The sequence below is a fragment of the Flavisphingomonas formosensis genome (genome assembly GCF_009755815.1).
In the GTDB taxonomy this organism is placed as follows: Bacteria; Pseudomonadota; Alphaproteobacteria; order Sphingomonadales; family Sphingomonadaceae; genus Flavisphingomonas; species Flavisphingomonas formosensis.
The window spans coordinates 111,337-169,007 of record NZ_WRPK01000014.1 but is presented as its reverse complement, the minus strand read 5'-3'; the positions used below and the strand labels follow the sequence as shown (position 1 = coordinate 169,007).

General features: G+C 61.4%; 43 protein-coding genes and 1 pseudogene (1 of these 44 running past the window's edge). 18 read left to right on the top strand and 26 right to left on the bottom strand.

Features of this window, described 5'->3' with window-relative positions; translation table 11 throughout:
- Positions 1 to 148: 148 nt before the first annotated feature.
- Entirely contained in the window at positions 149 to 301 is a 153-nt protein-coding gene (locus GQY20_RS28985) for a hypothetical protein (RefSeq protein WP_157220659.1), read from the top strand.
- A gap of 10 nt (positions 302 to 311) precedes the next feature.
- Here GQY20_RS28985 and GQY20_RS28980 read toward each other — a convergent pair whose 3' ends face one another.
- Together GQY20_RS28980 and GQY20_RS28975 are read right to left on the bottom strand one after the other, a co-directional pair.
- Positions 312 to 2,027 carry an N-acyl-D-amino-acid deacylase family protein gene (locus tag GQY20_RS28980; protein ID WP_157220658.1) on the bottom strand — a complete coding sequence of 572 codons (1,716 nt, stop codon included), beginning with the start codon at positions 2,025 to 2,027 and terminating at the stop codon, positions 312 to 314.
- A 150-nt stretch (positions 2,028 to 2,177) separates the two neighbouring features.
- Positions 2,178 to 3,461 carry a TetR/AcrR family transcriptional regulator gene (locus GQY20_RS28975; RefSeq protein ID WP_198351270.1) on the bottom strand — a complete coding sequence of 428 codons (1,284 nt, stop codon included), beginning with the start codon at positions 3,459 to 3,461 and terminating at the stop codon, positions 2,178 to 2,180.
- Positions 3,462 to 3,559: 98 nt separating this feature from the next.
- Here GQY20_RS28975 and GQY20_RS28970 point away from each other — a divergent pair, with 98 nt between their 5' ends.
- From GQY20_RS28970 to GQY20_RS28935, 8 genes are all read left to right on the top strand, one after another.
- On the top strand, positions 3,560 to 5,932 hold the full coding sequence (locus GQY20_RS28970) for an arylsulfatase (protein ID WP_232476310.1): 2,373 nt from the start codon (positions 3,560 to 3,562) through the stop codon (positions 5,930 to 5,932).
- 79 nt (positions 5,933 to 6,011) lie between these two features.
- Entirely contained in the window at positions 6,012 to 8,357 is a 2,346-nt protein-coding gene (locus GQY20_RS28965) for a TonB-dependent receptor (RefSeq protein WP_157220656.1), read from the top strand.
- A gap of 174 nt (positions 8,358 to 8,531) precedes the next feature.
- Positions 8,532 to 9,497, top strand: a complete 966-nt coding sequence (locus GQY20_RS28960) for an SDR family NAD(P)-dependent oxidoreductase (protein ID WP_157220655.1) — start codon at positions 8,532 to 8,534, stop codon at positions 9,495 to 9,497.
- A 145-nt stretch (positions 9,498 to 9,642) separates the two neighbouring features.
- Positions 9,643 to 10,374, top strand: coding sequence for a cell wall hydrolase (locus tag GQY20_RS28955; protein WP_332836117.1), 732 nt, complete (start codon positions 9,643 to 9,645; stop codon positions 10,372 to 10,374).
- 133 nt (positions 10,375 to 10,507) lie between these two features.
- Positions 10,508 to 11,737 (top strand): aminotransferase-like domain-containing protein, encoded by a 1,230-nt coding sequence (locus GQY20_RS28950; protein WP_157220653.1) that lies wholly within the window; start codon positions 10,508 to 10,510, stop codon positions 11,735 to 11,737.
- Positions 11,734 to 12,585, top strand: coding sequence for an SMP-30/gluconolactonase/LRE family protein (locus tag GQY20_RS28945; RefSeq protein WP_157220652.1), 852 nt, complete (start codon positions 11,734 to 11,736; stop codon positions 12,583 to 12,585). Before GQY20_RS28950 ends, GQY20_RS28945 begins: the two co-directional genes overlap by 4 nt.
- Positions 12,582 to 12,983, top strand: coding sequence for a RidA family protein (locus tag GQY20_RS28940; protein ID WP_157220651.1), 402 nt, complete (start codon positions 12,582 to 12,584; stop codon positions 12,981 to 12,983). The genes GQY20_RS28945 and GQY20_RS28940 overlap by 4 nt, the downstream gene beginning before the upstream one ends.
- A 21-nt stretch (positions 12,984 to 13,004) precedes the next feature.
- Positions 13,005 to 14,126, top strand: coding sequence for a Rieske 2Fe-2S domain-containing protein (locus GQY20_RS28935; protein WP_157220650.1), 1,122 nt, complete (start codon positions 13,005 to 13,007; stop codon positions 14,124 to 14,126).
- Between the two features lie 17 nt (positions 14,127 to 14,143).
- Here GQY20_RS28935 and GQY20_RS28930 read toward each other — a convergent pair whose 3' ends face one another.
- Positions 14,144 to 16,192 carry a calcium-binding protein gene (locus GQY20_RS28930; RefSeq protein ID WP_157220649.1) on the bottom strand — a complete coding sequence of 683 codons (2,049 nt, stop codon included), beginning with the start codon at positions 16,190 to 16,192 and terminating at the stop codon, positions 14,144 to 14,146.
- A 317-nt stretch (positions 16,193 to 16,509) separates the two neighbouring features.
- Complete coding sequence (locus GQY20_RS28925) at positions 16,510 to 17,169, bottom strand: TetR/AcrR family transcriptional regulator (protein ID WP_198351269.1); 660 nt, start codon at positions 17,167 to 17,169, stop codon at positions 16,510 to 16,512.
- Between the two features lie 206 nt (positions 17,170 to 17,375).
- On the opposite strand from GQY20_RS28925, the gene GQY20_RS28920 reads away from it, so the two are divergent.
- Positions 17,376 to 20,276 carry a TonB-dependent receptor domain-containing protein gene (locus GQY20_RS28920; protein ID WP_157220647.1) on the top strand — a complete coding sequence of 967 codons (2,901 nt, stop codon included), beginning with the start codon at positions 17,376 to 17,378 and terminating at the stop codon, positions 20,274 to 20,276.
- Entirely contained in the window at positions 20,276 to 22,672 is a 2,397-nt protein-coding gene (locus GQY20_RS28915; RefSeq protein ID WP_157220646.1) for an arylsulfatase, read from the top strand. The genes GQY20_RS28920 and GQY20_RS28915 overlap by 1 nt, the downstream gene beginning before the upstream one ends.
- An 11-nt stretch (positions 22,673 to 22,683) precedes the next feature.
- Here the strand turns inward: GQY20_RS28915 and GQY20_RS28910 are convergent, their stop codons facing one another.
- The 5 genes from GQY20_RS28910 to GQY20_RS28890 form a co-directional block, all read right to left on the bottom strand.
- A complete protein-coding gene (locus GQY20_RS28910) occupies positions 22,684 to 23,331 on the bottom strand; it encodes a TetR/AcrR family transcriptional regulator (protein ID WP_157220645.1) in 648 nt (215 codons plus the stop codon).
- A gap of 205 nt (positions 23,332 to 23,536) precedes the next feature.
- Positions 23,537 to 25,915 carry a TonB-dependent receptor gene (locus GQY20_RS28905; protein WP_157220644.1) on the bottom strand — a complete coding sequence of 793 codons (2,379 nt, stop codon included), beginning with the start codon at positions 25,913 to 25,915 and terminating at the stop codon, positions 23,537 to 23,539.
- A 159-nt stretch (positions 25,916 to 26,074) separates the two neighbouring features.
- Positions 26,075 to 27,247 (bottom strand): TDT family transporter, encoded by a 1,173-nt coding sequence (locus GQY20_RS28900; protein ID WP_157220643.1) that lies wholly within the window; start codon positions 27,245 to 27,247, stop codon positions 26,075 to 26,077.
- Complete coding sequence (locus tag GQY20_RS28895; protein WP_157220642.1) at positions 27,247 to 28,125, bottom strand: LysR substrate-binding domain-containing protein; 879 nt, start codon at positions 28,123 to 28,125, stop codon at positions 27,247 to 27,249. The genes GQY20_RS28900 and GQY20_RS28895 overlap by 1 nt, the downstream gene beginning before the upstream one ends.
- Positions 28,126 to 28,224: 99 nt before the next feature.
- On the bottom strand, positions 28,225 to 29,220 hold the full coding sequence (locus tag GQY20_RS28890) for an aldo/keto reductase (protein WP_157220641.1): 996 nt from the start codon (positions 29,218 to 29,220) through the stop codon (positions 28,225 to 28,227).
- Between the two features lie 99 nt (positions 29,221 to 29,319).
- On the opposite strand from GQY20_RS28890, the gene GQY20_RS28885 reads away from it, so the two are divergent.
- Both GQY20_RS28885 and GQY20_RS28880 read left to right on the top strand, forming a co-directional pair.
- On the top strand, positions 29,320 to 30,255 hold the full coding sequence (locus GQY20_RS28885) for a LysR family transcriptional regulator (RefSeq protein ID WP_157220640.1): 936 nt from the start codon (positions 29,320 to 29,322) through the stop codon (positions 30,253 to 30,255).
- Between the two features lie 85 nt (positions 30,256 to 30,340).
- Positions 30,341 to 31,918, top strand: a complete 1,578-nt coding sequence (locus GQY20_RS28880) for an ABC-F family ATP-binding cassette domain-containing protein (RefSeq protein WP_157220639.1) — start codon at positions 30,341 to 30,343, stop codon at positions 31,916 to 31,918.
- Between the two features lie 12 nt (positions 31,919 to 31,930).
- Here GQY20_RS28880 and GQY20_RS28875 read toward each other — a convergent pair whose 3' ends face one another.
- The 6 genes and pseudogenes from GQY20_RS28875 to GQY20_RS28850 form a co-directional block, all read right to left on the bottom strand.
- Complete coding sequence (locus GQY20_RS28875; protein ID WP_157220638.1) at positions 31,931 to 32,371, bottom strand: DUF805 domain-containing protein; 441 nt, start codon at positions 32,369 to 32,371, stop codon at positions 31,931 to 31,933.
- 131 nt (positions 32,372 to 32,502) lie between these two features.
- Positions 32,503 to 32,739: a hypothetical protein gene (locus tag GQY20_RS28870; RefSeq protein ID WP_157220637.1), complete on the bottom strand. Its 237-nt coding sequence runs from the start codon at positions 32,737 to 32,739 to the stop codon at positions 32,503 to 32,505.
- Positions 32,740 to 32,937: 198 nt separating this feature from the next.
- Positions 32,938 to 35,412, bottom strand: coding sequence for a TonB-dependent receptor (locus GQY20_RS28865; RefSeq protein ID WP_157220636.1), 2,475 nt, complete (start codon positions 35,410 to 35,412; stop codon positions 32,938 to 32,940).
- Between the two features lie 689 nt (positions 35,413 to 36,101).
- Positions 36,102 to 36,983 (bottom strand): annotated as a pseudogene (locus tag GQY20_RS28860) (YifB family Mg chelatase-like AAA ATPase); the annotation flags it as partial.
- A gap of 7 nt (positions 36,984 to 36,990) precedes the next feature.
- The gene (locus tag GQY20_RS28855) at positions 36,991 to 37,572 is read right to left on the bottom strand and encodes a hypothetical protein (protein WP_157220635.1); all 582 of its coding nucleotides are present in this window, start codon (positions 37,570 to 37,572) and stop codon (positions 36,991 to 36,993) included.
- A gap of 2,040 nt (positions 37,573 to 39,612) precedes the next feature.
- Positions 39,613 to 40,161: an HNH endonuclease gene (locus GQY20_RS28850; protein WP_157220634.1), complete on the bottom strand. Its 549-nt coding sequence runs from the start codon at positions 40,159 to 40,161 to the stop codon at positions 39,613 to 39,615.
- Positions 40,162 to 40,496: 335 nt separating this feature from the next.
- On the opposite strand from GQY20_RS28850, the gene GQY20_RS28845 reads away from it, so the two are divergent.
- The 5 genes from GQY20_RS28845 (at position 40,497) to GQY20_RS28825 (ending at position 43,393) form a co-directional block, all read left to right on the top strand.
- A complete protein-coding gene (locus GQY20_RS28845) occupies positions 40,497 to 41,192 on the top strand; it encodes a 2OG-Fe(II) oxygenase family protein (RefSeq protein ID WP_198351268.1) in 696 nt (231 codons plus the stop codon).
- A 208-nt stretch (positions 41,193 to 41,400) separates the two neighbouring features.
- Positions 41,401 to 41,625, top strand: coding sequence for a hypothetical protein (locus GQY20_RS28840; RefSeq protein ID WP_157220633.1), 225 nt, complete (start codon positions 41,401 to 41,403; stop codon positions 41,623 to 41,625).
- Between the two features lie 4 nt (positions 41,626 to 41,629).
- Positions 41,630 to 42,379, top strand: coding sequence for a hypothetical protein (locus GQY20_RS28835; protein WP_157220632.1), 750 nt, complete (start codon positions 41,630 to 41,632; stop codon positions 42,377 to 42,379).
- 253 nt (positions 42,380 to 42,632) lie between these two features.
- A complete protein-coding gene (locus GQY20_RS28830; protein ID WP_157220631.1) occupies positions 42,633 to 42,848 on the top strand; it encodes a hypothetical protein in 216 nt (71 codons plus the stop codon).
- A gap of 5 nt (positions 42,849 to 42,853) precedes the next feature.
- Entirely contained in the window at positions 42,854 to 43,393 is a 540-nt protein-coding gene (locus GQY20_RS28825) for a hypothetical protein (protein ID WP_157220630.1), read from the top strand.
- A 15-nt stretch (positions 43,394 to 43,408) separates the two neighbouring features.
- Here GQY20_RS28825 and GQY20_RS28820 read toward each other — a convergent pair whose 3' ends face one another.
- The 11 genes from GQY20_RS28820 to GQY20_RS28770 all read right to left on the bottom strand — a co-directional run.
- On the bottom strand, positions 43,409 to 43,702 hold the full coding sequence (locus GQY20_RS28820) for a hypothetical protein (RefSeq protein ID WP_198351267.1): 294 nt from the start codon (positions 43,700 to 43,702) through the stop codon (positions 43,409 to 43,411).
- Between the two features lie 95 nt (positions 43,703 to 43,797).
- Complete coding sequence (locus GQY20_RS28815; RefSeq protein ID WP_157220628.1) at positions 43,798 to 47,115, bottom strand: collagen-like protein; 3,318 nt, start codon at positions 47,113 to 47,115, stop codon at positions 43,798 to 43,800.
- Between the two features lie 26 nt (positions 47,116 to 47,141).
- Positions 47,142 to 49,487, bottom strand: a complete 2,346-nt coding sequence (locus GQY20_RS28810) for a hypothetical protein (RefSeq protein WP_157220627.1) — start codon at positions 49,485 to 49,487, stop codon at positions 47,142 to 47,144.
- Positions 49,484 to 51,292 carry a hypothetical protein gene (locus GQY20_RS28805; RefSeq protein ID WP_157220626.1) on the bottom strand — a complete coding sequence of 603 codons (1,809 nt, stop codon included), beginning with the start codon at positions 51,290 to 51,292 and terminating at the stop codon, positions 49,484 to 49,486. The genes GQY20_RS28810 and GQY20_RS28805 overlap by 4 nt, the downstream gene beginning before the upstream one ends.
- 9 nt (positions 51,293 to 51,301) lie before the next feature.
- Positions 51,302 to 51,934: a hypothetical protein gene (locus tag GQY20_RS28800; protein WP_157220625.1), complete on the bottom strand. Its 633-nt coding sequence runs from the start codon at positions 51,932 to 51,934 to the stop codon at positions 51,302 to 51,304.
- Positions 51,935 to 51,974: 40 nt separating this feature from the next.
- Positions 51,975 to 52,589: a hypothetical protein gene (locus tag GQY20_RS28795; RefSeq protein ID WP_157220624.1), complete on the bottom strand. Its 615-nt coding sequence runs from the start codon at positions 52,587 to 52,589 to the stop codon at positions 51,975 to 51,977.
- Positions 52,590 to 53,960, bottom strand: a complete 1,371-nt coding sequence (locus GQY20_RS28790; protein ID WP_157220623.1) for a hypothetical protein — start codon at positions 53,958 to 53,960, stop codon at positions 52,590 to 52,592. It lies immediately after the preceding gene.
- Positions 53,961 to 54,209: 249 nt separating this feature from the next.
- Complete coding sequence (locus tag GQY20_RS28785; RefSeq protein WP_157220622.1) at positions 54,210 to 54,860, bottom strand: hypothetical protein; 651 nt, start codon at positions 54,858 to 54,860, stop codon at positions 54,210 to 54,212.
- A gap of 72 nt (positions 54,861 to 54,932) precedes the next feature.
- Positions 54,933 to 56,048, bottom strand: a complete 1,116-nt coding sequence (locus GQY20_RS28780; RefSeq protein WP_157220621.1) for a phage capsid family protein — start codon at positions 56,046 to 56,048, stop codon at positions 54,933 to 54,935.
- Positions 56,049 to 56,067: 19 nt separating this feature from the next.
- Positions 56,068 to 56,838 (bottom strand): hypothetical protein, encoded by a 771-nt coding sequence (locus tag GQY20_RS28775; RefSeq protein ID WP_157220620.1) that lies wholly within the window; start codon positions 56,836 to 56,838, stop codon positions 56,068 to 56,070.
- A 424-nt stretch (positions 56,839 to 57,262) separates the two neighbouring features.
- Positions 57,263 to 57,671, bottom strand: partial view of a portal protein gene (locus tag GQY20_RS28770; RefSeq protein ID WP_157220619.1) — the 3' portion only. The gene runs 1,433 nt beyond the window's last position; 409 of the gene's 1,842 nt are visible here — the last part of the coding sequence; the start codon falls outside the window, past its right edge; the stop codon is at positions 57,263 to 57,265.

Here is a 57,671-nt window from a genome sequence, read left to right as displayed (position 1 = left end):
CCTGGCGGCATTGCCGGGACCGGGATGCAATTGCCTACTGACACAATTGTTAAATTTGCACTCGAAACTATAGTCGTTCGCGGTCATGCTGCGATGCAACGAAACACGTCGGGCAGGACGATGATGGCGTGAGGGGACGATCGCAGCGATGGACTTTGCCTTGGCCGCCTTCTGCTTCCTCATCGCGATCCTCAGCTATCTTGCCGCTCTCAAATATAATTCACTGATGATAGCGGGCCTTTCGGTGCTCTGCTTCATGGCCGGCCTCGTGCTCACCGTCGTGCGAGGGATGCGGGACTAAGAGCGCCCGTTCAGGCAGCAGCCTGCGCCCCGCGCACCAGCCGGCCAGGCAAGGCGCCCGTCGGTGCGTCATCTTCCCGCACCGCAACACCGCGCAGCAAGGTGGCGCGGTAGCCGGTTGCGCATTGCACGATCCGCTTGCCGCCTGCCGGCAGGTCATAGGCGACGTGCGGCGGGCCGAGGGCAAGGCGATCGAAATCGATCACATTGATGTCGGCGCGATAACCCATCCGCACCAGCCCCCGGTCCCTGAGCCCGACTGCAGCTGCCGGGCGCGCCGAAAGGCCGCGCACCACCTGCTCGACCGGCAATCGATCGCCGCGGCTGCGTTCGCGCCCCCAATGCTGGAGCATGTAGGTCGGCAGGCTGGCGTCGCACAGGAAGCCGAGATGCGCGCCGCCATCGCCAAGGCCATAGATGGTGTTGGGATGGCGCAGCATTTCCTCCACCGCCGCGAAGCTTTCGCCGGCAAAGTTGATGCTCGGCAACATCAGCACGCCGCGGCCATCCTGCTGCAGCATCAGATCATAAGCGTGCTCCGCCGGCGTCACGCCCAGCGCCGCAGCGCGGCTCGCCACGTCCGAATGCGGTGCCGGTTCGTAATTCACCGGATGGCCGAGCGGATACATCAGCGGGAAGGAGCGGATATAATCCGCGCCCATGAAATCGCCGGCATGCGGCGTTTCGCTGGTGATCGCCGCGCGGATCGCTGGATCCGCAAGGGCGCGCAGCCTTTGCTCGACCGGCAGGTGCAGCAGCGATTTCCAGGTCGGCGTATAGCTGAACGGATGGTAGCTGAGCTCGAAGCCGAGCAGCATGCCGATCGGCCGGCCGCTCACCTGCCCGCGTACCTCGAGCCCGGCCGCGTTGCAGTCTTCCAGCCAGGACAGCAGAATGCGCCACCGATCGGGCGACGAATGGTTTTGCCCCATGGTGATCGACAAGGGCCGCCCGGACCGCTCGACCACGCGGCGCAACATGGCGAGTTCGACCTCAGGATCGTTGAAATCCGACACGACCTGCAGCACTCCGCGTCTTTCCGCGCCGAGTGCCATGCCGATCGCCGACAATTCCGCCTCGCCCGCTTCCAACGTGTAGACGAGCGTCCCGTCGCTGGCGCGATGGTTGATGGTGCGCGACGTCGCGAAGCCGATCGCCCCGGCACGGATCGCCTCGCGCGCGAGCTTCGCCATCACGGCACAATCCGCCGCGGTCGCCTGTTCCCGTTCGATCGCGCGCCGCCCCATCGCATGGACGCGCAGCGCCGCATGCGGCAGCTGCGCCGCAATGTCCGTGTCGTAGAAACGCGCATCGAGGAAGGCGAGATAATCGGGGAAGCTCTCCCACGCCCAGGGCAGGCCTGTTGTCAGGACGATTTCGGGCAGATCCTCCACGCCTTCCATCAGCCGGACGAGATCGTCGCGATCCTCCCTGCGACATGGCGCGAAGCCGATCCCGCAATTGCCCATGACGACGCTGGTAACGCCATGGGCCGAAGACGGGCTGAGCCGATTGTCCCAGGTCACCTGCCCGTCATAGTGAGTGTGGACGTCGACGAAGCCGGGCGTGACGAGCGCGCCCTTCGCGTCGATCTCCCGTGCGCCGGCGGGAAGCCGCGCGCCGACATCGACGATGCGGTCGCCGCTGATCGCAACATCCGCCTCTCGCGCCGCATCGCCGCTGCCATCGACCAGCAGCCCACCGCGGATGACCAGATCGGCCTTCATCGCTCTCTCCTCGGTTCGCGATTCTTCGCGTTCGCCTGACGGGATGGTGCCGCGCCCAGCACATCGACACCATAGCGAAATGTTACTGGCGAAGAGCTCCGGCGCTGTTTGTAAATGCACCTTCGGCGCATGGGCGGCACCCGCAGCCACTCACCACACGCCGTCCATCACCAGCGAAACGACTTCGCGCGCATGGTCTTCCTCCGCCATAGCGTCACCGCTCGTGCCGGTGAGCCGCATGTTGCCGCGTATCGCCAGCAAACGGAAATGGCTTGCGGCGAGCAGCGGATCGTCGATCCTGAGTTCGCCAGAAACATGCCGCGCCGCGAGGAAATCCGCGATCTCCCGAAGATCGTCGGAGCGCAGCATATCGAGTATCGCATGGGCCAGCACGGGCCAGCGCTGCGCCTCGGTGACGGCCAGACGCAGCAGACGGACCACATCCTGCCTGGCATGGCGCACATCGAGCGCCATCGCCGCTGCCATGAGCGCGTCCCGGGTTTCGCCCGCCAGCGGCAGCGGCCGCCGTTCGCGCGCGATGCGTCCGGCAAAGCTGGTGATGGCGCGTTCGAACAGCGTCTCCTTGTCGCCAAACTGGCGATAGATGGTCATCTTGGAAATACCGGTTGCGGCGGAGATCGCATCGACCGCCGCGTGCCTGAACCCTTTTTCCAGAAAGGCGCGCGCCGCCGTATCGAGCAGCAGCTCGATGCGCTCGCTGGCGAGCCGGCTGCGTGCACCGGAAGAAGGCGGATCGCTGGCCGGCGGATCATAGCTGCGGAACAAGGCGAGTTCGCCCGCGGCCCGCAAGGCCTCGGCACCGGGCGAGACCATCTCCCCCTCCTTTCGCCAGCCGTAGAGGAACAGCCGCGCGACCGAATCCGATCGCGCGTCCAGCGCGCAGCCGTCGGCCGGCAGGCTGCGGACGAGATCGTCGATACCGGCGATGGCCAGCACGCCGAAGCGGCCCGCCGCCGCGATCGGATCGCCGACATTGCGGGCGCCCTGCACCGAGAGCGTCTCGATATAGGCCTGCATCGGGGAGGCGGCACGGCGGCGCAGGACGTGCGCCTCATCCGCCAGTTCTGGCACGAGATTCGCGGCTGCGATGTTGACGCGGTACAGCCCCTGATTGACCGGATCGAGGCTGCGCTGCTGCGCCCATTTGGCCAGACGCTTCAAGGCATCGAGGGGTGCAAGAGCGACGAGCGACGGAACACCCCGTTCCGAAGCGACCGCAAGTCCGGCTTTGACGGCGGCGACGAGAAGACGCTCCTTGGCCGGAAACCACAAATAAATGGTCTGCTTGCTGGTATTCGCACGCGCCGCGATGCGATCGACATTCGCGTCGGCATAGCCGTGCTCGATCATTTCCGCTTGCGCCGCGGCAATGATCCGACGCTGCGCGTCGTCCTTTCGATCGTGCACCTTCACATACCTATTCTGACAGCGCGGGCTCGTCGCGCAATGTGAACATCTTGTCACCTACGTACGATACCGTACAGTACGGCGACAATCGGGGAGGATTGTACATGATTCGACGCTCTGCGATCGCAGCGCTGATGGGACTATCCTGTTCGGGCCACGCGCTCGCACAGGCCAGCGCAGCAACCCCAGCGACGCCGACGACCTCGGGCCAGCCCGTGCCGGGCGTCGAGCTGCCGCATCCGCCTGTGCCTTTCGCGGGAACGATCGGCACGACCTTCGCCGATTCCCGGCCCGCCTATCAGCCGCCCGTGAGCGCGCCGGCGGGAGCGCCGAACGTGCTTCTGATCATGACCGATGATGTCGGCTTCGCAGCCGCCAGCACCTTCGGAGGCCCGATCCCCACTCCGGCGCTCGACCGCCTGGCCGAGCGCGGCCTGCGCTACAACCGCTTCCATACCACCGCCATGTGCTCGCCGACGCGCGCCGCCCTGCTCACGGGGCGCAACCATCATGCCGTCGGCACCGGTATGGTGACGGACACCGCAAGCGGCTATCCCGGATATTGGTCGGTAATCCCGCGATCGGCCGCAAGCATTGCCGAGATACTGCGTCTCAACGGCTACAACACCGCCTTCTTCGGCAAGCATCACAATATTCCACAGGGCCGCGACGATTCCACGGCCGGCCCTTTCGATCTCTGGCCGACGGGGCTCGGCTTCGAATATTTCTACGGCTTCATCGGCGGCGATACCAATCAATGGCGGCCGAAGCTCTATCGCGGCACCAATCCAGTCGAGACGCCCCCATCGAACAGCGAGACGCTGGACCATTTCCTCGCCAACGACCTCATCCGATGGCTGCACAACCAGCGCGCGGCCGCGCCGGAAAAGCCCTTCTTCGCCTATCTCGCCCCCGGCAGCGCCCATGCGCCGCACCAGGCGCCCAAGGAATGGATCGAGCGCTTCAAGGGTCAGTTCGACATGGGCTGGGACAGGCTGCGCGAACAGAGCCTCGCCCGGCAAAAAGCACTCGGCATCGCCCCGCGCGACACCGCACTCACCCCCCGCCCGGTTGCCATCCCCGCCTGGAATACGCTGAGCGACGATCAGCGCCGCGCCTATGCGCGGATGATGGAAGTCTATGCGGGCATGCTCGCCTATCAGGACCATGAGATCGGCCGCGTGCTCGACGAGCTCGACCGGATGGGCGAACGCGACAACACGCTCGTCATCTTCATCGAAGGCGACAATGGCGCGAGCCCCGAAGGCGATCTCGGCGGCTCGATGAACGAGCTCGGCACGCTCGCCAACGGGATGCGGGAAGATACGGCCTCGCTCCTCGCCGCGATGGACAAGATGGGCGGTCCCGACAGCTATCAGGTCTATCCGGTCGGCTGGGCCTGGGCCACCAACTCGCCCTTCCAGTGGACCAAGCAGGTCGGCTCGCATCTCGGCGGCACGCGCAACGGCATGGTGGTGTCCTGGCCGCAGCGCATTCACCGGCCGGGCGGCATCCGCAGCCAGTTCGCGCATGTGACCGACATCATGCCGACGATCCTGGACGCAGCGGGCATTCCCATTCCCGAGACGGTGGACGGCGCGAAACAGCAAAGGGTCGACGGCGTCAGCCTCACCTACAGCTTCGACGCCGCCAAGGCGCCCGAACGTCACACGACCCAATATTTCGAGCTGGTCGGCAATCGCGCCATTTACGATCATGGGTGGATGGCCAGCACCACGCCGGGCCGCCTGCCCTGGAAAGCGGGCGGATCCACCGGCCTGCCGACCGACTATAAGTGGGAACTCTACAATCTCGATCGCGACTTCAGCCAAGCGCGCGATCTGGCCGCGACCGAGCCGAAACGCCTCGCCGCGCTGCAGGCGTTGTGGATGGAGGAAGCGAAGCGCAACAAGGTCCTGCCGCTGGACGACCGGCAGGGCAGCATCCGCGCCGCCGGCAACCGGCCGCCGCAGCAGCCGCGCCGCTACGTCTATTGGGGTGCGGACATCAGCGTGGCGCAGCCCAAGGCGCCGCCGATCAACTTCCGCTCCTTCACCATCGACGCGGACATCATCGTGCCGCCCGAAGGCGCGCGCGGCGTGCTGATCGCCAGCGGCAGCCGCTTCGGCGGCTGGAGCTTCCACTTCGAGGACGGCCGGCCGGTCGTCGTCGAAGCCGCGTCGCAGGATCCGAAGGATCTGTTCCGCATCGCAGCGGCCGAAACGGTGAAGCCCGGTCCGGCTAAGCTACGCTACGACTATGATCTGTCCGGCGCGCCCGGCGAGGGCGGCACGCTGCGCATCTCGCTCGACGGACGGGAGATCGGACAGGGACGCATTGGACGCACCATCCTCATCGCCGCCGGCCTGGGCGAAACCTTCGACACCGGCCGCGATACGGGTGCGACGGTCGTCGATCTGCCCGGCGGCTCGACCTTCAACGGCGGGATCGAGCGAATCGAGGTGAAGCCGCGCTGACGAACGCGGCGATCCTCCAAGAAAAGAAGAACAAGAACAGACGACTGACAGCCAAACCGACAGGGACTGAAGGAGCATTATGAAGAGGACGACGAAGGGCCGCCTGGCTCTGCTGTGCACGGCTGCGCTGTTTTCGGGCGCGGCCGTCCCCACATGGGCACAGGAGGCGCCCCCCGCCTCCACGCCCGGCACGGGGCTGGAAGAAATCATCGTGACGGCACAGAAGCGCGCCGAAAACCTGCAGGACACGCCGCTGGCGGTCAGCGCGATCACGCGCAACGTGCTGGAGGCTCGCCGCATCATGGACATCGCCGACATCAGCGGATCGGTGCCGAACCTGACCACCACGATCACGCCCTCCTCGACGACCAACGTCGCGATCCACATTCGCGGCATCGGCGAGGCGGATCCGGTGCTGACCATCGACGCGCCCGTCGGCGTCTATGTCGACGGCGTCGTGATCGGGCGCAGCGCGGGCGCAGTGTTCGATCTGGTCGATCTCGAGCGGGTCGAGGTGCTGCGCGGTCCGCAGGGCACGCTCTACGGTCGCAACACCACCGGCGGCGCAGTGAATTTAATCACCGCCCGTCCCGCAGACACGTTCAAGGCCAGCCAGACCTTCAGCTACGGCCGCTTCAACTATTTCCAGTCGCGAACGACGGTGGATACGGGCGAACTCGGCGACAGCGGCCTGCGTTTCAAGCTGTCCTATCTGCACAAGCAGCGCAACGGCTATGCCAACGATCTCAACGCGCCCGCCAAGCGCGATCCTGGCGCCTATAATGTCGACGCTTTCCGCATCGCCGCCAATTATGACAAGGGTGGCCCGATCCGCATCGACTATGCATTCGACTATAACGACAGCAACAGCTCCTCCGTACCCTTCCAGCTGATGGCGGTGCGTGCGGATATCGCCGCCTATCTCGCACTCTCGCCGCAGCTGGGCGGCAGCACCGCGCAGATTTCCCGCAAGCGGCTGAAGACGCTCAGCCTCGATCAGGGGCCGAACCGGGACGAGATCATGGGCCACACGCTCAAGATCGAGCTCGACCTGGCCGACACGCTGACGCTGCGCTCGCTGACCGGCTACCGCAAATGGAACAATCGCGTCGCGCAGACCGATCTCGACGGCAATTCCGGGCTGGTCGGTTTCCAGGTCAGCCCGGCGATCCTCGCGCCGCCCAATGCCTTCATCCCGCTCGGCGTCCGGCCGTTCAACCTGTTCTCGGCACAGAATAAGCGGCATCAGGACCAGGTTTCGCAGGAATTCAACCTGATCGGGAAGATCGGCACGACGGCCGACTTCGTGCTCGGCGCCTTCTACTTCAAGGAGAATGCGCGCGAGAACAATCCGCAGCAGCTCAGCCTCGTATTGCCTTCGCCGGTTCCGATCCCGCTGGGGCCCGGCATCGTCACCAACAGCTTCGGCGTGGCGCTGAGCCCTGCCCTCACTTATTCGCACCATAGCGAATCGAAGGCCCTGTTCGGCCAGGCGACGATCCACGTCACCGATCGCTTCGACATCACGGGCGGCCTGCGCTACACCGAGGACAAGAAGAAGCTCAACCAGACCGCCCCGGTCGCCCAGATCCGGCAGCTCAAGGCCAGCTTCAGCCAGGTCAATTATGCCGTCAGCGCCGACTATAAGCTGACCCGCGACATCATGGCCTATGCGCGCGTCGCCACCGGCTACAAGGCGGGCGGCTTCAATCCGCGATCGGTGGGCGGCAGCTTCGATCCGGAGAAGATCATCTCCTACGAAGGCGGCGTGAAGACCGAGCTGTTCGACCGGCGACTGCGCTTCAACCTCACCGGCTTCCATTCCCGCTACAAGGATCTGCAGGTCAGCCAGTTCCTCGCCGGCAGCGGCGGCGCCTCCAGCCTTACCGTCAATGCCGGCAAGGCCAGCTATACCGGGGTGGAAATGGACGTGCTCGCGCGGCCGGTGCGCGGCCTGACGATCAACGGCGCATTCGGCTATGTGGATCGCAAGTTCAAGAGCTTCATCATCCGCGATCCGGCGACGAATGCCCTCATCGACGTGTCCGACGAGGCGCGCTTCCATTATTCGGCGAGCACGACCGCCAATGCCGGCGTCCAGTACGACTTTCCCGAAATGGCCATCGGCAAGCTGATGGCTCGGCTCGACTATACCTATCGCGGCCGCATCTGGTTCCATCCGCTCGATCGGCTCAATCCGTTCAACAGCGTGATCACCGACGGCCCGGTCGGCCGCTTCGACGCACGCGTGGCGCTGTCGGAGATCGACCTGGGGCGGAGCAAGGCCACGGTCGCGCTGTGGGGCAAGAACATCACCAACCGCGACTATCTCTATTCCGCGATCGACTTCGGCTCGCTGGGCTTTGCGGGCGGCGTCTTCGCGGAACCGAGGACCTACGGCATCGACGTGCGCTTCGATTTCTAGCGGAGCGCAACGCCTCTCCGGCTTGCGAGAGAGACTGGACGAGGGCCGTCTTTCTTCTTTGATGTCTTGAAGAAAAACGACAATGCCCTTCATCCGGCCTTCTCCCGCAAGCGGGAAGGCTTACAGATGGCGACCAGACGAGTCCGCGAGAGAGCGGGGACAAGGGGGGACGCCATGACGGACGATGCGCAGCCTATCGACTTTGCCGGACAGAGCGTGATCGTCACGGGAGGCGGCGCCGGCATCGGCCGGGCCTACGCCCTCGCCTTTGCGGAGCGCGGCGCAAAGGTGGTGGTCAACGATCTCGACGGCCCAGGGCGTGCCCGCGCCGAAGAGGTGGTCGACGCCATCCGCGCCGCCGGCGGCGAAGCGATCACGAGCCTGCACAGCGTCGCGACGCGCGCGGGCGGCGACGCCATCGTCGCGGACGCGCTGGCCGCCTACGGCCGGATCGACGCGTTGATCAACAATGCCGGCGTCCTGCTCGACGATGCATTCGAGGATCTGACCGATACCGATATCGACGCAATGATCGCGATCCACCTGAAGGGCGCCTTCCATCTCGCCCAGCCCGTCTTCCGCGTGATGAAGACGGCGGGCTATGGCCGCATCGTCTTCACCGGATCCTCTTCCGGAATGTTCGGCCACGCTTGGCACGCCGCTTACGGCGCCGCCAAGACCGGGCTGCTCGGCCTGTCCAACGTAGTCGCACTGGAAGGATCACCCTTCGGCATCCTCTCCAACGTCGTGATGCCCAATGCGATGACCGCGCTGGCCGGCAACATCAAGCAGGGCTTTCGCGACAATGCGGATTTCATGGCCTCCGTCGAACGGGTCGACTTCACCACGCTGCTGCCGGCGCTCAGGCCGGAATATACCGCCCCGCTGGTCGTCTATCTGGCCAGCCGTGCCTGCCGCAGCTCTCACAGCGTCTATTCCCAGGCCGGCAATCGCTATGCACGGGTGATCGTCGGAGAGGCGCAAGGATGGCTGTCGAGCCTGGATGCGCCGCCCAGTCCGGAAGAGATTGCGCGACACTGGGCTGAAGTCGAAGACATCAGCACGCTGCATCTGCCGCTAACCAACTATGACGAACTCGGCATCTCGATCGCCGCCAATCGGGAACGCCTAGCGCAATAGCCACCCGACAATCATGCGCATACGTCTGATTAAATCGCCTCATTATAGTGCATTCTGATTTGATCGAATATGTTCGTCGAGTTTCGGTCCAAATAGTCGGGCTTGAGGGCGGCGCCCACTCGGCTATGAAGCCAGCGGTGATGGCGTGGTCTCCATTTTCGGGTTCGGACTGATCGATCGCATGGCGAAGCGGCGGGCGCGGGGCAGATCATCGGCGCGGGGCAAGGCGGTACGGCGAGGGAGCAGGCGCCGACGGTCCAGCCTGCAGGCGCTCTTCACCTTCATCCTCCTCGGCGCCGTCGTGCTGGCGATCGGCATTCCGGTGCTCAATCGTCATTTCGAGAACAAGCGGGAGGAGCGCAAGGAGGCGCTCTCGATGGAACAGGCGCGCGCGATCAATGCCGCCATCCCCTTCGTGAAGGGCCGTGGCGGCGCGGCTCCGCCTTATTTTTTCCGGGGCACGCCGGCCGCGCGGCTGCAGGCGACGGACTGCCTCGCGACCGCGGCGCTGTATGAGGCGGGCGCCGACGTTCGCGGGCAACGCGCCGTCATGCAGGTGATCCTCAACCGCGTCCGCGCACCCGGCTTTCCGAAGACAGTATGCGGCGTCGTCTATCAGGGATCCCAGCGCAAGACCGGCTGCCAGTTCAGCTTCACCTGCGACGGCTCGCGACAGCGCCGGCCGGAACGGACCGGGTGGGTCGATGCCCGCCTGCGCGCGCGCCATGCCCTCGCCGGGACCGTGTTCAAGCCGGTGGGCATGGCGACCCATTACCACACCGACTGGATCGTCCCCTATTGGATCAGCTCGCTGGACAAGATCGCGAAGGTCCACAGCCACATCTTCTATCGGCCTGCCGCAGCCCGGACATCCTGACCCGTGATCGATCGGGATGCGCAGGCATCGCGGCATCCCACAAACGGATACCGCCACCCTTCGCTTGACATGCATCGGGATGCGCCGTCTTCTCCGCCCGATAATACGCACATAATCGCAAGGAGAGACTCGGATGGCTGTCACGTCCGTCCTGGCATTGCGCTCGACGCTGGCGGGCGATGGCCCGCCCCTGTTCTTTCCCGATCCGGACGTGCCGGCGATCTTCAATTTCGACCAGGGCCTCGCCGCGCCCGAGACCTTCCCGCGCGAGGATCTCGTCCGGATCGCCAAACTGGTGCTCGATCGCGACGGCCCCGAGGTGCTCGACTATTTCGATCCCGCCACCGGCTATGAGGAACTGGTCTACGGCTACAAGGGCCTGCGCAGCGAGATCGCGAAGCGGATCCAGCGCACCCAGAAGCGCACCATCGATCCGCTCGGCATCATCCTCACCTCCGGCTCCGTGCAGGGCATCGCGCTCGCCATCGCCGGCTATGTGAACGCCGGCGACGTGGTGATCGTCGAGGCCGCCTCCTTCCCCTATGCGCTGCGCTACATGGCGATGGCGGGCGCGGAGGTGCGCACCGTGCCCGTCGACGACGGCGGCATGGATGTCGACGCGGTCGAGACGCTGCTCTCGGACATCGCCGGGGAAGGCAAGCGGGTGAAGATGGTCTACACCATCCCGACCTTCCAGACGCCGACCGGCACCGTTCTCTCGGCACCGCGGCGGCAGAAGCTCGTCGATCTCGCGGCGAAGCACGGCTTCCTGATCCTCGAGGACAATGTCTATGGCGATCTGCGCTTTGCCGGGGAGCCGCTGCCGACGCTGCTCGAACTCGATCGCGCGGGGCTCGTCCTGCAATGCGGCAGCTTCAGCAAGATCGTGGCGCCCGCGTTGCGGCTCGGCTGGATCGCGGGCACCGACGAGGCGATCGCCGGGCTCGCCGCCGTGCGCCAGGATCTCGGCGTCGGCCAGTGGCTGGCGCGGGTGATGACGCAATATCTCGCCGAAGGGCTGCTGGAGCCGCATCTCGAACGTGCAAACCAGGTCTACAAGTCCAAGGCGGAAACCGCAGTGCGTGCGATGCGGCGATATTGCGGGGACTATGTTTCGTTCCGCGAGCCGCAGGGATCCTTCTATCTCTGGGTGGAGATCGACGAGCGCGTCGATTGGGAGACCGCCGCGCGGATGGCGGAGCGCGAAGGCATATTCTTCCGTCCGGGCGAGCGTTTCATGGGCGATACCGGCGGCCGCCAATATCTTCGCCTCGCCTATAGCCATGTCAGCGAGGATGTGATCGAGCAGGGCATCGCCACGCTGGGCGGGATCATCGCGCGGTGCGTGCGGGCGGCGGCATGAGCGGTCCCGAGACGATCGCCAGCGGCCTCGCCTTTCCCGAGGGGCCGCGCTGGCACTCCGGCCGCCTCTGGGTTTCCGACCAGCATGAAGGCAGCGTCCATGTGATGGACGAGCGCGGCCGCGTCGAGGAGCGCTTCGCCGTGCCGGGCGGCCCCTCCGGCATGGGCTGGCTGCCCGATGGAGACCTGCTCGTCGTCTCGATGGAGGAAAGGCGGCTCTATCGGCGCGGTGCCGACAGGACCCTGACGGTCCATGCCGAGCTGGCGCCGCTGCATCCCGGGCACAGCAACGACATGGTCGTCGATCGCTTCGGCCGCGCCTATGTCGGCAATATCGGCTTCGCGTTCGATCGCGGCGAGGAGCCGTGCACCACGGCGATGGCGCTGGTGATGCCCGACGGCGGCATCGCATGCGCGGCGGACGAACTGCTCTGCCCCAATGGCAGCGTGATCACGCCCGACGGGCGCACGCTGATCGTCGCGGAGTCGCTCGCCGGCCGGCTGACCGCCTTCACCATCGGCGCGGACGGCCGCCTGGCCGACCGGCGCTGCTTCGCCGCGATCGACGGCCATGTGCCCGACGGCATCTGCCTGGATGCCGAAGGCTATGTGTGGGCGGCGAGCCCCTTCGCGCAGGAGGTGATCCGCGTGCGCGAAGGCGGCGAGATCGTCGAGCGCGTGCGCATTACGGAAGGCGCGCCCTATGCCTGCGCGCTCGGCGGCAAGGACGGCCGCAGCCTCTTCATCTGTTGCGCGCCCGATCATGCGCGCGAGGCCACGCTCGCCGCGCGGGGCGGACGGATCGACCGCGTGACCGTAACCGTTCCCGCAGCCCTGGAGATGGCATGAGCCCGGACGCATCCCCGATCGCACGCTTCAACCCGCCCGGCATGGCCTTTGCCGGCATGAGCCAGGCGGTTGGCTGCGGATCCTTCGTCCTGGTTTCCGGCCAGGTCGCGCTACGCGGCGGAGCGATCGTCGGTGTCGGCGATGCGAAGGCACAGGCGGAGGCCTGTTTCGCCAATATCGAGGCAGCATTGGCAGAGGCCGGCGCCACCCTTTCGGACATAGCCAGCCTGCGCTGCTCGCTCACCGACCGAGCCGCCTATGCCGGCTATGCGGAAGTCAAGAATGCGCTGTTCGCCGACGCACCGCCTTGCTCCACGGTGGTGATCGTCGCCGGGCTGCTGATGCCCGAGCTGCTGATGGAGGTGGAGGCGGTGGCCTGGCGCCCGGCCACACGCTGAACGGGATTTGCGGAGGAATCGATGGCGAAGACCGCGGATTACGAGCTCGGCCCCCACATGTTCCCGCGCGGCTGGTTCCTGGTCGCGCGCAGCGACGAACTGACCGACAAGCCGATCGCGCTGCGCTATTTCGGGCAGGACATGGCGCTGTACCGCGGCCAGAGCGGCACGCCTCACCTCGTCGAGGCCTATTGCCCGCATATGGGCGCGCACCTCGCGCCCAACGCCACCTCCTATATCGTGCGCGATCGGGAGCATGTGCAGGGCGAGTCGATCCGCTGCCCCTTTCATGGCTGGCGCTTCGGCCCGGACGGCCGATGCGACGACATACCCTATAGCAGCCAGGCCATTCCCAAGGCCGCCTGCATCCGGAGCTGGACCGTCGCCGAACGAGCCGGCGCGATCTGGATGTGGTATGACGAGGAGGGCGGCGCGCCCGATATTCCCCTGCCCGCCTTCGCCGAATGGGATGCGCAGGATGCCGGCTGGGTGCGCTGGCGCTTCGACGATTTCGGCACGCTACCTGCCCATCCCGTCGAGATCGTCGACAATATGGCCGATCTGCGCCACATGGATCCAATCCACGGGAGCCGCGGCGAAACCTATTTCGACAATGAGTTCGTCGATCACCGCGTCAGCCAGAGCTTCTGGGCAGGCCATCGAACATTGGTCGACGACAGCCCCGATGCGGTATTGAGCAGCGAGGCCTTCTATACCGGCCCCGCCATATTGCAGGCGCGGCTCGGCGGGCAGCATCCCTCGCTGATGCTGATCGCGCATACGCCGGTCGAGGATGGCGTGATCCGCATGCATCATGCGCTGATGGTGAAGATCGCCGACACGCGGCCTAGCGAGGAGCAGAAGGCAAGCGCCCGCGATTATCAGGAAGCCAGCCGCCTCGCCCTCGCCCAGGATGTCGAGATCTGGCTGAACAAGCGCCCCGCGCGCACCATCCTGCAAATTCCCACCGACGGCCCGTTCGGCCGCGTCCGGACCTGGTATCGCCAATTCTACAATCCGCGCAGCGATGCCGCCACCTTCCGCAAACGCGTCAACGGCCGCGATGTCCGCGTGGGCACGGCGCGCCCGGCTGGCGCTTTGATCGATATTCGCAGGGAGGAGGAATTGACCGGAGGCTTTTGACGCCCCCGGTCAGTCCGTCAGAGCACCCAGCTTCCCGTCAACGCCGTCACGTCGCCGGTGAACAGGATCGCCATGTCCGCATTGGCATCGCCGTTCGTATCGAACAGCGCGGTGGTGGTGTTGGTGCCGGCATCGTAGCTCAGCATATATTCGCCCGCCGTGCTGGTGAACGCCGGGGCGAGATGGAAAGCCTGGTCGCCCGCCACCGTGGTGTCGGCATCGATCGCCGAGAGATCGAGACTGTCGCCCTTGGCGAAATCGGTGATCCGATCGGCCGCATCGACGGTGCTCTCCCCGGCGGAGGCGTAGACGAAGCGATCGCCCTGCGTACCGCCGGTCAGCGTATCGGCCCCGCCGCCGCCGATGAGCGTATCCGATCCGACGCCGCCGACGAGAATGTCGTCGCCCGCCGCTCCTTTCAGAATATCATTGCCATAGCCGCCGTCGACGGTGTCGCTCGACGAGCCCGCATCGATGATGTCGTTGCCCTTGCCGCCGAGCATCACATTCACCTGGGCCGATCCGGTGAGCACGTCATCATAGTCTGATCCGGTGACATTCTCGACGAAGAGCAGCGTATCGACCCCTGCTCCATGCGTATCCTGAGCGGCGGTCAGCGACAGATCGATGGTGACGCCGGACGACGTACCGGCATAGCTCGCCGTATCGACGCCCGCGCCGCCGTTCAGCACATCGTCGCCGAGACCGCCCTTCAGGCTGTCGTTGCCGGCGTTACCGGTGAGCATATTGTTGCCCTCGTCGCCGGTGAGCTGATCGTCATAGGCGCCGCCGATCAGATTCTCGATGCCGGCGAGCGTGTCGGTGCCGGCCGAGATGGTCGACTGGGCGGTCGTGATCGCAAGGCTGACACGCACCGCGCCGCCGGCAGCGGCGTAGCTCGCCACATCCATGCCGTCGCCGCCATAGAGGAAGTCATTGCCGAGGCCGCCCTCTAAGCGGTCGTCTCCGGCGCCGCCGGTGAAGATGTTGCTGAACTGATTGCCGGTCAGCACGTCGTCGAACGCCGATCCCACGACATTCTCGATGCTGTTGACGAGATCGATGCCCGATCCGCCGGTATTCTGATAGGTGGTGCTGATCAGGTTCAGGGTGATGCCGCCGGCCGCGTCGGCATAGGAGACGGTGTCCACGCCGAAGCTTCCGTAAAGCTTGTCGTTCCCCGCCCCGCCATTCACAATGTCGTTGCCGCTCCCGCCGTTGAGCATGTCGACACCGCCGCCCCCGAACAGCGTGTCGTTGCCGGCGCCGCTGGTGATGCTCAGATTCTCGACCCCGTGAAACTCGGTGGAGCCGAGCGCACCGCCATGCACGACACCGTCCAGGCCGCCATCATCATAGATGAGCTGGCCGGTCACGCTGCTGCGCGCCGGCGTGTTGCCGCTGCTGCCGTCGTAGAAGAGATTGAACGGGAAATAGGGGCCATTGAGATCGAAACTGGCCAGCAGCTGCTCCTTGACCGCGAAGGTGGATCCGTTGATCTGCGCGACAGCCTGCGGGCCGCCGGAAATCCCTGCCGATGCGCTGGTCACCCAACCGTCGGCACCCTGCTCGATAGTGATCACCAGCTGGGTATAGACGGTACGCGGCCCACCGTCCGAGGCGACCGTCGTCTGGCCCGTCCAGACCGCGACATTGCCGCTGATCGATGCCAACGTCATGGTCTCGCTCGGGCTGTCGATCTGCCCGTCCAGCGCGGCGCCGGCGCTCGGCCCCCACCAGAGCTTCTGATACTGGCCGAGATCGAAGCCGCTATAGGTTTCGACGCTGCCCTGGCTCGCAACGGCAGCGCCGACGCTGGAAAGGCTCGCTCCGCCGGGCGATCCGGTCACGAAAATCGGCCCTGACGGTGTGGGGGCGGTCATCACAATGTCGGTGGCGGCCGCGCCATAGTTGACGATCAACCTGTCCATGCCCGGACCGCCGATGACCAGATCGTTGCCGGTGAGCCCGGACAGAGTGTCGCCGCCTTCGAGGCCGTTGACGACGTCGTCGGCGACCGTGCCGGTCAGCGTATCGCTGCCGGGCGTACCCGTTATATTGGTCATGTGAATCCCCCTACTCGCAAGACACAATCGATGATCGGCAAAATCACTTCGCCCAGACGCAAAATCATCGAATACTCATAGACGAAGTGGACGAACCTACTTCACAATATCAGGTCATTTAATTGGAGATTAATCATTGTTTAGAGAAATGCCAAATCTAACAGGGATACACTCTTTTTCGACGATTTGGCCGTGAAGAGACACTTTCGGATCCTGGAGAGGCGATTCCTGCTCCGGCCTCTACCGAGGGCCATCCCAATGGCGATTCCGGTGATCTCGAAATTGCCCGGATGCCGAGGAGCCGCTTCCGTGCGGCTTTACTGAAGCCCGACCCAGCCGGCAGCCGTCTGGACGCGCCGGAGCAGTGCATCTGCGCTCCGATGGGCATCGCCCCGCGTCGCCGAGACCACCAATCCCAGCCATGCCTGGCTCATCCGGCGTACGATCTCGTCATCGGCCATGCGACCGTGCAGCCATCCGCCGAGCGAGGCGAGTTCCACCCGCACAAGATCGTCGGCCAGATCCGCGATAGCAATGCCGGCGCGCAACCTTTGGAGCTGGCGAAGCCAAGCCTGATTACAGCTTCGCGCCTGCTGGTCGATGCGCTGGCGAAGCTCCGCCGGCGTCGTCGATCCGAAATAGATGTCGACCAGCGCCCGCGCGCAGTTACGGTGGCCGGCGAACAAATCCACGGTCGCGGATATACGCGCGAGATTGGCGTGCAGCGTCGTCGGCGACGGGAAAAGATGCTCGGCTTCGTCACGCAGATCCTCGATAGCGCTCACCAACAGCTGCTCGCGCGATCCAAAGATCTTGTACATGGTCCGTGTCGCGACGTCCGCGCGGATGCCGATCTCGCGCATCCCGCAGCCATGCCAGCCGAGATCCTCGATCGCGCAGCGCGCCGCAGCGAGGATCCTCTTCCGCCGCGCCCTCATCGCCACACTCGCATAAGAAGAGGGACGGCCCTTCGCCATTCTCCTCTCGTGCGCTCCGCCTGTCGCCATCGCCCCAGCCATTTCAGCCCTTTTCTTCCCGGGAAGATGGGCGGACGGGCGTTTTCAGTCAAGCGACATAAAAATCGTTGACACGCATACCGATCGCTGCGATTCAATATTGCACCACAGGACAGAAATGATTGCTGCCTCGCAGCGACCACAGGGAATTAGGGGAAGGATTGCCCATGAGACGGCGCTCGTTCGTATTGCTTCTTGCCGGCGTCAGCGGATCGGTCATCGCCGCACCGGCCATGGCGCAAGGCGCCGGACAGGATGCGGCAGCCGAAGCGCCCGCCAAATCCGAGGATATCGTCGTCACCGGCTCGCGCATCGTCCGGGATGGCTACAAGGCACCAACCCCGGTCACCGTGGCGACGACCGAAGATCTCGTGAAGTCGACGCCGAGCATCTTGTCGGATGCACTCAACAAGCTTCCCCAGTTCCAGAATTCGTCGAGCCCGTCGCGTAGCTCGCACAATTTCTCCAACACCGCATCGAACGGCAACGTGCTCAACCTTCGGAGCCTCGGTGGGCTGCGGACATTGGTGCTGTTCGACGGACAGCGCATGCCGCCGACGACCTTCCTGGGAACGGTGGACACCAGCGTCATTCCCAACCTGCTGATCCAGCGCGTCGACATCGTGACCGGCGGCGCATCGGCCGCCTACGGATCGGATGCGGTATCGGGCGTCGTGAACTTCGTGCTCAATCGCAAGTTCACCGGCCTTACCGGCGTCGCCCAGGCGGGGGTTTCGCAGCGCGGCGACAATGCCAACCAGCGGCTCGGCCTTGCAGGCGGCTGGAATTTCGCCGGCGGGAAGGGCCATATCCTGCTCAGCGGCGAATATTACAATAATGACGGCATGCTGCGCAGCGATCGCGATTACGGCCGCCAATCCTATACCTATGCCGGCACCAATTCGTCCTGCGTCAATACGACCACCGACAAGACGGCCTGCAGGCCGGGCGGCTCGCTCAATCCCTATGGCATATATTCGAACGTGAAGCTCACTGCGGCGAGCGAATATGGCAAGATCACGAGCGGCCCATTCGCCAATTATCGTTTCACCAGCACCGGCGAACTGGTGCCCTTCGACAGCGGGATAGCGACCGGCACGGCCAGCTACGCAGTGGGCGGTGACGGCTATTCGATCTCACCCGATACCCAGGCGATCGCGCCGCAGAAGATCTATCAGGGCTTTGCCCGCGCGAGCTATGACTTCTCTTCCGACATTTCCGGCTACATTCAGGGCACCTTCTCACGCAGCGAGCTTTCCTACGTCTCGCTCGCCAACAGCCTGGTGCCGCCGACCGGGGCGACGCTCTATAGCGGCAATCCCTATCTGCCTACCGAGATCCAGAACGCCTTCACCCCGACCAGCCAGTCGATCACCCTCGCCCGCTATGGCGCGGGCTCGCCGAAGCCGGTGACGAACGAGCGCACCGATTTCTGGCAGGTCGGCGGCGGCCTCGAGGGCAAGCTCGGCAGCTGGAAGTGGAACGCGGCCTACAACCACGCCAATTCCGTGTTCCGCGTCGCGCAGCATGGCGTGTGGGACTGGCAGCATTTTTACGCAGCGGTCGATGCGGTGCGGGATCCTTCGACGGGCAACACCGTCTGCCGGGCCTCGCTCAGCAGCGATCCGACGATCCGGGCGCGCTATGCCGATTGCCAGCCGCTCAACCTGCTGCTCAGCGGCAACGCCTATGCGGACCAGCCGGGCTATGCCTACGCCACCGGCACGTCGCGCTACCGCGCGCGCAACACCCAGGATGCCTTCTCGATCAACCTCGACGGGACGCTGTTCGATCTGCCCGCCGGCCCCGTAAGCCTCGCAGTCGGCGGCGAATATCGGCGGCAGAGCCTGTCGCTGACCAGCAATGCCGATCCCTCGACGCTGGATACCACCGAGGAACGCGCGGCCTATTTCGCCGGGCTTCGTGGGGTCGCCCCCTCCGCTTATTATTACTGGCTGACCAATGTCGGCTCGGCGCACGGCAGGCAGAATGTGAAGGAAGCCTATGCCGAACTCGCCGTGCCGCTGCTCCGGGGCAAGCGCTTCTTCGAAGATCTGAGCCTCAACGGCGCGGTACGTGTCACCGATTATTCCACCTCGGGCACCGTCGAGACCTGGAAGCTGGGCGGCACCTGGAGCCCGGTGCGCGACCTCCTGTTTCGTGTCACCCGTTCCCGCGACATCCGCGCACCCAATCTTTACGAGCTTTACGCCGGCGATCAGGCGGCGATCAGCCAGCTTGTCGATCCGGTGAGCGGACTGACGCAGAACGTTCCGCAGGTGACGGGCGGAAACCGCGATCTGAAGCCGGAAATCGCCAATACGCTGACGGTCGGCGCCGTGATCGCGCCGCGCTTCCTGCCGGGTTTCAACCTGTCGGTCGATTACTACCGGATACGGATCAACAAAGCGATCGGCACGCTCAGCCTCTCGCAGATCGTCGATAATTGCTTCGCGGATGCCTCCGCTCCCGAATGCGGGCAGATCGTCCGCGATACGCCCACTGCCTTCCCCACGCTGGTGCGTATCCAGCCGGCGAACATCGCCGCGGTTGAGACGAAGGGCCTCGACTTCGACGCCAGCTACCGCACCAATATCGGCGAGGGCGCGCTGGCGCTGCGCCTCTATGCCTCGCGGCTGATCAAATATGCGAGCCAGCAGTCCGCCAACGCCCCCGTGCTGCAATATGCCGGGATCAACGTGGTCGGCAGCAATCCGCAGGGCTTCCCGCGCTGGCGCGGTACTTTCACCGCGGACTATGCGGTCGGCAATTTCGGCGTCACGGTGTCCGAGCAATATATCCATCACATGACGCTCGGCATTCCGGGATCGCCGTCCAATTTCGTCGACCCTCACGTTCCCGCCGTCTGGTACACGGACCTGTCGCTGCGCTTCGACATCCCGTCCCATGGCGGCAATTTCGAGTTCTTCACGACGATCAACAACCTGTTCGACAAGGACCCGCCGCTGATCCCCGGCACCACGCCGGGCGTGAACCTGCCGACCAACTTCACCGTCTACGACACGGTCGGCCGCGCCTTCACCGCCGGCGTACGGTTCAAATTCTGATGCATGCGGGAAAGCCGGCCGGCGGATCGCGCCCATTCGATGCGGTGGCGGGCATCGGCCGGCATTTCCCCCGCACGCGCCTTGCCCTGCGAGGACGCCTGCTCGCCGCGGCCGCGGCAGGCGTCCTCGCCACCGCACCGGCGCTCGCCGAGGAGGCCGGCGCCACCCAGAAAGTCTATGGCCGCACGCCGGCCGAATCCTCGCCGCCGCAGTGGCCGCAGGAGACGAAAGCCGCACCGGGCGCGCCCAACATCCTCGTCATCATGACCGACGATGTCGGGTTCGGCGCCGCCTCCTCCTTTGGCGGCCCGATCCCCACCCCTACCTTCGACGCGCTCGGCGCGCAGGGCGCGCGCTACAACCGCTTCCACACCACCGCGATCTGCTCGCCGACCCGCGCCTCGCTGCTCACCGGACGCAATCCGCAGGCGGTCGGCATGGGCTACACCACCAATTGGCCGACCGGCTACGACGGCTACAACAGCGTCATTCCCAAGAGCGCGGGTACGATCGCGCAGATATTGAAGGAACATGGCTACAGCACCGCCATGTTTGGCAAGGGCCATATCACCCCGGAATGGGAGATGAGCGCGGCCGGCCCCTTCGATCGCTGGCCGACCGGCCTCGGCTTCGACTATTTCTACGGGTTTCTCGGCGCGGATACGAGCGAGTTCGAGCCGAGCCTGGTCGAGAACACGCGCAACGTCGAGCCGCCGCACGATCCCGACTATCATCTCGACAAAGATCTTGCCGACCACGCAATCCGTTGGATTGCGGAGCAGAAGGGCGCCGCCCCCGACAAGCCCTTCCTCATCTATCTGGCGCCCGGTACCGCCCATGCCCCCAACCAGGCGCCCGCCGAATGGCTGGCCAAATTCCGCGGCAAGTTCGACCAGGGCTGGGACGCGCTGCGCCAAGCCACGGTGGAACGCCAGAAGGCGCTCGGCATCATCCCGGCCGGCACGGAGGATTCGCCGCGGCCCGAGACGCTGCCGCGATGGGACAGCCTCTCGGCGCAGCAGAAGCGCATCTATGCGCGCTACATGGAGGCATATGCCGCATCGCTGGCCTTTGCCGATCACGAGATCGGGCGGGTGGTCCAGTCGCTCAAGGACAGTGGCCAGTTCGACAACACGCTGATCGTCTATATCCAGGGCGACAACGGCGCGAGCGCGGAGGGCAGCTTCGACGGCAAGCTCTACGAACAGTCGGCATTGAGCGGCGCGCAGGAGACGATCGACTATGTGGATGCGCATGTCGAAGATATCGGCACGCGCAAGGCCTATAATCTCAATCCTGGCGGCTGGGGCTGGGCACTGAACGCACCCTTCCCCTGGGCCAAGCGCTATGGCTCACATCTCGGCGGGCTCAGGACCGGCATGGTGGTCTCCTGGCCGGGCCATATCCAGGCCCCGGGCACGCTGCGATCCCAATATCTTCACGTCAGCGACGTGACGCCAACCTTGCTGGAGGTAGCAGGCGTCCAGGCTCCCACCATCCTCGACGGGATTCCGCAGCAGCCGATCACCGGCATCAGCTTCGCCTACACGCTGGCCGCACCCCAGGCGCCATCGCACCGCACCAGCCAAGTCTACGGCATGGCGCAGAATCTGAGCATCTACAAGGATGGCTGGGTGGCCGCGACGGTGCCGATGGCGACGCCATGGGAACGGACCCAGCCAAAGCCGGTCCCGATCGACCAGCGGCGCTGGCAGCTCTACGATCTTGATCAGGATTTCAGCGAGGCGCACGATCTCGCTGCGCAATATCCCGACCGGCTCGCCGCGCTGAAGGATCTGTTCTGGGCGGAGGCGTCCGAAGCCGGCATCCTGCCGATTCACGCCGCCGAGGGCCATCAGCGCGGCCGCCCCGATCTCAATGCCGGGCGCCAGCATCTCGTCTACTGGACGCCGGTGGACCACATACCGGAAACGGCCGCACCGCCGACCGTGGGCTCCTCCTTCGCAATCACGGCGGAGATCGACGTGCCGGAGACCGGCGCGACAGGCGTGATCGCGGCGCAAGGCGGCCGCTTCGGTGGATACAGCCTCTTCGTGAACAAGGACGGCAAGCCAGCCTTCACCTATAATCTCACGCCTGCGCATCTGACCCGCATCGCCGCCACCAGCCCCTTGCGGCCCGGCCGGCACCGCCTCGTCCTGCGCCTCGCGCTCGATCAGGAAGCGGCGCGGAGCGGCGGCACCGCGACGCTCAGCCTCGACGGCGCCGCCATCGCGACGGGCCGCGTCCCGCAGACCTTCGCCCAGGTGATCTCGCACACCGAGGGCTTCGACATCGGCATGGACAGCGGCACCGCCGTGGACGACAGCTATGTCACCGGCGACAGCCGGTTCAGCGGCACGCTGCGCAGCGTGACCTTCGACATCGGCAAATAGGCAGCGGAGGATCAGGCCTTCCCGAAGGCCTCGAACCAGCCGGTGAAGGTGCCGGCGCGCAATTCCTCCTGCGCGCTGCCGGCGAGCAGCGCCGCCTTCGCGGCGAACAAGGCATCGTGCAGCAGCGCCGCCGGCGCTATGCCCTGCGGCGCACCGCGATTGTCGAGACGCAGCACCGCGTTCAGGAACAGGAAGTTGCAGAGCTGCACGCGGGTCCGCGCGATCGGTGCAGGCAGCGGTGACAGCGCTTCGACGAGGGCGGCGATGACGCGGTGAAGGAACGGCGCCGTCTCGCCCTGGCGCGTCCAATATTCGCCATCGTCCGCACGCCAGTAACGCAGCGCATATTGTACGATGAAGGCGGCGTAAGGATGGGCGCCCCGCTCATCGACGAGATCGAGATGCGGCAGGCAGATGATCTCGAGCAAGGTCGCCGCATCGCCCATGCGGCCCTGCTCCTCCGCAAAAGCAACCATCTGCGCCCGGCGTCCCTCCATCTGCCCGGCTCGCGCATCGAAGAGGGCACGGAACAGCCGTTCCTTCGAGCCGAAGTGATATTGGACGACATTGTTGTTCTTCGATCCCATCGCCACGGCGATTTCCCGCAGCGACACGGCGTCCAGCCCTTTGGTGGCGAAAAGCTGCTCGGCCCAATGCAATATTTTTTCGATGGAGGCTCTGGTGCGGGGATCCTTTGGAGCTGCGATCTTGTCCAAAATCATTACCATGCGATTGCCGTCGGAGGGCCGCCGACAAGGCGTCCTTCCTTCCCATAACGGCAATGGACACGATGCCAAAGGCCGGCGCAGGCCCCGCACGTGAAATTCGTGTCACGCGCCGACGCCGATGCCGGCGCCGGGGCGCCTACATCGAGACTTTCAGCGTCATGCCATACGTCCGCGGATCGCCCAGGATCGCGGTGGACTGGCCGGTGTTGAACGCGGACGGGTTGATGATGCTGACATAGTGGGTGTTGAAGAGATTGCGGGCGAAGACCGAAACATCCCAGCCGCCGCCGCTGCGCCGCAGCCCGAGACGCATGTTGGTGATGCCATAGCCCTTGGCAAGCGAATCCGCGGCGAGATTATAGGTCGTGTAGAAGGAGGAGCGGTACGAATAGTCGCCGTTTACGTAGAGTTGCTCGTCCGAGCCGATGTCCGCCGCATATTCGCCGCCTGCCGAGGCCGAATATCGGGAAACGCCGGGCAGTCGCCGCCCGCTGAGATCGCAGACCGTCTGCAAACCCAGATATTCCACCGGACAGGGCGCATTCCTGAAGCTGCGATAGCTCGCGTCGGTATAGGCTGCGGAGGCGAACAGGTTGAGCCCGCGCATCGGGCGTACATTGGCATCGACCTCGAAGCCGCGCGAGCGGACGGTGCCGACATTGGCGATATAGGCGGTCTGAGCGGCTGCCACATCGAACTGCTGGCTCTGATAGTTGCGCACCCGCTCGGTGAAGGCGGCGAGGTTCAGCGTAAGGCGACGATCGAAGAACTGGGTCTTGAGGCCTGCCTCGATCATCTGCACCTTCTCGGGCGCGATCACGAGCGGCACCTTTGCTACGGTGCCGACCCGCGGCGCGGCGACGGCGTTGAGATTAAGGCCACCCGATTTGAAGCCGCGGGCATAGGTGGCATAGGCCATTACTGTGGACGTTATATGCCAGGCGACAGTGCCGCGCCCGGAAAGGTTGTTTTCGCTCGTCCGGGCATAGAAGGTCGGAATGTTCGCCGCGAAGCTGTTGCGGATAAATTGCGCTGTCGCATCCCCGGGTGCCAGCGCCGGGCCGCGCTGGACCTGCTCGAAGAAGCCATCCTTCTTTTCATGCGTGTACCGCAGACCGCCTGTGAGATCGATCGTATCGGTGAGGTGCCAGGTCAGTTCGCCGAAGCCGGCATAGCTGCGCGTCCGCGCGCTCGCGGCGCCGTCTGCGAAAAGGCCGTTGAGCGCAGCCTGGCCCGATGCCGAGGGCGTGCTTCCGCCGACCGTGGCAGGCCCCAGAATCCACAGCGCCGCGTCGGGGCCGTAAATGGTGAAGATGCGATCGTCGATGCGCTGCCAGAAATAATAGGCGCCAACGACGTAATCGAGACGGTTGGTGCCGTTCGACGCGAGCCGGATCTCCTGGCTGAACTGCTTCTGCTTCTCGTGAATGCCGGCATTTTCGAAGATGTCGAGGCCGGTCACGTCCCCGTCCGTCGCTGGGGAATAATCGAGCTTGCGCCAACCCGTGACGGAGGTGACCGTCGCCGCGCCGAGATCCCAGTCGGCGATGCCGGTGACGCCATAGGTCTTCAGATGGACGAAGAAGGGCCGGTTAGTCTCGATCCGGCGCGACCAGGGGTCGATCGGCAGCGGTGTGTAGCCGAAACGCGCGACACGCTGCAGGAAATTGTTCGGCAGCGCCGATCCGTCGACGCGTGTCGTCCGGATCGTGGTGGTGACGCCGGTGCAGCAATCCTGGTTGAGATCGCTGTAATCGCCGATGAGGCGCAGCTTGAAGCGTTCGTTCGGCTTGAACAGGATCTGCCCGCGCGCGCCGAAGCTGTGGAGATCGTGCACGCGATCGCCGGTGATCACGTTGCGCTGAAAGCCGTCGTTGCGCGTCGTGTCGGTGATCGTCAGCCGCACCGCCACCGTGTCGGTGATCGGCGCCGTCCCCGTCGCGCGCGCCTGGATCGACTGATAGTTGCCGACCGAGAATTCGGCCCTCATCGACGGAGTGAAGGACGGCTCCGCACTGGTGATGTTGATCGCGCCCGCCGTCGTGTTCTTGCCGAACAGCGTGCCCTGCGGCCCGCGCAGCACCTCGACCCGCTCCAGATCATAGAGATCGAACGCCGATTGCGCGGGGCGGCTGTAATAGACCTGATCGACATAGACGCCGACGCCATATTCGAGACCGAGGCTCGCAAAGGCCGGCGTCGCGCCGAGGCCGCGGATGTTGATGTTGGTCTGGCGCGGATTGGTGGCGGTGAGCTGCAGGCTGGGCGCAAGCTGCGCCACTTGGGTCAGGCCGATCGCGCCCGGCGCGGACACTTGCGGCCCGGTGAGCGCGGTCAGCGCGATCGGCACGTTCTGCGCGCTCTCTGCGCGTCGCCGGGCGGTGACCACGATGTCGCCATCCGGACTGGCCGCTGTCTGGTCGGTCGGCTGCTGGGCGAAAGCCGTGCCGCCAGCCGTGGCGGCAAGCGCGGCGCCGCCGAGCAGATGCAGGGCGATTGGCGCGAGTCTTCCCATTTTCTCTCTCCCTTCGAGCGCCGTTGCACTCGTGCCGGCGCGGCGTCCCGCGCCACTGCCGTGAGGAAAAGGGGTACCAACCGCCGGTCCGCACTGTCAAAGCGACGGACTTAGCCTGTCAGGACATGCATTTGCGATAGCGACATGAAGTGTCCCGTCTCAGGCACCGCCAACGATGCACGGCGAGACGAACAGCGTCCCCTGCCAGGCCCCACGCACCGTCCGGCCGGCGACGACGAGCCAGAGGATCGCGACCAGGAAAGCGAGCACCGCACCGATGGCGCCGAAGAAACCGAGCTGCAGCATCGCGCCGAGACGCAGCGTCGCCAGCGCATAGACGCCGAGCGGGAAGATATAGCCCCACCAGCCGAGATTGAACGGGATACCGATACGCACGTAGCGTAGCGTGATCAGGCTGGCGAGCAGCAGCCACCACAGGCCGAACCCCCACAAGGCCGTGCCGCCGATCAGCCCGATGCCGCGTGCCACCTCCCCCGCTTCGGCCATGCCTCGCGCCGCGAAGAGCGTGGGCGCGTCGGCGCCGAGCAGCAGCAGGCCGAGCGCCCCGGTGCCGATCGGGCCGAGTGCGAGCCAGCTCGAGGCAGCCATGCTCTCGTGCGGCAATTTGTGCAGCGCCATGCGCAGCATGAGGATGGCGAGGATCGCGAACGCCACCGGCACGGAATAGGCCCAGAGCACATAGGAGAGGATCAGCATCGCGTAGCGCGCGCCTTCCCCGGCGAGATGCGGCGCGAGCAGCCCCCCGCTCGCCGCGGCAACCTCCGCCGCGACCACCGGCAGCAGCCAGACGGCGGTCATCTGGTCGATGCGATGCTCCTGCCGGGTGAACATCATATAGGGAATGGCGACACCGCACAGCAGGGCGAGACCCGCGTCCAGCCACCAGAGCCACTGCGCGACCACGATGGCGCCCGCACCATAGCGCGGCAGGCCGAAGACGACGAAGCCGTTGACGATAGTGGCGAGGCCCATCGGAATCGTGCCGATGAACATCGAGACGACATTATGGCCGAAGATCCGCCGTGCCTCATGCCCGAACAGCAGCCAGCGCGCACCGTACAGGCCCGAGAAAAGCAGGAAGAGGAGTATATTCGCCTTCCACAACCCCTCTCCCAACCCGTACAGCCGGCCGCCGACGCCAGGCAGCTGCGGCAGGAGCAGGGCGAGCACGCCGGTGCCCATTGTGGCGGCGAACCAGTTCGGCGTGAACTGCCGGATCACCTCGCGGGGATGATCCAGCGTGGCGAGCGGGCGAAGGCCTGCCAGAGCGGCGGCGAGACGCGGCTCGCCGCCCGGGATGCGGTCGATCATCACGAAACCTCCTCGATCAGCGCCAGCAGCGCGTCGGCCGCGCGGCTGCGATAGCGTTGCTTGTGGCGCAGCCCGAAAAAGGGCCGCGGCGGCAAAGCGAAAGAGAGTTCGGCGAGCGTGCCGGCCCGCAGGGCGCGCAGCACGACGAGCGCCGACAGCATGGCGACACCGGCCCCCGCCTCGACGGCGGCGCGCACCGCTTCGTTCGACGGTAAGGTGAGCGCGATATCGAGCGTGGCCGGATCGATGCCGCGCGCGCCGAGCGCCTCCTCCAGCGTCGACCGGGTGCCCGATCCCGGCTCGCGCATGATCCAGCGGGCGGAGCGGAGCCAATCGTCGTCGATCAGAAACGCCGTCTCCGTGCCCGGCGCAGCGACCAGCATCATGCGATCCTCGGCGACGGCCCAATGGGCAAGCGCCGGATCGACGATGCTGCCCTCCACGAAACCCAGCTCCGCCGCGCCTTCGAGCACCCGCTGCGCCGCGACACCGGTATTGGCGATGGCCAGTTCGATGGCGATGGCAGGATAGCGCGCGCGGAAGGCGGCGAGATGACGGGGAAGCCAGTAACCCGCAATGGTCTGGCTGGCGATCAGCTTCAGCGTTCCTCGCTGAAGCCCATTAAATTCTGCCAGCGCCTGCTCCGCGCTCGCCGCGCGACCAAGGATCGCACGGGCCTCGTCGAGCAGCACGCGCCCGGCCTCGGTCAGCTCGATACGGCGTCCGACGCGGTGGAAGAGCGAGACGGCATGGCGCGCCTCGAGCGCGGCGATCGCGGCGCTGGCGGCCGATTGGGTGACGTTCAGCGCCGCGGCGGCGCGAGTCATATGCTCGCGCTCTGCGACGCCGACGAATATGCGCAACTGTTCGAGGGTCATGATCGATTGCTCCTGCTCTGTTGCTAAGCCGGAGCAATCGATCGATCCAATTGATTGTCATTGTCGAACCGATCGTAATTTTTGATCGGTATAGCGTGATCAGGCTTCGCTATCGAGCATCGCCATCTGCGCCGCCGGATAACGGTCTCCCGCCGCCGCACCCTTGGGAACGGCCTGCTCGATCGCGGCGAGATCGTCCCCATCCAGCGCGACATCCAGCGCGCCGATCGCTTCGGCAAGGCGATCGCGACGCTTTGCCCCGATCAAAGGAATGATATCCCGCCCCTGCGCCGCCGCCCATGCGATCGCAACTTGCGCGACGCTGACGCCCTTGGCATCGGCAATGGCGCGTAATGCCGCGACGAGCGCCAGATTGGCCTCGATATTGCCCGCCTGGAAGCGCGGGCTGTGCGACCGGAAGTCGCCCGGTACCGTCTCCTGTCCTGCCGCATAGTCATTGCTGATCAGCCCGCGCGACAGCACGCCATAGGCCGTGATGGCGATGCCGAGATCACGCGTCGCCGGCAGGATTGCGTCCTCCGGCCCGCGCGAAAGCAGCGAATATTCAATCTGCAGATCGCAGATCGGATGGACGGCAGCGGCGCGGCGGATCGTTTCCGGACCCACTTCGGAAAGACCGATCCGGCGCACATATCCGGCTTTCACCATATCCGCGATCGCGCCAATCGTCTCTTCGATCGGCACAGCGGGATCAAGCCGCGCGGGACGATAAATGTCGATATGGTCAACCCCCAGGCGCTGCAGCGAATAAGCGAGCGCGGTCTTCACCGCGGCCGGGCGCCCGTCGAAGCCGAGCCAGCCGCCCGCCGGATCGCGCTGGGCGCCGAATTTGACGCTGAGCAGGTAGGAGTCGCGCGGACGGCCCTTCAGCGCCTCGGCGATAAGCAGTTCATTATGACCCATGCCGTAAAAGTCGCCGGTATCGAGCAAAGTGATGCCCGCATCGAGCGCCATATGGATGGTGGCGATGCCTTCCTGCCGGTCGGCCGGTCCATAGGCACCGGACATGCCCATACAGCCGAGGCCGATTGCAGCCGTGGCAGGTCCGTTACGACCGAGAGAGCGCTGTTCCATGATGAGTCCTTCCTGGCTTTCGGATGGCCTCTTTATGGTGATCGGCACTTCGTGCGATAAGCGGATCAAATCAGAACGACCCGTACGGAATTCCGGACAATGGCGACACCCAGCCTCGACGATATCGCGCTCTTCTCGGCCATTGCCGACGCAGGCGGCTTCCGCGTCGCCGCCCAGAAGCGGGGCCTGTCCGCCTCGTCGCTCAGCGATGCGATGCGGCGGCTGGAAGCCGATCTGGGCGTGCGCCTGCTCAACCGCACGACAAGGAGCGTGACGCCGACCGAGGCGGGCAAGCGGCTGCTCGAACGGTTGCGACCCGCCCTCAGCGAGATCGGCGACGCCATCGACGGCGCCGGCGCGGATGCAGATCGGCCGACGGGAACGCTGCGGCTCAATGTGCCGACTATCGTCGCGCGCCACATATTGCCGCCGATCGCCGCACGATTCCTCCTCGCCCATCCCGGCGTCCGCCTGGAGGTGTCCGCGCAGGACATGTTCGTGGACATATTGGCCGCCGGTTTCGATGCCGGCATCCGTTATGAGGAAAGCATCGCCCGCGACATGATCGCCGTGCCGATCGGCCCCGCGCGACAGCGTTTCGCGGTCGGCGGCGCCCCCGCCTATCTCGCCCGGCACGGCACCCCGCGCCACCCGCGAGACCTGGCCGACCACGCCCGTATCGGCCATCGCTTCGCGAGCGGCAGCCTGGCCATCTGGGATCTCGAACGAAGCGGAAGGCGGTTCCGCATCGCGCCGGACGGCCCCCTGATCGCCTCATCGATCGAGATGGCTCTCGCCGCGGCTGAGGCCGGGCTTGGTCTCATCGCCACCTTCGAGGATACGCTGGCGGACAGCTTCGCCAGGGGCACGCTGATCCGCGTGCTGGAGGATTGGACGGAAGATTTTCCCGGTCCGTCCCTCTATTATCCAAGCCGCCGGCTGATGCCCGCGCCGCTGCGCGCATTCGTCGATTTCGTAAAGGCCGACCGCCCCGATCCACCGTCCAGGGTTGCGAAGTCGTCGGCGAGCGCCTAGCTGAGAGGCTCAATCGAGCCGATGGAGGACAAGTTGGACAAGGAAGCGAACCGTTTCGATCGTTTCCTCGCTGTCCAGGTGTCCCATGTCGCTTCTCACGCTCGATTCCGTTTCCGCCGCCACCGCTGACGGACGCTCTCTTTTTTCCGGACTGACGCTCGCGCTCGGACGCGAAACGGTCGGGCTCGTCGGGCGTAACGGCGCGGGCAAATCCACCTTGCTCGCGATGATCGCAGGCACGGCGGAGCCGGCGGCCGGCAGCATCGTGTGCCAGGCGCGCGTCGGAATGTTGCGCCAGATCCAGCCGGCGGCCGGGGTTTCGGGGGCGGATGCGCTCGGGATCGACGAGGCGCTGGCGCGGCTGGACCGGCTCGATCGCGGCCTCGGCACCGCCGAGGACATGGCCGAGGCGGATTGGATGCTGCCGACCCGGCTTGCCGAAGCGCTGGCGGAGGTCGGCCTCGACGGGCTCGATCTCGCGCGGCCCTGCGCTTCGCTCAGCGGCGGGGAACGCACGCGGCTCGGCATCGCGCGGCTGCTCGTCGAGGCACCGGAACTGCTGCTGCTCGACGAGCCGACCAACAATCTGGACAAAGACGGCAGGGCCGCGATCGCCGCATTGCTGGAGGGCTGGCGCGGCGGCGCGGTCGTCGCAAGCCACGATCGCATGCTGCTGGAGCATGTCGATCGCATCGTGCATCTCTCGCCGGTCGGCGTCACGCTCTTCGGCGGCGGCTGGTCCGCCTTCGCCGCCGCGCGCGAAGCGGAACGAATGCAGGCCGAGGCCGATCTCACGCGCGCGGATCAGGCCCTCAAGGCCCAGAAGCTTGCCATCCAGCGCCAGGCCGAACGCAAGGCGCGGCGCGACAAGAGCGGCAGCGCCTGGGCGGCCAAAGGCGGCGAGAGCCGGCTGTTCCTCGGCGGCCAGCGCGAACGCGCGGAGAATAGCGGCGGGCGGGACAACCATCTCGCGGCGCGCTTGGTGGGCGAGGCCGAGACAGCGCGGGCGGAGGCCGACGCGCGGGTCGAGCGGCTGACCCCGCTGCACATCGACCTGCCCCGAACGGGCCTTCCTGCCGAGCGCATGCTGCTGGCGTTCGACAAGGTCGTGCTGGAGCGCGACGGCCGCCGCATCTTCGGCCCGCTTTCCTTCACGCTGCGCGGGCCACGGCGTATCGCCCTTGCCGGTCGCAACGGGGCGGGCAAGACCAGCCTGCTGCATCTCGCCACCGGCGCGATCGACCCCAGTTCGGGCAGCGTGCAGCGCAGGCCGGGCGCGATCACGATGCTGGACCAGCACGCCGCGCTGCTGGATCCCATGGCGGATCTCGTCACCAATCTGCGCCGCCGTCATCCGGCGCTGAATCCGAACGAAGCCCATGCGGTGCTCGCGCGTTTCGCCTTCCGCAATCGCGATGCGCTACGCGCTGCAGGGACGCTGAGCGGCGGCGAACGGCTGCGCGCCGGGCTCGCCATCGCGACCGCCGGATCGCCGCCCCCGCAACTGCTGATCCTCGACGAGCCGACCAACCATCTCGACATCGAGGCGATCGAAACGCTGGAGGCATCGCTACGCGACTATGACGGCGCCCTGCTGATCGTCAGCCATGACGCCGCGTTCCTCGATGCGATCGGCATCGAGGAACGGATTGAACTCGGCTGAGCGCCATGCGGATCAGCGGAAGGTTTCGGCGATGTCCGCCGGCGTTTCCTTGGGATCGGGACCGAAGCGGTTGGTGCCGCGGGATCCATCGGTAAGGTAGAAGACGAGAAGGATGATCCAGCCGATGATCGGGAGGAACATCAGCAATAGCCACCAGCCCGATCGATCCGTATCATGCAGCCGGCGTACCGAGACGGCCAGGGACGGTATCAGCGCCGCCAACGAAAAAATGCCGCTGAGCAGGCCGCCGGACGAGCCATAATAGGCGCTCATGCCCATGGATGTTCGATTGAACTCGCGTGTCGTCGACCCGCCGAGGCCTAGGGCGGAATCCAACGCCGAAAGAATGAGGCTCACGACGAAGACAAAGAGGGTGAAGTACCAGAATTCCTTGCGGCGTGACCGGCCGGAGAATTGCGCATAACGGCGAAACGGCAGCAGCATCCATTCCATTCCCGCTCTCCTTTACTTGCGGCGCCGGCCATTGACGACCGACCTGCCGGAGCGATACGACTATCTCCTGCTTTTCGTTTGCAGGCAACAATGCGCACAGGCCGCCGGAAAGCCGGAACCGGCAACCCGAATTACATCATCGATCGATTGATCATCCGGTCGGTCGAGGTTTCGACGACGAGCTGCACCGCAGGCTCGCCTTCGTCCGGTTCGCAGATATGCACCACGGTCATCACGTTCAGCGTCAGCCGCCCCTGCCCGCTCTTCACCGAAATGAAGCTGCCGCTGGCCGGCACATGCTCGAAATCATAATCGCCGATATGGCGCTGCTTGCCTTCCATGAGGCGGAATACGCGTATGATCGCCATGGCGCGGCGGCCTCTCCCTGTCATCGGCACTGATCCGCGCGCCTTTTGGACGGATCCGCCGCGGCGATCAATGCGGCCTTGCCGGCAAGCGAAAAGGGCCCCCGTTCGGTACGGGAGCCCTCGCTCGAAACCACGATGCGCACGCGGCGTCCGTCACGAGGCGGCCGACCGGCCAGCCACGCTTCGGGTGCTATGCCATCAAAACTTCACGGTACCGGTGACACCGTAGGTGCGTGGCGGCGTGATGTTGTAGTCGGCAAAGCCGCTGACCGGCAGATAGTTCAGGATCTCGATCTGATTGGTCAGGTTCTTGCCCCAGAAGTTGAGGCTGTATTTGCCGCGATCGAAGCTGAACTCGAGGCTCGAGTCCCACGTATATTGACGCGGACGATAGGAGTAAGGGACGTTGAGCAGCTGGACATACATCGAGCTGCGATAGTTAAGGCTGGTGTTGAACGTCGCCTTGGTATCGTCGTTGATCGGGACTACCTTGGTGACGCCACCGGTCACATCCCAGCGCGGTGCGCGAAGCGGCCTCAGGTTCGAATAATCCTGCGGATACAGATAGGTCGTGCTGGTGATCTGCGTGGCATTGCCGCATACGGCACGGCCCGCGGTCGGCGAAGCGGACGCGCCGTCGAGATCCGCGCAATAGGAGGTGTACTTCGCCTTGTTCCAGCCGGCGTTCAGAAAGAGCGTCCAGGTCGACGTCACGCGGGCCGCGATCTCGGCCTCGATACCGTAGCTCTCCATGTTCGCCAGGTTCTGCGTGACCGTGGTGATGCCGCTCGGCGCGGCCGGCGTCGGCGTGACGAGACTGCGCTGCAGGCCCTTGAACTTCGTGTAGAAGGCGTTGAGGTTCACGCGCAGGCGATGATCCAGGAAGTCGCTCTTGATGCCGACTTCGAAGTTGTCGTCCCGCTCCTGACCGAACGGGGTATCGAATGCGATCGAGCTGGCCGAGTTGGCATTGAAGCCACCCGACTTGAATGCGCGCTGCCAGAAGGCGAACAACAGGATGTCGCGATCCAGCTTGTAGTTCACACCGATACGCGGCGAGAAACTCTTCCAGTTCTTCGCAATCGGCCCGAAGATCGCCGAGGTGTTGGTCCCCCAGAGATGATCCTCGAGATCGATCGTCCGCGTGAGACCCGTGCTGTTGAACGAGATGTTCAAGCCGCGATAGTCATATTTACGTTCCCAGCTGTACCGGCCGCCGAGGACGAAGCTGAACTTCGGCGTGATCTTATATTCGGCCTGCGCATAGGCTGCCCAGGTCTTCCGCTTGCCTTCGTTGTTGATGTAGCCCGGATTCCAGGCCGTGTTCGAGAGGCTCGGCGCGACGGCCCACAGCGACGGATTGTTGACCGCGCTGAAGGTCAACTGCGAAGTCTGGTAATGATCCCAGAGATAATAAAGGCCGGCCACGAGATCGAGCTTATCGGAGAAGCTGGACGTGAACTGCAGCTCGCTCGAATAGGCGCTGTAGGTTTCGGCCCGCTCGGTCGAGAAGATGTTATAGTTCGACCCGTCCGTATCGGCCCATCCGAGCGACGTCGCGTGGTTATAGTTGCTCAGCAGGCGGATCGTGCCGATATCGTCGATCTTGTAGGCGGCATCGAGTGTGATGTTGTACTGGTCATTGTTGACCGGATAAGCGGAGCCGCGAAGACCACCCGAGACGCGCGGATCACTGCCGTCACTCGGCAGGCCAAGGCTGGAATCGCCGAAAGGATTGGTCGCCGTCACCTGATTGGTGCCGGTCGCCGTCGGCAGAACGATCATGCCCGCCGAATAGGCGTCGCTCCGCTCACGGAAATATTCGCCGAACAGGGTGATGTCCCACTGATCGTTCGGCTGATAGCGAATGGTCGGCCGAATGTAGATCGACTTTTCCTTGCTCATCCGTTTTCCGGCGAGGCTGGAATCATAAATGGGGCCGCCGGTGGGATCGCTGGCATCGGGAACAAGACCCGAATTCTTCAGATAGCCACCGAACTTGTGGTAGCGAACGGCGACTCGTGCCGCCAGCTTGTCATTGACCAGCGGAACGTTGAGGACGCCATCGACGTCGAGCTTGTCCATATTGCCGTAGTTGACCGATAGACTACCGCCGAGCGCGTTGAGGTCCGGCTTGTTGGTGCGCAGCGAGATGGCGCCGGAGAAGGCATTGCGGCCGAACAGCGTGCCCTGCGGACCGCGCAGAACCTCGATCGAGGACACGTCGAGCGTGGAACTCAGCGCGTTCACATTGCGGGCCTGGTAGATGCCGTTGATATACACGGCGACTTCCGGATCGGCGAAGCTTTCGATGCCGCTGACGCCGACGCCGCGGATCGAGAGCGAGGCGACGCCCGGGAAGAGACCGACCGGCTCGATCACTGCGTTGGGGATCATGTTGTTGAGCGCTCTAATGTCGGCGACGCCCGTACGCTTGAGCGCATCCGGCGTGATCGCCACGATCGACAGCGGCACATCCTGCAGATTCTGCACACGGCGCTGCGCCGTCACGACGATATCCTGCAGGCCCGCCCCTTCGGCGGCAGTAGCCGGTACAGCGGGAGCGGGGCTCGCGGCGCTGCTGTCCTGCGCGGCGGCAGGCGCTGCCACGAGGAACGCCCCCGCACCGCACAAGGCGGTCGCCAGGACATAAGGGGTAAAACGGGCTTTCATGTTCGCAATCCTTCCCAACCTTCGGGTCGATGACCCGATCGAAGTGCAAATGACGTCAAGAAAAGAACCGCCGCCGCCGCGCCATGCGGGCGCGGCGCGAACGGAGAAAAGATGATCCAGACAGGACAGCCCTCGACATCCTCACCTTCCCAAACGGCCGACCACGGCAAGCCCCGCCCCGGAGCGCGAGCCCTTCCGGATCTTTATTGATTTTGTACCGCGATGTAGAGTTCACCGCTTTAAAAATAGTCTTGAGTGCACGTTTAGAGGAGGAACCTCCCGCTTGGCAAGCGCTGAATCCTGCACTGCGTTCGCGAAAAAGACACCCGGAAACGGGCATTTTCTCGCAAAATGACGAGAAACGGCTGGACGGCTTAATCCGCCTAGACGCCGAAACCAGCCATTCTCGCACGAGCTGTGACATTCGGGGCACAGCCCCGTGGCGATCGCCCTAAAATTGCAAGATAATGCAAGTTTCAAGATCCAGCGGCACCATGGCACGCGCATTTTTCGGAAATGAGCATGAGGAAGGACTGCCTGGTTTCGCGACGGGCGATGCGCCGGCGGTTCGGTCAACGTGACTGCGCTATGGACCGGAGGGCGGACGAGCCGGCGTCAACAGGTCGGACAGACCCATCCGATGCAGCATCTCCATACCGATGGGCCCGGCAGCCTGAGCCGCCCACGCGTCAGTTCACCGGCGCGCGCCTCCGATAGCTCAGAGCCTCGGCAATGTGGACCCGCGTCACGTCCTGCGAGCCGGAAAGATCGGCAATGGTGCGCGCGACGCGCAGCACGCGATGATAGCCGCGGGCGGACAGACGCATCGCCTCGGCCGCCTGGCCGAGCAGTTTGGTGCCGGACTCGTCGGGCTTTGCGACCTTGTCGAGCAACGCGCCGTCCGCTTCCGCATTGGTGCGCGCCGCCTCGCCGACATAACGTGCGGTCTGTATATCCCGTGCCGCCTTAACCCGCGCCGCTACCTCGGCCGATCCCTCCGCCGGCGGCGGCAGGACGAGGTCCGCAGCCGACACCGGCTGCACCTCGACATGGAGGTCGATTCGGTCGAGCAGCGGGCCGGAGACCTTCGCCTGATAGTCCGACGCGCAGCGCGGCGCCCGTGAACAGGCGAGCGCGGCATCGCCGAGATGGCCGCAGCGACACGGATTCATCGCCGCGACGAGCTGAACCCGGGCGGGAAAGGTGACGTGCGCATTGGCGCGCGCGACAGAGACGCGTCCTGTTTCGAGCGGTTGACGCAGCGAATCCAGCACGGTTCGCTGAAATTCCGGCAGTTCGTCCAGAAAGAGCACGCCGAGATGCGCCAGGCTCACCTCGCCCGGACGCACCTTGAGACCGCCGCCAACCAGCGCCGCCATCGAAGCCGAATGATGCGGGCTGCGGAATGGGCGCGAGCGAATCAGCCGCCCCTCCTGCAATTCGCCAGCCACCGAGGCGACCATCGACACCTCCAGCGCCTCCTCCGCCACCAGATCGGGCAGGATGCCGGGCAGGCAGGCCGCGAGCAGCGACTTGCCAGCGCCGGGCGGGCCGATCATCAGCAGATTGTGAAAGGTGTTATCGCGCCAACCCTGCGATAGTTGGTTGCCACGGTGACAGCCTTGCCTCAGCAATTCGCTGGAGCGTCTGAGTGCTTTCAGCGAGGGGGATCGTTGTAAGAGAGGCGTAGTTCGCTCCATCGCGAGTGCGACCCACCGCTTGGGCAATCTCTTTGTTGATTCTATCCAACGCGGCGCCGACCGCCAGCGCATGCGCCTGATCAAATCGCTTTGCTGCTTCGATCGCGTTGGCTTGCTGCTGATCGAATCGCAAAGCCGCCCCAACTGCCTTGGCTCGGTGCTCCTCAAAGCGCGCCGCTGCTTCGATGGCTTTGGCATGCCGCTGCTCGAACGGTTGTGCCATCACAACGGCGGCAAGGTAGTCATTTGAGGCGCCGATGCGAGGCTGAGCCACATCTCTGAATGGACGCTCAGCAGCGCGGACAGCAGAACCTATTGCCTTCTCTCTCGCCGTGGAGAGCAGCACACTTTGCTTGCTCCTCCATTTTCGCCCAAGCCGTCGGATCGTCGAATCACCAAAGGTGCTGTCGATTCGCTTGAAAGCCGTAGCCGGCTTCAACGAGCTATCTTTGAGGATCATGTCCGCCACTCGAATTAGGACGGCACTATCATCAATGCCGCTACCTTTCGGTCGTCCTCGCGGTCGCTTCGTGCTACTCATTACACAACCTCCGTGGTCAGGATCGAGCGCAACGATGCCATCCGATTCGCGGAACAAGCAAGGAAGTTAAATTCAGCGGAATTTAGGAGCGTTCTGCATCGCAGCGGACATTAAATGCTGCGATGTCACCGGTGATTTCCGACATAGGCGGACGAAAAGTCCACCGCGCCTCAGACGGGACGGTATCCGCCCTGCCCCTCCGTATGTCCGAATTACGCGGCTAATCGCTTTGATCGGCAGATGCCTCAATACCCCGCCCTCACCGCCTATTACCGGAGGCTCAGAGCACCTTCATGACACAATACACTTGCGCCGCTTTCGCTCACCTAGCCGTTGCGACTGCACATGCGATCAATTTAGCGGCTAATTTAGCGCTTGCGCCAACACACTTTCGTTGACGCTAGTTAGAACGCATCATTACCGCGTTGAAGCCAATGCTATTCAAACAACATATAATTGAATTAGAACATGATCGTCATCGACGCACAAATGATTCTATATCAATGCGCGCAATGCAAATCATAGACACTATAATACAACACTATTGGTGGAACATTGCTTTAAAGATTAGCTTGCACATCAGCAGGCAAGCCAGCCCATCGCGAAAAATCGCGCACGGGACCTTGCGGTTACTTCGGCTTTGAGGCATAGGCTGGCGTGAAGGCAAGCAACGAGCCATCCTCCAGACCGCGAATCAAGCGGATGGCTCATCTACTACCCCGCCTAGAAAGGACAGGTGCGCATGCCAGCGCAGACATTAAAGATAGCCGGTTGAACCGGCAGCCCCCAACAGTCCGTGCTGTTGGGGGCATATATCGGCTGCACCACAACCGGTCAATTTGATAGCCTATGGCGATCAATCAGGCTCTTTAGAGTGCCGTCAAGCGGTCCGAATTTGCGACGAACGGAGTAGCAAAAGTTAAGCTATCGCTCTAGCGCGCGGAGTCTGATGCGCCATAGTATGAAGGAGTTCGCATGACAGATGCCTTCATCCCGCTGTGCGAACCCATACTGCCCATCGGTCCAACGATGGTCAGATGATCGAAAAGGGAGACGCATCCCGGCTAGGATCGCTGCTCCTTCCAGAAGAGCCGCGCGCGTCGTCTCCCTTTTCGATCACATTATCTCCGATAAAATCGGAAATGTGCCAAACACTTTTTGAATCGGCTTAGCGCGAATTCCGGTCGCTACGGTCAGACGAGCCATCTCAGCGCCCCTGCCGCGATCAGGCTGAGCAGAGCAAACGCCCGCCCTCTGCATAGGATCACCGCCAGCGCTAACCAAGGCTTATCAGCCCTGAGACAGGCTTGTAGCTGTCTGGTTCGAGCTTCGTAACGATCCATTTTGGACGGACTCCCGCTTGAAACATCAAGATGTGCGGGAAGCTCGCCCCTCGGGTCGGTGCAACCTCGCCTTCGGGGATGTGCACATCATTTGAATCAGCGTCAGCGGGAAAATTCGGCTAAATTTCCCCCAAAATGCGACGGGTAGAGACAAGTGGCGGCGCATAATCGAAACGGGCAGGCACGAGGCTACAGCCCGATCAGCCACCGAACCGCCCCGACCGCTCCGCCAGTCGTCAGCAACCCGATCGCGGCTATCATGGGGCGCTTCGCTAGGACGACGAATGCGAGGAACGGTCGATTAGCCCTCAAGCAAGCCTGTAGCTGCTTTGTCTGAGCTTCGTGACGGTTCACTGGACGGACTCCCACCCTCAAAAATCAATCGATCCTGAGGCGGGAAAGGATTCTGTGATCCCTTCGGGTATAGGGTCACGACTCGGGGGCAGGGTCAATGGGGCGTTGTCAGTTTGTCCCCAACTTTCGTTTCATTTTTTTGAAAGATCGTTTTAAATCAATAAGATATGCTGCCGACTTTATCCACAGCCCCTGTGGATGCCCAAGTCGGTAATCCACACCCCTAGCGTGCCCCTCAATCCGATGTGTCAGCCGATTCGAATCACTCAACATCCTTCCAAGCCTGCCGGCGATGAATCGAACGGACGGTATCCCGGCTCACTTCGAATCGCTTAGCAACATCGATTGTCCGCATGCCCTCAGCTTTGAGCCTCCGAATCTCCTTCACCGATTCGGCGTTTAGCTTTCTCGCTCGCCTACCGTTCAACACACCATCGCGGCGCGCGTCTTCAATGTTCTGCGCGGGAGTCTGCCACCTCAGATTATTGACATTATTGTTAGTTTTCGTCGGATCGGGCGTATGGCAGGCAACCATGCCCGCCGGACGCGGACCCGAGAATGCCTTGAGCACCATCTGATGGACGAACTGTTCATGCCGCTCACCGTTTCGGCAAAGTGAGACGGTTTCATAGCCCGATCCCAGCGACGGCTTGAGCCGTTTGCGCTTACCGAATTTCAACGACCAAACCGAACCATCCGACCCAATCTCATAGTCTTTGAATTCATCGATCCGAGAATACGCCACACCAAAGAACTGATTAAACTTTACGAAATCATCTAGATCGAAATCTACACAAATCCACCTTCTCATTATTATTATCTCCTGTGAGGAGACAATTCATCTTTCTCCTCACAGGTATTTATCAAAATTCAGATACTGGCACCGAATAAGGCTCATTTTCGCGCAATTTCGTATCTCCTTTTGATAAATATCAAGAAGGAGAACCAACGAGATATGTATTACGCAAAAATAATGCGCGAGAATGGCGATGAAGAAATGCACAGCGCCGATAGAACGATTTGGGATTCACGATCACGAACGCTACGGATCGCCCTCTTCGACAAAGAGAAATACGATGTCCACCTAGGCAATCACGACCGCGCCTATTTGATGACTGAATCTGGTCAGACGATCACTCAATACAGATGAGCGGTTGGTTACATCCAGAATGGACGCGTGAACGCGCGTATGATTTCGCACCGTTGGTAGAGGCTGCTGCGAACGGTCGTGAAGCGCTCCAGACCGCCTACGAAGCAATCCCCCTAGCCTCCCGAGAATGGGCAATTCGGATACTTGCTGACGGTCGTGTCCCGCTCCTCACTACCGCCGCTTTCACAGTGCCGGTCATGTCGCCAGAGGCGTGCGCTGACCTTGTAACGAGATCACAATGCTATGACTGGAAGGAAAATGACATTGAGGAAGCGCCTTACCGTATCCCTGAGTCGATCCTAGCGAAGGTTGATCCGGACGCTAACGAGATCGTCAACAAGCTCCTTAGGGTCGCTCTAGCGCCATGGTTCCTGTTGATTTGGGGCAAGCTGCCATCCCGAATCACCTCGATCCAGATGGCGAAATACAATCCTGCCGATCGGGCTGGCGGAAACTGGCACAGCGACCGTGATAGTAATTTCACCGCCGTCATATCGCTGAGCCCCGAGTCGTTCAGCGGAGGAGGAACTGAACTGAGGGACGGTTTGCTCTCAACCGTCACCGTCCCTCCCCTGCCCGCCGGTCATGCCCTTGTCTTTGACGGTCGGCGAATCAGCCACCAAGGCTTGCCCGTCACGGAGGGTGATCGTCATTTGCTGGTCATCTGGTCGAACGATGACCCCGAATGCTGACAGTGCCACCATCTGGCGGACCTACGATCACGAGGCGATAAACCGACTCGCCAATTCGCCCGATTGCTTGAAATGGCTTAGCCCCGATGGAGAGCCATTGGATTTTCAGCCTCTTCTCAATACGCCTGATTACAATGTGCTTCTGACCGATGGAGCGAGCTTCATGCTCCTACAGGCTCACGCACCGCACATATGGGAGGGTCACATAATGCACCCGCTGACCGTTCGCGGACGAGAGGCAATCACGATCACCACGGCAATGCTCGATTGGGTTGACCGGAATCTGAAACCGGATCGCTTCTTTTCGAAGATCGATCCAGCCAATCGGCGGGTAGCATGGTTCGTCCGTCAGATTGGTTTCAATTATGCTGGACGGATGACCGCCGTTGATGGTCGGGTGTTGGATTATTTTGACCGACATCTGATATGCTAGGCGGATGACAGAGAAATTCCCAAGATTCTCCGACGCTGATCGAGTTTTGAAGGAACTCGAAGGCACGCCGGTAGCCACGACGGTCAAAAAAGCCCTTAGGAAGGCGATGACTTCTCAATCATGCCTAGCCGATCTTGGGCAAGCCGCTTTGTTGAGAGATGCGCTTCGCGATCTTCTGAATAACTCGACGCCAACCGTTTCAGATGCCAATTCGTCGATTGAGATGGCGTTGTTGATGCAGGCAATCCTATTGTATTCCCGAGCAACGGCGACAATCGGGCAATATGGCGAGCGCGGGGCTGTAAAGATCACAGACCACTTATCTTCAGAAGAATTAGAAGACCATAACGCATTAATCGAGATTAGAAACAAAGCACTCGCTCATGTATATCACAATGAGCCAGTTTCGAACGAAGTGTGGCACAGCGGCAAGCTATTTTTCGTCGAGATCAAAAAGGGTGGCTGGCTGCCTGCCGGCTACAATTCCAGCATCAATTTCCACCCACAGACATTCGCTCGACTTTCGCGGATGCTGCCGGTTGCACGAGAAATATTGATGACCAACTTTCACCAGCACACGACCAAATTGACCGACGCACTCAACAAGGAACCGCTTACCCAAGCAATTTTTGAACGCTGCACTTTCGATCCTATTTCGTTGTTCGGATCAGACGAAGCGGTCACAAGAGCCCTTAATGGTATCCCTGAGAAAACAGCTTTCGGTTATCGCGCAACCCAACCGAAGATCGATTAAGACAAACCTCTCAACACCCCTGCATTAGCCTATTTCAATAAATATTCCTGACGAACAAGGAGAAAGACAATGAATGACCACCCTGCCGCGACCATCCGTGATGCCATTGCGACCGCGATAATGACCACCATCATGCTCATCGTCGCACTCGCGGTCTGCCACGGCATCAGATTGATATAGTTCGATAAAATCCGATCGCAGTTCCCAGCCTGTTGCGGAAATGCTATAGACCGCCGGACAGGGGAGACGATCGATGACCGATGGCGATCAATATGACGAGAAACCGACCTTCTTCAGCGAGGTTAAAACGCTGTTTTTTGGTCTGTTTTTTATCGCGCTCATCTATGGTCTCCCGATCTACTTCATTGCCCCATATATGACCGTCAAACGGCTCTTCATTGGCGGGGTGATCATGTTCACCATATATGTGGTGAACGAAGCGCGCGAGCGTCGGAAGCAGGCTGACTGAATTCGATGATCAGTCTTGCATTTGCGCTCCTTGCAAGCGGCAGCGCCACGCCCCCCGAGAAAATTGGCAGCGTAAAAATCCCAGTCTTTGACGGCGTTTTCACCGTTCACCTCGATCATGTGACAAAAAACGAGTTCACTGACGGCGGCTGGTTTAAATCGGTCAGCATCACCGGCGATACTGTCAATCTCAACGGTGAAAAGCTAATATGCAGCTTTTCACTTAAATCAAATACAACTGGTTGGAATTATACAGAGATCTACAACGACGCTCGCCAGTTTGTGAGTGGAGAATCGATATTCAAGATCGTTGAAGAAACGAACGACACAGACGGAAAAACATTCAACCGATCATTCACTAGCATCGTCAAAACGGTTGAGCCATTCACCATCACGATGAAATCGACAATCGTAGGCGGCAAACGCAACGGCATATTTTATGTCGGATCAAAGCTATGCAAACTCGACACAAAATTTACAACAAAAGCGTCACTCGGTTATTTCAACAGGACCTATGCCAAAGCAGCTTTCGAATTCAACCCATAGCAGCCGGCTATAGCTTCATTTCCCTTTCGTCGCTTCGTTGATCGCCGCTGCGATCGATTTAATGACGCTCAGCGCTCCGGCTTTGCCAAGCTCGATCACGCCCACTCCCAAGCCTCCTAAGCCGATCCCAAGGAAAACGCTGTGGCTGAGGTTGAGCCCATGGTCTGCAATGATGGCTCCCGTTAAGAGCATCGTCATAGCCGCCACCGCCACATTGTAGAGCCATAACCGTTTCTGATTGTCCGTCACGATGATGGCGCGGACGATCACCGCAGCACCCGTGCCAGCGAGGAGGGGCAGGATCGGCACCGACCCCGCCAGCCCCCAATTAATCGTGACCGGCGCCGACGCTACCGCACCTGCACTCATCACGGTAGCGGCTGATGCGAATGTCTTTTGAGCGATCATAGCGTGAAAGCGACATTTGAGCCGCCGACCGGAAAGCCATTCGCCACCAAACCGCCATGTCTGAATAGATCGTCTGAGAGTGCCGTCCCATAGTCACCGGGTCCACCTGAGTGATACGCAATCTGCGTCTGACCCACCGTTCCAGCCGTAGCGAGAGTGACCCTCACCAAGCGCGGGTTGATGACCGTGGCACCCGCAACGTTGCTGATCGAGAAGTTCCCCCCGCTGTTTAGCTTCGCCTCAAATCCATAGATCGGAGATGCCGCGACCTTCGGACCAAGCTTGTTCCCAGCCGGATTAACGGGAGCGATCGGGGTTGTTCCGGGGATCGGCTGAGGATCACTTAGCGTAAGGTCGATCTGCGTATTACCGCTGCCGCTGACCCATGACGCCGACGTGAAGAGCGACACGCCCTTATAGCTTCCGATGCCTAATCCCAGACATGCCGCCTCGGCAAACGCCCGAGCCATTTCAACATCGCCTTCCGGATCGGCAGGCAGAGGATGCGTGTAGGGCGAACTCATCAGCATTTTCGCCAGCGTCGTTTCCGGACCCAAAATCGCACCAAGGTATTTCGCTGCGTTCCGGTAATTGTCTCGCTGATCCGCTTCCGTGCTTCGATCACTCGTCTGCGCGGAGACAGCCGAAAGCTGCCTGTTGTTCGGTAGAACAACGAGCTTCGCCGAGTTGCTGAATTCTCCATTGTAAAGGTAGTGGTTGATGGAACTTTGTGGGATTGTGGCTGATCCGATCCCCTGAATGAGCGGCAGGAGATTTTGGTTTACGATGTCGATTTGACCGTCCGAATATTCCCACCCTCCAATGACATGAACGGCAGCCGGATACGCTCCGTTGGCATCCTTGTTTACGACAATCGACGCCATCGCGAGTGCATCAGACCAATTACGCGTCGTGTCAGCGTCGTTGACCAACGCCCCCATCTTCGTTCCGCCGACAGCTTGAACGACGATCATCACAGGCTCAGGCGTGCGCTGACGGATGTAATTCGCAATCGTAACTCCGGCATCGGTCAAAAGACCGGGACGCCATTGACCCGTGATCGTCCCTGCGCCAGCCCCGCGCTCGATCGTGTTGAAGATCACTGAACTGATATCGCAGGATGGTTTCGTAGCGAGCGTGGTGAGGGTCCCGAGCTTGCTTGCCGTCGAGCTTATCCCGACCGTCGAATAGACAGTTTCGCTCTGCCCCCAGATGTGAACCACCGGACCAACATAGATATACTGATGCGTTACCCCGATGACGGTGGGATCGCTCGACATCCTGACCTGAATTTGAAAGCGCATATTCGTGCGCGGTAATTCGGCAAGTGCGGACCAAGTACCTGACCCGAGAGAGACGGTAGCACGATGCCAAGGCTTAATGACCTTGTTCGATGAATCGATGAACTGGAACTCAAGCTGTCCCGATAGTCCCGCAAATTTACCGGTTATGATCCATGGCGCGGATTCAGCATTGACCTCACGACCGACGAAACCCGGATAAGGAACGCGATCGATTGTGAGATATTTCGTATCTGACTGCGGCTTGAGGTGCGGTCCAGCATAGAGATTACCAAGCTGCGTCAGCGTGGCGCTCGACAAAGCAGCCTGATTGCTAGTTACGGCTAAACTCAGAGTGCCATTGCTCACCAATGGACAATAAAGGCGCGTCAGCGCTGATGTAGCGGTAGTGACCGGATCGCTACCGTTGATGATCGATATGATTTGCGTGTCGGTGAGATCATCGTCCACCATCAGAAGATCGCGGAAGGACCCGCGAGCGTTCGGGATTACATTCTGCGTGTTGAGTGGCGCACCCGTGGTATCATCCGCTGGAAAAACATCAGGACGAGAACCGCCGATACCAAGGTTATAGGTGAGCGCTTGAACCCCCACGAAACCGCTTGGCATTGCAACAGGCGTTGAGGCGGCAGTCTTGGTGAGTGTCTGGCAATCCCAAAAATCTATCGAAATGTTGTTGGAAATCCGACGCACCACCACGCACGCACGACCTGAGAAACCTGCGGGAATAGGATCAGAGACGGCTTGCCAATTGGCGCTTGCGCCGGTCTCACCGCGAATGTTGAATACAAATCGATTGGCGTAAGTTGGACCTCCGCCCCATGCCGGCGAGCAATAAGTAAGCGTGAACGACCGATTCAATCCTGCGGTCGATTGAATATATGTGCCGAACAAAACTGGAGCGCGATTGATGGCACGATACGCCTCAAGCGGCATATCCCAAAAAATCATTGCGGTGAAATCGCCATTTGCGAATGCTGCGGCGGTTGTCAGATTTCCACTGTTCGGCAGATAAATTAGACCATTGTCCGTGCTATTCTTGTCCTCACCGTTTTCTGACGGGAAGCGAACGGAACCCCAGACCGTGGGGTTGAGCGTAGCGGCAACAGCGGAGACCGACGCAGCACTAGCCGCCGCCGCTGAAGCACTGGCTGACGCAGCCGTTGCGGATGTCTGAGCAAGCGCCGCGTCAGTCGCGAAAAGATATTTCCAGCCCGTTCCGCTGGTTCCGGTTGTCCAAGTGAAAACGCCCGTGTTGTTGACGGTTGTGCCGGTCGTTGGATCTGTGTGAGTGCCGCTATCGGCGGTCGAAACAGCCGCCGCCTGACCCACGAGCGGGTTACGAAAGACCGACCAATAAGCGTTGGAAGTCGTGGGCAAAGTGGGCGGCGCATTACCCGCTGACGCACTCGCACCGATGTATATCCACGCAATGCCTTGGTTTACAGCGGTTTGGTTGAGCGAATATGTGGTTGCGCCGTTATAAGTCGCGAATGCTGAATTCAGGCTCGACCAAGACGAGTAATATAGCGTTCCACCGGTAGATGATGTGCTTTGAAGATTTGAGATCGCCGTTTTGTAATTGATCAGCGATGCAGGCGTGACAGCGAGATTATTAGCCGTCGCTGCATCGGTATCGCTGACCGACGCATAGGAAATTGCAGCTTGAGGACCAACCGGACCCGTGACGCCTTGAACGCCTTGCGGTCCCTGATCGCCCTTTTCACCTTGCTCGCCAGTGTCGCCCTTTGGTCCGCGACCAGCGCTCATTTTCCAGCGTCCGGAGGACGAATCGTTGGGCTTGACGACTATTAACCCGTCATCCGGATCAGTCGCGGCTTCAAGCCATGTATAAAATCCGCCATCACCATCGGCGGGCTCGATATTACCAGTGACTATGACGACATCGCCGTCACTGAGCTTGAAGGTGGGATAGTTGCGGAGCGCTTCGACATTCGTAACCGAGTCGATATATCCGCCAAATCTTACATTGAACGATGAGGAAAAGGTCATGCATATATTTATGCAATCCCAACCTCCTAACGGTCGTCAGCGCTCCTTATGCGCTGCTTACTAGCAATCGATCTGACCGGCGGTGCACCATCCATTACAGCTTGAACCGATGCCGGCAACGGCTCAGGCTGAGGCGTCGGATCAGCGTCATTGAGACCGCTCAAATCCGCAAGATATCCGCTCACCGCTGGGGCTGATCGTCTTCCCGTGATCGCGCCAGCCTGAAGCGTGCGGTTGATCACCGGTCCCGCAATCTCGCGCCCCCTGACGATAGCACGAGCGACATTCGGCGAACTGACCGCCGCTGCTGTCAGACCTTCGGGCAAAAGCGATGAGCCCACGGTTGCGAGCCCGCCCGCCGGAGAACTGACCTTACCGATAAGCCCAAGGATATAGCTGGCGCCTGCCGTGTTCGAAAAGTTCCTGACTGCATCGGCACGACGAGCCGCACTCGACAACCTCGCAATAGCGTCGAGATCAGCGCGGACACGAGCGTCAGGGATAAGGACCGCTTTTGCGGCATCGCTGAGATTTTCCCGCTGCCATTGGGTCAAGAATGTCTGAAACGAGAAGGCATCACCGGTATGCGTTTGCGCCGATGGTTTCGATCGCCCGAGATTGGAAATCATGCTCGACCTGACGCGAGCAGCCTGATCCGGATTCAGCGTATCGAGGACGCGACCCACTAAACCAGCATCGCCACCCTGCCCTTTCACCAATGCCGTCAATCGACCCGCCACTTGCTCCGGCGAACGTTCCATTCCACGCCTGCCTATGATGGCTTCAACATCTCTGAGCGTGCTTGCACGAGCCGCATAATGTGCATCGGCGGCACGATAGGCATCGGCGGCATCGGTGAGATTCTGAGCCCTCAATCCCGCGTCGATATCATCGCTGAGTGGACGGTATATCGAACCCGCAATCTCGCGAGCGTCGGGCGATACCGCCTCAAGCTGGCGTCCGAAATTGGTCCGGAGCCTGCGCAGCGCCGCAACGCTGTTCTGATTGGTGAGGAGATCGTCCCGAACCGCCTCTAACGTGCGCACGGCAGGATGCCCGCCGGGAATCGCGCTCAACTCACTGATTTTCTGATTGAGCACCCGAACCGTGCGAGGAGTCTGGATCGCCGCGTTATTGGCGAGATTTTCAGCTTGATCATAAAGCCGGTTCGATTCCGCCTTCGATCGAGCCCGATAGCCGCCTAACCCTGCATCACTAGCGATTTCATCCGCAACCTCATGAAGCGGCTGAGCCGTCTCGCCGGCTGGAGCTAGTTCATTCGCGGCACGATCCCGCGCCGCCGCTACTGCATCACGGTAATTCGTCGCTCTGCTGTCGACGATCCCACGACCGACAAAGCCTTGGCTCACGCCTGCGGTGAGATTGCGTGAGGCGGCACCACCGACATCCGCCGGCAATGGACGGACATTGAGACCGTCACGGCTAAGCTGGTCGGCAGCGTCGAGAACTTCTCGTCCTTCGCGCGTGACCGACGAACCGCCCCTGATGCGCGCGCCTACCGCATCAGAGGCACGCCCTAAGACGCTCCCTAAAACCGCACCTGTGGCGGCATCCCGAGCCACTCCGCCGGGTGTATCGGCATCGGTTGTCAACGCTCCGCCTAACGCTCCGTCAGCCGCGAAACCAAGCGTTCGAGCGATGCCCACCGGAACGCCGATCGCGACAGCACCGCCCTCGACCGGAGCGGCTACAAGCGCCGTGGGGAGCGTCGTTACGACCTCGCCAACGAGTTTGCCATACTGTGAGCCACGGTCGTCACGACCGTCAGAATACGCTTGATAGCGGTCGTGGAGATGCTTCCTCCAATCATTCTCGACCCCGAGCTTATTTGCCGCCCATCCCGCACCACCAACAACATTTTCGCCGATATGCTCAGCACCATCTACGGTGCCGGTCCAGAAGCTCACCGGACGATTATCGACGATGCCACCGCGATCGGGAGTGAACGGTATGGCGTGAGATTCTACATTGCCGCCGCCCTCTCCCGGATGTTCTTTGATCCATGCATCTCGACGATCAAGCGTTGCCTGATCGTCTTCCGTAAGCTGGCTGCCGATCGACGTGAGCCATTTCCGGATATCGTTGCCGCTGACTTTCTGATCGTGAAGCATCTCGCCTAAATGAGCGTCGATATCGTCCGCCGTCCAAACTTTCTGATCCGGCAACGCGGAAACGGTGCCTTGATCGGTTATCCCGCTCTGCGGAGCCGCTGGAGCCGCCTTAGGGGCGAAATCCTCCCATGGTCCGCTCTCAGCGTTCTGAGGCGCTGGCGAAGGCTGCTGAGGCGCTGAGGGAGCCGCCTGAGGCATGGGGGCGAAGTCCTCCCACGGACCATGTTCCTCGCCGATCACTGAACGGGACTCCATGACGATCGGGCAGACGGATCACCACCATTGTATCGATAGCCGCGTCTGATTTCGCCTACGCGGGGCGTGCCAGACGGTGCGGGCTGAGCAACCGGAGAAGCCGTTTGAACCGTTGCCCCCATTGCCCGCATTCGAGCCCGAGCGCGGGCAAGCGTATCTTTGACGATCGCGAGATTTGCCCGAAACTGCGCCTCACTCTGACGGGTCGATAGGTTGCCGATCGCGGCTGAAAGTTTCTGTCCTTCAGCATCTGAGAGCGCCCCGAGCCCACGCATCTGCTGGACGCTCTGCAAGAATGCCTGAGACTTGAATGTGTCCAACTGTGTTTCGAAATCAGCCGCGTTGCTGCCAGCCCAAGATTTTCCGCTCAATGGGTTGTAGCTCAGCCAAGAATGAGGATCGAGCGCCGATCCCACCGCCGCCGAAAGACCCGGATGTTTGCTCAGCGTATCGACGGTATTGAGCGCGGAATCGATCGCATCGACGGCTTGAGCACGGGTATTCGCATCCTGCGCTTTTTGACCCGGCAACGGCTTGAACTCACCGGTTCTCGTGTTGACCTGCCCCTGAATTCCGTTCCTCGTAGCCGGCTGCCAGACTTGACCGGATGACCCGCCAAGGTTGACGATCGTTGCGCCATTCGGCGCGCCTGATGAGACATATTGTGCCGGAGCACCGCCAGAATTAGGCGGAGTTCCGTTGCCCTCGACGCGCGTAATCGTCTGCGCCATGGCGCGTTGCACATTCGGATCAGTAAAATCGACTCTATCGTTGGGTCCGACGCCAAGCGCTCGGGCTACGGTCGCGATATATGCGGCTGTGTCGTTGTGATCCTTTGGAGGCGCATATTTTGTGATAAAATCCGCAACCGTATTGAGACCGTGAAGCCTCTGTTGATTACTGATGTTGATTCCTAAGGCGCGCTGACCATTCTCGATGGTATCAAATTTCACAAAGCCATTCTCATCAACACCCGTCATACCTTGCCATTTTGACTTTCCGTCCCAGCGCAGATTTCCCGGATTGTTGTTTCGCGATGCGCGATCAGTGCCCGACATCTGTTCAGGCGTTTGAGTGGAGACATAGCTTTCATCAATCCGCCCGAAAGTAGGCAGGTGTCCACCCGAGACAGCGCCGGGCTGAGCCGGCACGGCGACAACACGAACATCACCCGTCACCGGATCGGTCACGACCTGAGTAACCGCCTTTGAGCCGGGCGTATAAACGGCGCGATAGCCGCCATTGGGATCACGCACCAAAACCGCACCATCGGCGGCTGTGATCGGCTTATTATCAATGGCATCCTGACGCCGCTCAGCCAAACGGTCCTTGATCGACATCGCCGCATTTTCGTGAAGATCGAGCGAACGGTCTGAAAAATCGGTAGCGTTGATTTCAGCATCGGTCATGCCACGCTGCTTGAGGATCGCCCGAGCAGCTTCACGACGAGCCGCACCACCATCCGCCGTGGCATCGATCTGCTTGAGCGTCGGTGCCAACCGAGCCGTAAATTCCGCATCATCGGCAGCCTGAGCGCGCTGACGATCGTCCATAGCGTCGAGTTGCTTCAATCCGTCATAATCACCCGCCGAGAGCAATGTATCGCGGGCGGAATCTTGCGGATGAGCCTGCACATATGCCCGGTTAGCCGTCTCCCGAGCATCGTAGACCTGATCTGTCCGCTGATCGTTGATGCGCTGACGCCTCGCCGCATAGGCTTGATCGTAAGCGTCCAGCGCGATTTTCGTATAGTCGGCGGGTAATTTCGCCAAACCCCAATCGATTGCCATTTTTCTCCCTTATCCGAACAACGCCGACAAAATTCCGCCACCACCGCCGAAACTCGACCCGATGGATGACGAAATACCACCGATGACATTGTTGATGATTGCGCCTTGATTGAGCGCATTATTAGCCGCCGCAGTGCCTTGCGCATTGTTTGCGTTAACGACGGTATTAGTGAGATTCTGACCCTGACTGATCACAGAGCCTTTTGCAGATGTTCCACGGTTAGCTACATCGGTTAGCTGAGTGATATAATTGTTTTTAGTCTGATCGGCTAAGTTCATCGCGCGCTCTTGAAGCGCCTTAGCGGTGGCGCCTGATTGGAAAGCGCCTGCTGCCGCTGAGTTAGCCAAAACGCCTTTCTGAGCCTCATCCTGAAGGAACTGATAGCCGGATGTGTCACGATAATTCTGAAAGGCTTTATCAGCAGCAGCGGAATCGGTTTTGTCTAGACCTAGCAAAGCGTCGATATAGCCGCCGGCTGCATTGCCGGAATCCACCTCGGGTTGAATCAATGCGACGCCTTTGTCGTAAATCTTTTCAGCAAATGCGCGATTGGCTGCCTGCGTCTCAGCCTCAATCTTTGCAGCTTTCTTGCTTGCCTTTCCACTCGCGACACCACCAACGATCGAACCAACTATACCCATTCACTCACCACTCATTTTTCTTGTATTTATTCGAGTTGCGTCAAACCACGGGGACCCCAGCCGGCGGAGCCGCTACGCCATCCTGATGCGTGACGCCGCTGGGGAAACTCGTTGAGCAATACCCCACGCAATGCCGTCCGCCGATCTGAGCCGCCGTCAATGGGTTGGTGGTTGTCGAATAGGTGACGCTCCCGCCGGTCTGGCTGAGATCGTTGTAATAGACATAGAAGCCCGATCCGAGCGCGAGACCGGCGATCGTATCCCCGTTGACACTCACGGTGCGCCCATCGGTGTAGCGGCGGGTATGCGCCGTGATGGTGATCGTCGCCGATGTTGGCGCCGATGATGGCACAGCATCCACGGAGAGCGCCGGCAAAGGATCGGTGAAACTCTGGGTCAACGATGCCTGAAGCAAAACCGCCGCTTGCCCATCCACAGCGTCCAGCGCATCCGTGGCGGTCGTGACCGCAATGCCGGCGGTTTCGAGCGCGGTTGCGATATCTGTCTGATTCTGGACGGATGCGTTGAAACTCGCGGTGATGTTGACGATGAGATCATTCGCCCACCTGAGGAACGAATTTGACGGAGCGCCTTGGATATCGACGATCGGTTGACCGCCGATCAGCTTGGCGAGGGTGAGCAGCTTGAGCGCCATTTACTGGAAAGCCTCATTGGCGGTTGCGCTGCTGATCCGCGCAATCACCGGATCAACGATACTCACCTCAAATGTCCGGAAGCTATCCCGGATGTGACCCAATCGGTAGGCGGTCAACTGATCGACCCCAGCCCGAGCGGGGAGCATCCTGTAATTGTCGGGATAGCTGGATTGACCGTCATGCCAGCGCAGGCGGTAGGAGCATGGCGCCGAGCTTCCCACGCGTAGCGCAAAGCTATCGTTCCGGATGCTCCTGCGCGAGGGGATTGAAACGGTGCCGGTGACTTTCCTCAGCATCACCTCACCGTCATCGTCACCACGCGTGTCATCGAACGTCCAGATTTTTCCTGAATGAGCATCGCCGAGCAGGATTCCAGAGGCGAGATTTAGGGCATGGGAGGGACGGAATTCGGTGAAGCCCGTGGAGGCAAATTCGCTCCACGATTTCGATTCTACATCGTAGGCGAAAGACCCCTCGCCGGGGATTTTGAGGACATAGAACTCATGACCGCCGTAGGTGATCGTCAGCGCACTCGGATCGCCTGAGCGCTTCGCAATACGCTCCTCGATGCCATGGTTTGAAACCCGCATCGGCACGGATGACGATCGGTAGACGACGCCATTATCACCGAGCCAAAACAGCGTATTATCGAGGCTCTTGACCGTATCGCGGTGCATGCAGCCCTTGGAAAAATTGCGCCCCGCCGCTCTTTGAAACGGTAGGTCAGCATTACCTGTAGACTGCCACACCTCCACGCTCGACGATCCGAAAAGGTAGAGTTCGCCGATGAGGCTGGCACACGCCACGAGCCCGTCAGCGCTCGACTCAGCCGTGGCGAAATCGAGAGGATCGATCGTCGATTCTCCGGGATTTATCCAGAAAAACCGCCCATCCGGACATATCATCACGATGTAGTTATTGAGATCGCAGATATCCCGTGCGAACCGATTTTCTGGATCGGTATCGCTGTCCGGAATCGCAACCTCAGTCAGGGTAGATCCGCTCAGGAAATAGAGCTTGCCGCCGCTGGCGACCGCGAGCTTATCGAAGGCAGCGGCGAATTTTGCCGATTTACCGTCATCGGCGACCGTTCCGAGATCGCTCACGCTGCCGTCAGCGGCGACCGTCTGGAGGCTGTCTGAGGCAACCGCGAAAGACTGACCGCCTTGAACGCCGTCTTGCTGATACAGTGCGCGGACGGGACCGGCTGCGGTCGTGAAAGGGGCGAGACCTGGTCGTTGAAGGCGGTTGACCTGAGACGGTTCGGATTGCGATTGATCCGCCTCAATGTAGAAATTTACAAGCTCGACCGGCGGGGCAAAACTTGTCTGGCGTTCGTAAGATTGGAGACCGAGCGGGATATCTTGCATCCCGTATTTAGGTCAAATCTGGATTATTGTATTTTTCCCAACACAGCGAGCGATATCAGGAACACGCTCATCATTATGTAAATCGCAATTACAAGATAAAACTTCCTAGGCGAAGCATTCCTATCGATTTCTCCGAAATTTCGAACGCTCGTTCTTCCCTTCTTTAAATCACCTCGAACCATGGCGAGAATCGCAATTGCCAGAAGAACGCATAAAATCGCACGCCAATTCATCGCCCATCCGTTCACATTATCCACGATCCCAATCGCTATATGCGTGGGAAAGCGCAAGCCGAAAATCCCTCGCCTGAATGGATGTCATCTGCGGGATGTTCGCGCCATAATCATCAGCAAGCATCATCGACAAATATGCCTTGAGCCCATTCGCATCACGGTGCGAAAGCGGACATTCCATATCCAGCGCATTATTGAGCGCATCGGCGGAATGCGCGATTTCGGGATCATACTCGACCATCATGTCATGGATCGCGAACCAGCCTTTTCGCTGACCGTCATAGATATAATCCTCAATACCTCCAGTGAATTCATCCACGATCGTGACAACCGCATTATCTCGCGGCGGTCGCTCACCCGTGTAGGAAAAAGTTCTTTCCCCATAATCGCAAGAACCGATCAAGCGGCACGCCACCATGTCGGGAAGCTCGATCAACTGCGTTACTGAGTAGCGTCGATAAACCCGCTCATTCTCGCCCGCGACGTAATCGCCCTCTGGCACTACATCACGCATTCGCCCGAACGCTCCTGAGGTGATGAGTCCTCGGATCAAGGATTGCAGAATGTCGAGAGTGTCAGAATATTCCTGCAATGAAGGCTGCTGACCCGAGCCGGTGATTCCGATCTTCCTGAGCGCTCCGGTGATGATGTTTCGAATGGTTGCCATCGTGTATTTATGAAAGAGGGGAAGGCAGCGATGCCTTCCCCTCTTCTGGTATCGCCTATCTTGGGAGAAGTTTTAGGCGTCTGCAACGGACGCAGAATAGACGCTCACAACGCCATACTGAGTGCCATTGAAGCTGGTCTTCTTGACTCCTCTTATCTCTTTGATTCCACAGCCTTTTTTATAGCCATAGTCGGTAACATCTGACACAGGTGTTGGGTCTTGACCATACGCAACAGAAATCGCCGATTGACCGCAGAGATAACCAACCGCAACATCACAGCTATTACCCGCGCCAGTGAGCACAGAAATCTGGGGCACCTCTTTCACAATTATTCCTTCAAAAATTATGTCACCGGAAGTAAAGAGTCTATTGTTTTTGCCCTTCTCAGCCGCATGACGATACGCCTCAAGGATCGCAGTGTCAGTGAGGAGATCGCGGAACTGCTCAGACGGGGCGAAATACACAAACCAATTTTCCCCGCTGTCGTCATCCGACTGATATGGAGTGATCGAGGTGCCGGAGGTAGCGCCTGTCTTGAGCGCCGCTCTCTTTGCTCTGCTGAGCATCGCAGCGGTAATTTTGTCAGTCGGTGAGGCAAGCGTGGCAAGGGCGGTTGCCATCACGCCGCTTGTCTTATTGGTCCCCGAATTGACGCCCATGATGATGCGGTCAGTATTATTGACGAGGAAGTTGTTGCGCTGAGTGGCGGTCGCTGAGGCATAATCGACGGCAGAGTCGAGAGTAAAACCATCGCTGTCCGCAGTGCCCTTGATGATAACGGAACCGAGAGCGCTGACGATATCATTACGAAGCTTGTTAGCCGACCAATCCTTGAGGCGCTTTCGAGCCGCATTGAAAAGATCGAGTTCAGTCTTGAAGGTCTGAGCGTCGGTAAATGCAACAGCGTTACGGAACAAAGAAACGCGAACCTGATCGGTATAGAGACCCATCGCCTCTTCGTTGCCGACGAGAGTTGAGTCACCGGTAACGCCAGCGCCGCGAAGCTGACCCGCGAGCGGGATGTTGACGACTTCGCCGCCATTCTTAAGTTCATTGATAACACGGATGATAGACGATTCATCCGTCCCCATGTATTTCTTGAAGCCCGATCCGCTTACATAATCGAATACGAACTTGTTTATCCACTTCTGCATTGACAGATTAGGATGTAATTTGGTGTTAGCCATTATGTTATAGTTTTAATACCTATGAAAATAGCGACGCTATTGCCGAGTTCTTTCCTGTTAGAGTGTCGGAAATTCCGCCCTGCGAAGGGAAGGAAGCTATTGAACGAGAAGGCGCTTTCGCCGCCGGTTGAGTATTCTCCGCTGTTTCAGGAGAGGTTCCGGTTGCTTCACCAATCAAGCCGAGTTCAGCCGCACGCTTCCTTACCCAAGCATCGGGGTCCGATAGTATTTCAGCCGCACGCGTTTCCTGTTGGTGCTGCTCAACGACCCATTCCATTGGACGGCGGTTCTCGAGAAATTTGGTTCGGAATGCGGGATCATCCTGCATCCGATCCTTTGCCCACAAGGCGGCTTTTTCGACCACCTCAGCGCCATATTTCTCTTTCGCGCGTTCATCAGAGTCTAGAATGCGATCCTGAAAACGCTGACGCTCAAATTGCGCCTCCATCCGTTCACGAAAATCGTTGAGATAGGGGTCGTCTGAATAGATATCTGGCTTCTGAACTTCATTGGCTTTTCGAATTTCTTCAAGCTGTCGCTCTAGTTCGATCGCCTTACGTTCAGCCTCTTTTCGTTTATCTCGTTCGTCGAGCATTGCCGCCAGCGGGATCGCCTTTGGTGCAGCTTCAACCTGAGGCTCAATCTGGACGGTCTCTGCCGGTTCGATTTCCTCAGAAGGTTCCTCGATCGGTTCAGGGGCTTCCGCCTCCTCTGCCGTATCCTCAACCTCATCAACTTCATCGGGTTTATGGTCCGATTGATCAGAAAACAGCGAATCTATACTATTCATCTTCCTCCCTATGCATTTCTACGCGAATGCCTTGCGAAACGCCCGAAAACGGCGGCGACCCCTCAGCTTTAACGAGACTGAACACTCGAAATCGCCCGTTCGGACACGGCGGCTGTCTTTTGCGCCAAGGATGCTTTTCTTCGCGTCTTTTCGCTTATTTATGCTGGATAGGTACCCGGATTGTCTCAAGAGCAACTATTGCTCTATGATGCCGTCTCGCCTATCGATCACACATGCCCATTCTCAGCAAAGCGCATTCAGCATTGGTCGCCCAGAGCTACGCAGCCTTGGGCTGGACGCTCAAACATGAGCTACGAGCCGATGGCGAGCCCACTCCTTATGAGTATGTTTTCGAGTGGCAACGCAGTGGAGAGCCGCGATACCCTCAGAGGGCGGATACTGGCGGTCGCGAAAATTCCACCGCTCAAAGATTGGTTGAACCGTAGCCAGCCATATGCTGAGCCTCAATGCAGGTCCTCAGCGCCTCAGCCTGAGCCTTCTTCGCCAAGGCTGCATCACGACCCGCTTTTGCCGTGGCGCTCAGAAGAGCAACCTGTTGAGCCTGTTGCGCTTGCTCGACCTGAGCGGGATCGGGCTGTTGCTGTGCCTGCTTCATCATCGCCTCGATACGCTCAAGCGTCTCGCGCTTATTGGTCAGCGGGAATAGCTGAAGCGCCATCAGGAATTGCGGACTGCCGATCGGCACAAGCTGAGCGATCTGGACAATCTGTTCCATCACCTCATGCTCAAGCGTGGCGTTCTCTTTGACCGCCGTAATGGTGATGTCCATGTCCATCGTCGCCAGTTCATTCTGCATCCCCACAGTGACGGTC

What these genes read in the sequence shown, in the direction of transcription:
- GQY20_RS28985 (WP_157220659.1), top strand. Translation starts at nt 149, where the DNA reads ATGGACTTTGCCTTGGCCGCCTTCTGCTTCCTCATCGCGATCCTCAGC.
- GQY20_RS28980 (WP_157220658.1), bottom strand. Translation starts at nt 2,027, where the DNA reads ATGAAGGCCGATCTGGTCATCCGCGGTGGGCTGCTGGTCGATGGCAGC.
- GQY20_RS28970 (WP_232476310.1), top strand. Translation starts at nt 3,560, where the DNA reads ATGATTCGACGCTCTGCGATCGCAGCGCTGATGGGACTATCCTGTTCG.
- GQY20_RS28965 (WP_157220656.1), top strand. Translation starts at nt 6,012, where the DNA reads ATGAAGAGGACGACGAAGGGCCGCCTGGCTCTGCTGTGCACGGCTGCG.
- GQY20_RS28960 (WP_157220655.1), top strand. Translation starts at nt 8,532, where the DNA reads ATGACGGACGATGCGCAGCCTATCGACTTTGCCGGACAGAGCGTGATC.
- GQY20_RS28950 (WP_157220653.1), top strand. Translation starts at nt 10,508, where the DNA reads ATGGCTGTCACGTCCGTCCTGGCATTGCGCTCGACGCTGGCGGGCGAT.
- GQY20_RS28945 (WP_157220652.1), top strand. Translation starts at nt 11,734, where the DNA reads ATGAGCGGTCCCGAGACGATCGCCAGCGGCCTCGCCTTTCCCGAGGGG.
- GQY20_RS28940 (WP_157220651.1), top strand. Translation starts at nt 12,582, where the DNA reads ATGAGCCCGGACGCATCCCCGATCGCACGCTTCAACCCGCCCGGCATG.
- GQY20_RS28935 (WP_157220650.1), top strand. Translation starts at nt 13,005, where the DNA reads ATGGCGAAGACCGCGGATTACGAGCTCGGCCCCCACATGTTCCCGCGC.
- GQY20_RS28930 (WP_157220649.1), bottom strand. Translation starts at nt 16,192, where the DNA reads ATGACCAATATAACGGGTACGCCCGGCAGCGATACGCTGACCGGCACG.
- GQY20_RS28925 (WP_198351269.1), bottom strand. Translation starts at nt 17,169, where the DNA reads ATGGCGAAGGGCCGTCCCTCTTCTTATGCGAGTGTGGCGATGAGGGCG.
- GQY20_RS28920 (WP_157220647.1), top strand. Translation starts at nt 17,376, where the DNA reads ATGAGACGGCGCTCGTTCGTATTGCTTCTTGCCGGCGTCAGCGGATCG.
- GQY20_RS28915 (WP_157220646.1), top strand. Translation starts at nt 20,276, where the DNA reads ATGCATGCGGGAAAGCCGGCCGGCGGATCGCGCCCATTCGATGCGGTG.
- GQY20_RS28905 (WP_157220644.1), bottom strand. Translation starts at nt 25,915, where the DNA reads ATGGGAAGACTCGCGCCAATCGCCCTGCATCTGCTCGGCGGCGCCGCG.
- GQY20_RS28900 (WP_157220643.1), bottom strand. Translation starts at nt 27,247, where the DNA reads ATGATCGACCGCATCCCGGGCGGCGAGCCGCGTCTCGCCGCCGCTCTG.
- GQY20_RS28895 (WP_157220642.1), bottom strand. Translation starts at nt 28,125, where the DNA reads ATGACCCTCGAACAGTTGCGCATATTCGTCGGCGTCGCAGAGCGCGAG.
- GQY20_RS28890 (WP_157220641.1), bottom strand. Translation starts at nt 29,220, where the DNA reads ATGGAACAGCGCTCTCTCGGTCGTAACGGACCTGCCACGGCTGCAATC.
- GQY20_RS28885 (WP_157220640.1), top strand. Translation starts at nt 29,320, where the DNA reads ATGGCGACACCCAGCCTCGACGATATCGCGCTCTTCTCGGCCATTGCC.
- GQY20_RS28880 (WP_157220639.1), top strand. Translation starts at nt 30,341, where the DNA reads ATGTCGCTTCTCACGCTCGATTCCGTTTCCGCCGCCACCGCTGACGGA.
- GQY20_RS28875 (WP_157220638.1), bottom strand. Translation starts at nt 32,371, where the DNA reads ATGGAATGGATGCTGCTGCCGTTTCGCCGTTATGCGCAATTCTCCGGC.
- GQY20_RS28870 (WP_157220637.1), bottom strand. Translation starts at nt 32,739, where the DNA reads ATGGCGATCATACGCGTATTCCGCCTCATGGAAGGCAAGCAGCGCCAT.
- GQY20_RS28865 (WP_157220636.1), bottom strand. Translation starts at nt 35,412, where the DNA reads ATGAAAGCCCGTTTTACCCCTTATGTCCTGGCGACCGCCTTGTGCGGT.
- GQY20_RS28855 (WP_157220635.1), bottom strand. Translation starts at nt 37,572, where the DNA reads ATGATCCTCAAAGATAGCTCGTTGAAGCCGGCTACGGCTTTCAAGCGA.
- GQY20_RS28850 (WP_157220634.1), bottom strand. Translation starts at nt 40,161, where the DNA reads ATGAGAAGGTGGATTTGTGTAGATTTCGATCTAGATGATTTCGTAAAG.
- GQY20_RS28845 (WP_198351268.1), top strand. Translation starts at nt 40,497, where the DNA reads ATGAGCGGTTGGTTACATCCAGAATGGACGCGTGAACGCGCGTATGAT.
- GQY20_RS28840 (WP_157220633.1), top strand. Translation starts at nt 41,401, where the DNA reads ATGCACCCGCTGACCGTTCGCGGACGAGAGGCAATCACGATCACCACG.
- GQY20_RS28835 (WP_157220632.1), top strand. Translation starts at nt 41,630, where the DNA reads ATGACAGAGAAATTCCCAAGATTCTCCGACGCTGATCGAGTTTTGAAG.
- GQY20_RS28830 (WP_157220631.1), top strand. Translation starts at nt 42,633, where the DNA reads ATGACCGATGGCGATCAATATGACGAGAAACCGACCTTCTTCAGCGAG.
- GQY20_RS28825 (WP_157220630.1), top strand. Translation starts at nt 42,854, where the DNA reads ATGATCAGTCTTGCATTTGCGCTCCTTGCAAGCGGCAGCGCCACGCCC.
- GQY20_RS28815 (WP_157220628.1), bottom strand. Translation starts at nt 47,115, where the DNA reads ATGACCTTTTCCTCATCGTTCAATGTAAGATTTGGCGGATATATCGAC.
- GQY20_RS28805 (WP_157220626.1), bottom strand. Translation starts at nt 51,292, where the DNA reads ATGGCAATCGATTGGGGTTTGGCGAAATTACCCGCCGACTATACGAAA.
- GQY20_RS28800 (WP_157220625.1), bottom strand. Translation starts at nt 51,934, where the DNA reads ATGGGTATAGTTGGTTCGATCGTTGGTGGTGTCGCGAGTGGAAAGGCA.
- GQY20_RS28795 (WP_157220624.1), bottom strand. Translation starts at nt 52,589, where the DNA reads ATGGCGCTCAAGCTGCTCACCCTCGCCAAGCTGATCGGCGGTCAACCG.
- GQY20_RS28790 (WP_157220623.1), bottom strand. Translation starts at nt 53,960, where the DNA reads ATGCAAGATATCCCGCTCGGTCTCCAATCTTACGAACGCCAGACAAGT.
- GQY20_RS28785 (WP_157220622.1), bottom strand. Translation starts at nt 54,860, where the DNA reads ATGGCAACCATTCGAAACATCATCACCGGAGCGCTCAGGAAGATCGGA.
- GQY20_RS28780 (WP_157220621.1), bottom strand. Translation starts at nt 56,048, where the DNA reads ATGGCTAACACCAAATTACATCCTAATCTGTCAATGCAGAAGTGGATA.
- GQY20_RS28775 (WP_157220620.1), bottom strand. Translation starts at nt 56,838, where the DNA reads ATGAATAGTATAGATTCGCTGTTTTCTGATCAATCGGACCATAAACCC.